We start from the raw sequence: 57,671 nt of genomic DNA on the forward strand, positions 1-57,671 counted from the left end.
GCAGCCTGTTGAGCATTGCCCAGACCATGCAGGGCATGGCCCAGACGGCCGGCGTGGTGGCCGGTGAAGTGGCCGCCGAGGCAGCAGAGGCCGCGGCGGGGGCGGCCGCCGCAGGTGCGGAGGCTGCCGGTGCGGGCGCATTGGGTGCGATGGGTCAGGCCGCGAGCCTCGGCTCCCTGTCGGTGCCGCCGACGTGGACCAGCGTGATTCCGACGGCGCACCTGACCGGCATCAGCTCGGCACTGCCTGGAGCCAACGGCGCCGCTCTGGGGGCGGTGCCGCCGAGTCTGCTGGGCGGCATGCCGCGCGGTGCAGCGGCCGCGGGCCCGGCTCCCGGCCCCCGGTACGGCCTGGTTCCCACCGTGATGGCGCAGCCGCCGTCAGCGGGCTACGGCGCCGTGCTGTGACCCGGAGCTGACGCGAGTCCCTGCACCGGATCAAGGACAATCCAGTCGATAACAAACTCAATGTTGATTTTTACGCTATAAACCATCTTAATAGTATGTATACTGAGTAGTAACTAGTGGCCGAGTTTGTCGGTCCGCCTGGAAGGGGCACGGAATGAAGGTCGTACTTTTTTGCGGCGGTTACGGCATGCGGATGCGCAGCGCCGACGGCGACCTGGTTCCCAAGCCCCTGCAAATGGTGGGCCCCCGCCCGTTGCTGTGGCACGTGATGCGTTACTACGCGCACTACGGGCACACCGAGTTCATCCTGTGCCTGGGCTACGGCCAGGCCATGGTCAAGGATTTCTTCGTCAACTACCGCGAGACCGAGTCCAACGACTTCGTCATGCGCGGCGGCAACGTCGAGCTGCTCGACACCGACATGTCGGACTGGACGATCACCTTCGTCGACACCGGCTTGGAGTCACCGATCGGCGAGCGGCTGCGGCGGGTCCGCAAGTACCTCGGCAACGACGAGTACTTCCTGGCCAACTACGCCGATGTGCTCACCGATGCCCCGCTGGACACCATGATCGACCGATTCCACGACGCGGGCGCCGCAGCGTCGATGCTGGTGGTCCCCCCGCAGTCATCGTTCCACTGCGTCGACGTCAGCACCGACGGCGACATCAAAGAGATCGCCCCCATCGCCAAGTTCCCCATCTGGGTCAACGGCGGTTACTTCGTGCTGCGCCAGGACGTCATCGACCTGATTCCGGAGAACGGCGACCTGGTCGGCGATGCGTGCATGACGCTGGCGGGCACCGGCCGGCTGCTGGGCTACCAGCACGACGGCTTCTGGAAGCCGGCCGACACGTTCAAGGAGCGCGCTGAACTCGACGCCGACTACAACAGGGGCATCCGTCCCTGGGCGGTCTGGGAAGCACCGGTCGCGGCGGGCCAATCGGCATGATGCCACTGTCGTTGGGCACCGGGATCGGTTCCGTTGCCGTAATCGGCGCGCACTGCGACGACATCGCGATCGGCGCGGGTGCCACCCTGATGCACCTCGAGCGCAACAACCCCGGCCTGGTCGTCCACGCTCTGGTGCTCACCGGCGCGGGCACCGATCGCGAGGTCGAGGAAAAGAGCGCTCTGGCAGCACTTCTGCCGCAGGCCGACGTGCGTCTGACCGTGACAGACCTACCCGACGGGCGATTGCCGGAACACTGGGGATCGGTCAAGAGGCACCTCGCCGACTTCCGCCGCAGCTGCGAGCCGGACCTCGTCCTCGGACCACAGCGCGGTGACTACCACCAGGATCATCGTCTGCTCGCCGAGCTGCTTCCCACCGAGTTCCGGGCGCACTTGGTGCTGGGCTACGAAATTTTGAAGTGGGAGTCGGATCTACCCAATCCCACGTTCTACGTGCCGATTCCAGACGAGCTGGCGCAGCAGAAGGCCCGGCTGTTGGCCGAGTCCTACCCGTCACAGCTGGGGCGGGACTGGTTCGACGACGAGACGTTCCTCGGCTTGATGCGGATCCGGGGCGTGCAGTGCCGCGCCCGGTACGCGGAGGCATTCGTAGTGGAAAAAGCCGTGCTGGATCCGACCGTCGGGACGCGGCGCAGCTAGCCAGTACCGCGAACCACCGCACCGAATCAGCAGAGGGGACAAGAGATCCGCATGAAATACACACCCACCAGCGTTGCGGGCGTGACGATCGTCGACATCGAACCACACCGCGACCACCGCGGGTTCTTTTCGCGGGTGTTCTGCGCCGAGGAATTCGCGCAGCACGGCCTTATCGCCGAGGTGTCCCAGACCAGCATCTGCTTCAACCAGACCCGGGGCACCGTGCGCGGTCTGCACCGCCAGCTGCCGCCGCACGCCGAGGCCAAACTGGTGCGCTGCATTCGCGGTGCCATCGCCGACGTCGCCGTGGACGTGCGGCCGACATCGCCGACCTACGGCAAGCATGTGATGGTGGAACTGAGCGCCGACAACCACCGCGCGCTGTTCCTGCCCCCGTACGTCGCCCACGGCTTCCAGACCCTGACCGACGACACCGAGATCATCTACCAGATCAGCGGTCCCTACGTGCCGGGCAGCGAAGAGAACTTCCGCTGGAACGAACCGACCTTCGGCATCCAGTGGCCGCTGCCGGTCACCGTCATCTCCGAAAAGGACGCCAGCTGGCCGCTATTGGAATCGATCGCACTGACCGAGCCACACAGCGAGGCGTCATGACCGACACACACGAAACACGTTCGGGCTAGGTCGAATATGACGCACGACACCCTCCCCCGGGCCGCCGTCCGCATGGTCGTCAGCGGCAGCATCGTCGAACGCTGCAAAACCGACGAAGTGTTGTCGATCATCGGGTCGCGCCTCGACTCGCCGTCCGGCCGCGGGCTGGCGGTAGGCTCGGTCAACCTCGATCACCTGCATCATTTCCGCACGGTGGCCGCCGCTCCCGCTGGACAACTGGAATGGCTGCTGCTCGCCGACGGTATGCCGATCGCGTGGCGGGGTCAGTTGCTGACCGCACAGCCGTGGCCCCGTGTGACCGGAGCAGACCTGCTGCCCGCCGTGCTGGCGCTGGCCGAAGCGGGCGGGCACCGCGTCGGCTTCTTCGGCGGCACCGCCCAGACGCATCAACGGCTGGCCACCCGGCTGCGGGAAAGCTATCCCGCACTGGTGATCTCGGGCATGTGGGCGCCGGGCGCCGACGACATCGAAAAACGTTCAACGTCCTTGTGTGCGGCGATCCGTGCCGCCCGCACCGACATCCTGATCGTGAGCCTGGGCAAGCCGCGCCAGGAACAGTGGGTCGACCAGCACGGACACGCCACGGGCGCAAAGGTTTTCCTGCCGTCGGGCGGTGCCATCGACTTTCTGGCCGGCACCACCAACCGGGCGCCGCAGTGGATGCAACGGTCCGGGCTGGAGTGGCTGCACCGGTTGACCCGCGAACCGCGGCGGCTGGCCCGCCGGTACCTGTTGCAGGGACCGATCGCGCTGCTGCGCGCCGCGCGCGCCCAGCTCATCTGTTACCCCGGCGTCCACTATGTCGCCACCCCAGCCCACGTCGAAACCTCCGGCACCGCAACCGAAGCGGTGCCCGCATGACCGAGGGAGCGGCCAGCATGACTGCCACACTGCCGGCGCACACCAGCCTGCCGTCCGTACTCACGTTGCCCCCGCGGCGTGTGAGTGCCATCCCGCGCTGGCAGCAGCGATACTCGGCGCGGTTGCGCGTCACCGACTCGCTGATCGTGTGCGCGGCAATCATGCTCGCGCAGTTCCTCCGGTTCGGTGACGACCCGCACATGTCGGGTTACCCGGGTCCGGTGATGACGCTGTTCTCCTGCGTCTTCGCGGCACTGTGGCTTACCTCGATCGCCGTGTTCCACACGCGCTCCCCGCGGATCATCGGCGCCGGAATCGACGAGTATCGACGCATCGTCAGCGCGTCGTTCTCGGTGTTCGGCATCATCGCGATCATCACGCTGCTGGCCAAGATCGACCTGGCCCGCGGGTATCTGGCGGTCGCGCTTCCGGTCGGCACGCTGGGCCTGGTGGCCAGCCGCAACCTGTGGCGAAAGTACGTGTGGCGCATGCGGATCAAGGGTCAGTACCAGACCATGGTGCTGGCGATCGGTGACCGGTCCGGTGTGGCGCACCTGGCCCGGGAGCTGATTCGCAACCCGCGAGACGGCTACGTCGTTGTCGGGGTGTGCATCCCGGGTTACGGCCCGCAACGCGGCGAGATGCTCACCGTGGGCGGCCGGGAAATCCCGATCCTGGGTGACGAGTCCGCCGCGGTCACCGCCATCGGACACTGCGGCGCCGACACCGTCGCTGTGACCCGCACCGAACATTTCGGCGTCCACGGCATCCGCGACCTGATGTGGCGGCTGGAGACGATGGACGTCGACCTGGTGGTATCGCCCGGAGTGATGGATGTCGCCGGCGCGCGGCTGACGATGCGGCCCATCGCGGGATTCCCCTTATTGCACGTGGAGAAGCCGCAATACGAAGGGACACAACGCCTGCAGAAGCGCGCGTTCGACTTCTGCTTCGCTCTGGCCGCCCTGCTGGGGACCGCACCGGTGCTGCTGGCAGCCGCGGTGGCAATCAAATTGACCAGCAAGGGACCTGTCTTCTACCGCGCCGAACGGATCGGTCTGGACGGCCGCCCCTTCACGATGTTGAAGTTGCGCACCATGGTCGACGGCGCGGACAGGCAGATCGATCAGCTGCTCCCACTGAACCAGGGTGCCGGCGGCATGCTGTTCAAGATCCATCAGGACCCGCGAGTCACGCCCGTCGGAAAGATATTGCGCCGCTTCAGCATCGACGAGCTCCCGCAGTTCATCAATGTGCTCAAGCAGGACATGAGTGTGGTCGGCCCGCGCCCGCCGCTGCGCCGCGAAGTGGAGAACTACGCCGGGGAGGTCAAGCGGCGACTGCTCGTCAAGCCGGGGGTGACCGGCCTGTGGCAGGTGAGTGGCCGTTCCGATCTGTCCTGGGAGGACTCGGTGCGACTCGACCTGTCCTATGTCGACAACTGGTCGATGGCCGGCGATGTCGTGATCATCGCCCGAACTCTGCGCGCCGTCCTGGCCAGCGACGGAGCCTACTAGATGAAGGGCGACACCGTGATCGAGCCGACGGCTCGTGAAATTCACGACGCGGCACCGGAGTCCGGGCCACCGGCAGCGGCCGATGTGCCACAGTCCCGGATCGCGCACGCGATCTCGATTCAGCTGATCTGCCGGGTGCTCGGGATGCTGGCGTCGGTGGTGTCGGTTTCGATGACCGCCCGCTACCTGGGTCCCGGCGGATACGGCCAGCTGATGGTTGCGGTCGCTTTCATCGGAATGTGGACCAGCATGACCGATCTCGGTATCACCACCGTGATCGTGCGGCGCGTCACCTCCGGCCGAGGTGAGCTGGAACGACTTGTTCGCGTCAATAGTGGCCTGTCCCTGGTCTATTGCGCGCCGTTGGCGATGCTGGCCGCGGTCACCGGATGGCTGCTCTATCGCGACGCCGACGTGCGGGTGATGCTGGTGGTGCTGTCCGGACAGCTGTTGATGTTGACGGTACGGACGCGGTTCGATCCGGTATTCCTTTCCACGGTGCGCTTTTCCGCGGTCGCCGCCTCCGATGTGGTGGGTCGGCTGGCCACGCTGGCCATGGTCAGCTCGTTGGTGGCCACGCACGCCGATGTGGTCTGGTTCGCGGTCGCACAGCTCATTCCGCCAGTTGTCCAGCTGGTGATCCAGGGTACGGCGGCAGCCCGGCACGTCGCGCTGCGCCCGATCTTCTCCGTTCGCGAGTCGGTCGACCTGTTACGGGAAAGCCTGCCGTTGATGGGCGTTGCGGTGATCGGCATCCTGTACTGGCGCGCCGACGGGGTGATCCTGTCGTTGCTGAGCAGCCATGCCGAGGTCGGCGTGTACGGCCTGGCCTACATGATCGCGTTCAATACCGAAGCGTTGTCGATCTTCTTCCAGAAATCGACGCTGTCGACGGCGACCACGCTGTACTCCCGCGATGTCAGCGCCTACGTCGACTTCCTGCGCCGCAGCGTCGAACTGATGAGCTTCGTCGCCCTGCCGGTCGCCGTGGTCGGCAGCCTGCTGGCCGCACCCCTGATCGAATTGTTCGGTGACCGGGAATTCGTCAGCCGCGGGGCGCCGACGCTGGCACTGCTGCTCATCGCCGCCGCATTGCGGTTCGTCACCGGAACCCTGGGCCAGGGCCTGTTCGCGTGCCACGAGCAACGATTCTTCTTCCGGGTGTTCGTGGCAACGCTTTTCGTCAACGTTGCGCTCAACCTCGGTCTCGACAGTCGCTTCGGTGCCGTCGGTGCCGGCATCGGTCTGGTCTGCACCGAGCTGTTCGGGTTGGTGTTGGCCAGCTGGCGGTTGCGTCGCCACTGTGGCTACCACACGCCGTTCAACTTCCTGCTGCGGCTGCTGGTCCCGACCGCGGCCAGTGCCGTTGTGGTGCTGCTGCTTTCGGGCCTGCACGTGGTACTCGTGCTGGGCGCCGCCGCGGCAACCTACCTCGCTGTCAACCTGGCGATCGGCCCCGTCAAATTGTCGATGTTGACCGCACTCTTCCGGAAACAGGTGACCGCATGACAACCCAGCTGGACCGCGCGTATCTCAAACCCCCCACCCAGAGCGACACCGTCCTGCAGGCCGATCGGCCGCTCTCGGCGTTGATCGTCACCTACAAGAGTCATGACCTCGTGGAGCAGTGCCTGGCCGGACTGGCCGAGCATGCCCCGGAGCTGCCGGTGTACGTCTACGAGAACAGCGGCGACGAGTACCCGGGCCGCGAGGAACTGGCCGCCCGCCACCCGGATGTGCACTGGGTGTTGGGCGCGGTGAACCTCGGTTTCGGCGCTGCCTTCAACGCCCTGGTCGAGCACACACCGGCAGACACCGATCTGCTGTTGCTGAACGCCGACACCCGGCTGACCGGGCCGCTGACGCGCACCAGGGAATTGCTCCGCCGGCCCGGGGTGGCAGCGGTCTCACCACTGATCGAGGACCCTGCCGCGGCCGGCCCACAGCGTTGGGACATCGCGACCCGTCGCCGCACCCTGACCCGCGCCCTGGTGGCCGCTGCCGGCTACTCCGACCGGTTGCGGGGCACCCCGCTCTCACACCTGTACACCGAGCAGCCCGCGGAGTCGCACAGCATCGAAGGCTATGTGGCCGGCATCTGCCTGGCGATCAATCGGGCCGCCTGGAATCAGATCGGCGGCTTCGACGAGGAGTTCTTCCTCTACGGCGAGGAGACCGACTGGCAGGAACGGGCCAGTGCCGCGGGCTGGCGCGTTCTGCTCGCCGACGAACTCGACGTCGAACACGGCAACCCGGCGGCCGCCGACGGCGCCCGCGACTCCGCGTCGGCGCACGGTGCACAGGTGTCCACCGTCGAGCGCTTCCGCAACCGGGATTTGTTGCGCGCCAACATCGCCCTGCTGCTGGAACGGCGCGACAGCGTCCACCACGCCGACGTCTACCTGGCCGCCACATCGGTGTTGGACCGGGTACAGCGCTCCAAACGCGAGATACGCAACCGCACCCTGGCCACCACCGCAGCCAGGAACACCGGCAAGCCGTCCATCGTGATCACCACCAACCGTCTGGTGTACGGCGGCGCGGAGCGCCAAAAAGCGTTATTGGCGGCAGAATTGGACCGCCGTGGCTATTCCGTCACGATCGTGTGCATGCAACGGTTCGGCCCGCTGATCAAGGAGATCCCGCACAGCGTGCGGGTAGTGCGTCAGCCATGGTGGGCGCCGATGGTCGACCTGCCCGCTGGTCCGGCGGTCCTGATCAGCGGCGACACCAACACCGAGACCGGGTTTGCCACGCTCTGGCGGGCCGCTTCCCGCGAACGGCGCTGGCTGGTCGCCCCGCACGTACCGCCGGAGACCGACCGGCCCATCTACTCCCGGCCGTTGACCGCCGCGATGAGCCGCGCCGACGGTTTCATCGCGTTGGCACAACGGCATTGGGACATGCTCACTCCCCACCACAAGCTGAGCGCACAGCCGTTCATCGCCCCCAACGGCGTCGACGCACCGGGGCAGCCCACCCGTCGGGTCCGCGCCGCGGGCGAACCGCCCCATCTGGTGATGTTGTCGCGCATCGTGGAACACAAGAATCCGCACGTGCTCATCGAGGCACTGAGTGGGCTGACCGAACTTCCCTGGAAACTCTCGATTTTCGGGGACGGGCCAGACCGGGAGAGGTTGGAGTCCCGCACCCCGGCTGCCCTACGCGATCGGGTGCAGTGGTGCGGCTGGTCACGCGGACCCGGGCCGGCACTGGCTGACGCCGACCTGCTGTGCGTGCCGAGTCGCTCCGAAGCCTTTCCCCTGGTGATACTGGAAGCAATGTCGCGCGGGGTGCCGGTGGCCGCCTCCGGCATCTGCGCGGTTCCCGAGATGCTGGATTTCGGCCGGGCCGGATTCGTCGTCGAGCCGGTCACGGTATCGGCATGGCGCGACCAGCTGGCCCAGATCCTCACCGATCCCGGCACACTGCCGGAGGTCGGGCAGCGCGGCTGGGAGCGCCTGCGCACGCACTACACGGTGCAGGCCATGACCGATGCCTACCTCGACGCGATCGGTGCCGTAACCTCCAACAGCACGAAAACCACAGAAACGAGTGTCAGATGAAGTGCCGCCTGTGCGACTCAGACCGCATGCTCAGCATCCTGGACCTGGGCGCGACTCCGCCGTGCGAAAAGATCCTTGCCGCAGACGAACTCGATCTGCCCGAGGCCACCTATCCGCTGCACCTGCGGCTGTGCGAAGACTGCCTGCTGCTGCAGATCCCGGCGCTGATCACCCCTGAGGAAACTTTCACCGAGTACGCCTACTACTCCTCCTATTCCGACAGCTGGGTCCAGCACGCGGAAACATTCGTGGCGGATGCGGCCACGCGTCTCGGCCTGGGTCCCGACTCGTTCATGGTCGAGGTCGCCAGCAACGACGGCTATCTACTGCAGCACGCGGTGGCCCGCGGCATCCCGTGCCTGGGTATCGAACCGTCGATCAACGTCGGCGCCGCGGCCACCGAGCGTGGCGTGCCCACAGTCTCGGCGTTCCTCGATCAGGAACTGGCGTGCAAGGTGCGTGCCGAACACGGCCCGGCGAACCTGGTGGTCGCCAACAACGTTTATGCCCACATTCCCGATCTGCGTGGCTTCACCCAGTCCCTGCGCGGACTGCTGGCCGACGACGGCTGGCTGAGCATCGAGGTGCACCATGCGCTGAACCTGGTGTGCCTGGGCCAGTTCGACACGATCTACCACGAGCATTTCCAGTACTACACCGTCTTCTCGGCGCAGAACGCGCTTGCCAGTGCGGGTTTGGCGGTCGTCGACGTCGAACTGCTCCCCACGCACGGTGGTTCCATCCGCGTCTGGGCCCGGCCGATCCAGGTGGCCGGCCGCCCGACCGACCGGGTCAACAAGATCCTGCGCATCGAGGAAGCAGCCGGGTTGCACCATCCGGAGGGGTACCTGCAACTGCGCCGGCGCACCGAGCAGATCCGCCAGGACCTGTTGCGTTTCCTGCTTCAGTGCCGCGCGGAGGGCAAGCGGGTGGTCGGCTACGGCGCGCCCGGTAAGGGCAACACGCTGCTCAACTACTGCGGTATCCGCACCGATCTGCTCGAGTACACGGTGGACCGGAACCCTTACAAGCACGGTCATTTCACGCCGGGTACCCGGATACCGATTCACGATCCCGAGCTCATCGCCAAAGACCGCCCGGACGTGGTGCTGGTGCTGCCCTGGAACCTGGAGACCGAGATCACCGAACAGCTCAGTTACGTCAGCGAGTGGGGCGGCCAGATCGTCTACCCACTCCCCACCCTGCACATGGCGACCGATGTGACGCGTAGTGCCGCGCTGCGGTGAGCGGCTGCCGCGGGTGCGGTGAGGATGACCTGACCCGGGTGCTGGACCTGGGGAATGTGCCTGCCGCCGACCACTTTCCACTCGCCGGTGAGCCGGTGAGCCCGCAGGAGACAGCGCATGCGCTGGCGATGGACCTGTGCGGCTGCTGCGGCCTGGCGCAACTCGCCGATGACGACACCGTGACGGAGGAACCCCGCGGCATCGAACCGCAGGCGCTGCGTGACCAGGCTGCCGACGCGGTGCAGCGGGTCGCGGCGGCCGGCTGGCTGCGCGGCAGCACAGTTCGTGAGTTCGGCAGCCCGCACGGCGGCACCTGGTTGCCGTTGCTCGCCGAGCGCGGTTACGCCGAGGCCGAAGTCGCAGATCTGGTGCTCGACTCCTTCGGCGTGATGCACGAAGCCGATCAGCGGGCCGGATTCCAGCTGCGGGCCAAGGTCACCGCACCCGGCGGGGTGTTATTGGTGCAATTCCCGTCACTGATGGCAATGGTCCAACAGGGTCAGTGGAATTCGTTGCGCCACGGGCATTTCGGTTATTACTCGCTCACGGCGGTGACGAACCTGCTGCGCGCCGTCGACATGAGCGTGGCTACCGCGTGGGAATTCGACCTCTACGGGGGAACTTTCCTGGTGGCCGCGGTGCACGGGCACGTCGAGCGCGACGCGCGCGCCAACGACATCCTCGCGCGCGAACAGGCATTCGGAGTGACCAAGCCGGCGGTGCTGCAGGGCCTGCAGCAGGCGGTCGACAGCCACGCCGCCCAGCTGCGCGCATGGCTGGAGGCCCAGGCCGAGCAGCGGCACACCGTGTACGGCTATGCCGCCGGGTCGCGGGTGCCGGCATTGTTCAGCATCGCGCAAGTGAACCGGAACCTGATCGGTGGCATTGCCGATGGATCGCCGGCCAAACAGGGACGCCGGTTGCCGGGCACCGATGTGGAGATCATCTCCCCCGAGCAACTGCTGGCCGCCGACCCCGACCGAATCCTGTTGACCCTTCCCGATCTCTATGACGAGCTGCAGCGAACGTACCCGCAGTTCGACGGGCGCTGGTGGGTGGACAACGGACCGCAGCGGGACCGGTGACAACGTGAAATCCCCCCGGGTGCTGTGGCTTTCACCCTGGATGCGACCCTTGGCGCGGGTCCAGGCCGAGGCGTTGAGCCGCCACGGAGCCGAGGTGCTGCTGGTGACGTCCGACCAGCATCCGGAGTCTGACGCTCCCCGCGACTACGAACTGGTACTCGACCCGCGGTTTCGGACGGCTGCGACCTGGCCGGCCACTTATACCGCCTGGCGCCGTATCCGCGACTACCGTCCCGACATCGTGATCACCGAACTGGTTCGCGATCCGCGCTGGATAGCGTTGGCCGGACGGGTCCCGCGAATCCAACTCGTGCACGACGACCGACCACACGATGCCGCCGAGCAGCGGCCCTCCTACGAACTGGCGGTGTTCGATCGGTGGGGCGCTCACTCCGCGGCCACCATCGCCTACAGCGACTACGTGGCAGCCGGGATAGTTGGCCGGCGCGACGTGGCGGGCACGTCCGTGCGCGTCGTCCCGCTCACCAGTGACCTCGACCCCGGTCTCGTTCCGCCGCGGGCCGGTCCCGACCAGCGCCGTGATTTCGTGATGATCGGCCGGCTCAACCCGTACAAGAACCTCGACGTGGTGTTGGCGGCCTGGCAGCGGCATGTCGACGGAAGCTGTTGGCGCGGAGATGATCTGGTGCTGATCGGAGATGGGTCGGTAGACGCCGCGTACCTGCCGCCGCACACCCGGTGGCGCTCGGGTCGGTACCGCTACGCCGATATGGTGGGCACCCTCGCGGCCGCGAAGGGGTCGGTCGCGCACTACCGGCGTGCCTCGCAGAGCGGGGTGCAGGTGCTCTCCATGCAGTTGGGGGTGATGCCGATCGTATCCACGATGGGCGGCCTGCCCGAATACCAGCCGTCGGACTGCCCCCCGGTCGGGGTCGACGACATCGCCGGTCTGGCAGCCACTTTCGACATGCTCGCCGACCCGGACACCGCAGCGCGGCAGGGTGCGGTGGCGGCGCAGCACTATGCTCGCCGTTTCGCCGTCGACCGGGCCGCCGGCCGACTTCTCGAAGTGATCGACGATGTGCGTCGAGCACCAGGTGACCGGGTGGGCCGGGGCCACGCGCGCAGCTCGGCACGAGGCTGATCACCCGTCAAGCGGGTTCGTCGTCGTGTTCGGGGTTGAGGAGTTTTTCGGGGTGGTGGTAGGTGTTGGTTCTGGGTTGGCCGTGGTCTTGGTGGGGTGGGGGGAGCCATTCGGTGTGGCCGCGGGTGTTGGTGCGGGTGGTCCAGCCGTGTTCGGCCAGGCGGTTGTGGGTGCCGCAGGCCAGGGTGAGGTCGGTGATGTCGGTGCGCTGGGTTTTGGTCCAGCCGGTGATGTGGTGGACTTCGCTGTGGTAGGCGGGGGCGTCGCAGCCGGGTTTGGTGCAGCCGCGGTCTTTGGCGTGCAGCATGATGCGTTGGGCGGGGTTGGCCAGGCGTTGGGTGTGGTACAGCGCTAGGGGTTTGGCTCTGTCGAATAGGGCCAGGTAGTGGTGGGCGTGGCTGGCCATGCGGATGACATCGGTGATCGGGAGCAGGGTGGCGCCGCTGGTGCGCCCTGTGCCGGTACCGGCTTCGAGGTCTTGCAGGGTGGTGGTGACGATGATGGTGACCGGCAGCCCGCGGTGGGTGCCCAGGTCCCCGGAGGCGAACAGCGCGCGCAGGGCGGCCAGCGTGGCGTCGTGCTGACGCTGGGCGGTGCTGCGCCGGTCGGCACCGGCGACCCCGGGGTCGGGTTCACCGTCGATGAGCGGGGCTTGGTCGGCGGGGTTGGCCATGCCGGGGGCGGCCAGTTTGGCCCACAGTGCTTCGATCGCTGCGCGTAGTTCGGGGGTGATCAGCCCGCTGATCGTGGACATGCCGTCACGCTGCTGGGCACCTAGGGTGATCCCGCGCGATCGGGTGCGTTCTTCGTCGGTGAATTCCCCGTCGGGGTTGAGGCAGTTCATGATTTGGCGGGCGTAGCCGGCGAGCTCATCGGGGCGTTGCCAGGTGGCTTTGTCGGCCAGGTCGGCTTCGGCGGCCTCGCGGGTCAACGCATCGACCGCCGCGGGCAGATGTTTGAAGAAGTCGCGGATCACGGTGATCTGCCCGTCGCCGATGTGCCCGGCGCGCTGGCCGGCTGCGGTCGCGGTCAGCACCGGCTCCAGGGGTTGTCCGGTCAACGCGCGGCGTGGGCCCAGATCCGCGGCCTCGGCGATGCGGCGGGCGGCGCAGGGTTTGGTGATGCCCAACCGGGTGGCCAGCGCCTCACACAACGTGCCACCCAACTCGGTTTTGTCGGCCTGGGCGCCGAGCTGATTGATCAACGGGTGCTGCGGGACCCGTAACCGGCGCGCCATCTGTTCCAGTCGCTGCAAGGCCCGCAGCCGCTCCGGGGTGGTCAACACCTCAAACGGCAACCCGCACAACCGATCCAACCCAGCATCGAGCGCGTCGAAGACCGCCACGATCTCATCGCGCGAACTCGTTGCCATGCCAATGATTCTACGAACCACCACCGACAACCAGATGAGCGATAAACGATTGCGCCAGAACATCATTCGCTCAAGATAGACGGAACCGAACGGCACCGGAATGCGTCTAACACATCAGCGGCCACCGCACCCCGGACGCCAGGTGATAGCAGATGCGCCACCACAATTCAGAAGACATCACCGCGCCCCTGGAGTTACAGACGTGACGCGTGGGACAAGCCATCTGGCTCAGTAAGTTCAGCGCACAAACGCCGACACCAACTCCGGCGATGAGACCGCGCAGAAGTCATGCACGTACCCCTTCGGCATGGCGAAGGGATGGAACTCACCCGAATCCACCATCGACACCTGGTCGCGCGCCACGTCGAAATCAGCGATCGGCCGCAGCGCGGTGTCGCGGACGTAGAACAGGTGGTAACCGAGATCCTCGATCAGCCGGAAGACCTCCGCGATGGGCACCGACAGGTGCCGCTGCTCGATCTCGATCAGGATGGTCGGCCGGCAGCGCCGGAACATCGCCGAACCCCCACGCAGAACGGACATCTCGTGTCCTTCGACATCGATCTTGACGAAGTCGACGGCAACGTCGGTCAACACGTCGTCGAGGCGAACCAGGGGCACGTCGATCTTGCGGACGTCCACCCCCTGCCCGTCGAACCCGTGCGCGAGGCTGCCCTGCGCCGTCACCTGCCGGTTGTGCCGCGCGGGCACCAACAGTTGCGCGGTGCCGGGCTCGTCGGAAACCGCGGCCTGGTTGAAGTGGACGTAGGGCAGCGCCCGGTCGAGCTTGCGCAACATCGGCGCGTTGTCCGGGTGCGGCTCGAAACTGTAGACCTGACCGGACTTTCCGACCCGGCGAGCCAGGTGATAGGTGAACAGCCCCCAGCTGGCGCCGACGTCGACCACGGTTGCGCCGCTGGGCGAGAAGTGATCTGCCACGACCATGGCCAGATCCTGGGTCGACCGGCGGCGCCACAACGCCTCGGTCGCCGTCGCCATCGCGGTCCGGCCCAGCACCCGGCCCACGTTGCGCACCGTCACGAACTTCGCCGCCCAATTGGCGGCGCTGCTGTGCAGCAAGCGGTCTTTCGCTGACAATGTCTCACCTTCCCCGGCGGTGGCACGCACATCCGCCCACACCTGATCCAGCCGCCGATACCAGCGGTCCAGGCCGAAGTCCCCGGCCCGGTCGCGGGCCGCTGCGCCGAGCTCGGCACGCAGCGCATCGTCCTTGAGTAGTTCGGTCAGTGCAGCTGCGATCTGGTCGGGACGGCCGGGCTCGACCACCAGACCATTCACCCGGTCGGTAATCGCCTCGCCGATGCTGCCCACCAACGTCGTCACCGGCGCCAGGCCGTAGGCCATCGCCTCCAGCAACGCCATCGGTAAACCCTCGTCGTAACTCGGCAGCACGAAGATGTGTGCGGCGCCGAGCAATTCGTCCCTGGCCGCTGGATCCACCCATCCCGCAACATGAATCGTGTCCGCGACGCCGGCCGTCGCCACCGCCGCGCGTGCCTGGTCCACCTCACCGTCGCCGGCCAGCGTCAACCGTAGCCGGCCGCGAATTTCGGGATCGAGGGCGGCGACGGCGTCGATCAGGTCATAGCTGCCCTTGCGCACACCCAGCCTGCCCAGCGAAACCGCATGTACCGCTTCGACATTCGATTGAGCAACCGGGCGGTGCGGAATCGGCACGGCGTTGTTGAGCACCTGGATCCGGTCGTCGGCTAACCGCAGTCGGTCGGCGTATTCCTGGACGTGCCGGGTGCCCAACACCAACCACTGGTCGGCCACCAGCACCCGCCGAACCACCCACTGCGCCCACGGCGGCAACCCGTCGAACCAGCCGCCGAAGTCGTAGCTGTGCGCGTGCACCACGGTGGGCACCTTGGCCAGCCGCGCCGCCGCCAACGGCAACGCCTTGCGCACCACGCTGCCGCCGTGCGCGAGGTGGATGTGCAGAACGTCGGCCCGATCCCGCAGCAGCAGCCAGGTGGCGCGCAGCATTCCGGACAGACCGACCCAGCGCCGGTACCAGAAGGAACCCTCGATGTAGGTGGGCACCACGGTGATCCGGACGCGGTCATCGGGGTGCGCAGCCATCAGGGTGATCACCGTGGCCATGCCGCCACGGCTGGCCGCCTGCGCCGGCGCCGGACCCACCACCAAAACCCGCAGCGCCGGCCGCTTCGCCGTCACCGGGCCGCCTGTGCCGCCGGTGCGGGGTCAGCCGGCACATCAGCTGCAAATTCCTGCGCTTCAGCGTATTTGGCTGATCGCCGGCCGACCTTGGCGAACGCCAACGCCGCACCCAGCGCCAGACCCAACGTCATCGAGTTGGCCGGGTCCTCTGGCAACGGATCGATGATGGACATCACCAACAGGCCGGTGGCTGTCGCCGCGCTGATCTTCGCCGGCACCGACGCGCTGCGCAGCGCCCGTACCAAAGGGGTCAGCGCGAACACGGCGAACGCCGTCATCCCCACCGCACCGGACTTGGCCAGCCACCACAGGTAGAAATTGTGCGCATACGTGGTGCCCAGCGTCTCGGTGAATTCGTTGGGATCGTCACCGCCCCCGAACGGCAACTGATAGGCATAACCGAGCCCGTGGCCGAACACCGGCGCCGCCGCGATCTCCTCGTTCAGATGTCGGTCCTCGGCGAATCTGGCCAGCGTCGACGGGTCGGCGGTCAGTGCGGCGCCGGTCGATCGACCCAGCACCCGGTGACTGAAGCCGGTGATCTGGTGGGCCAGCCACACCCCCGCCGACGAATCGCCCAGCAGGAACAGCGCACCGGGAATCGTCACCGCCAGAATTCCAGCCCCGGTGAGCGCCAGCCGCGCGGCCCGGCGCACCGCAGACCAGCCCATGCTGGCGAAGAACGCGACGATGGCGGCGACGCCCACCGACAGTATTGTGTTGCGGGAGAACGCAAGAACGGCGATGACCAGTGCCGGAAGACCGAGCGCGAGGTAGGCGATCGGCTTCACCCGCCCGGCGATCTGCGCGGCGACCAGCGCGGTGAGCACGGCGATGGCCGGTATCAGGCTGTTGGTGATCACCCGGTTGGCGGCGTCGCCGGTGTCGGCCTGCAGACTCTCGGTCCGGCCCGCCAGTCGGATACCGCCCGACGAAGCGAGCAACGCCATTCCCGCTGAAAACCACAGCGTGAACGCCATCGCGTGGATCGAGAGCAGGATGTAGTCGCCGTACACGATCACCAGCGCCAGCACAAAACCCGCGATCATCTCGAACAGGAAAGTCGCTTCGCGCACCACGATCGCGGGATTGTGTCCGGTCGAAAACCCAACCGCGGCAAAGTAGATCACTGTCAGCGCAAACATCCCCGGCAACAGGTACTCGGACATGCGCAGCCGCACCACGGGCAGCACGAAGCAGATCGCCAGAATCAGCACCACGTGCGAGGCGTAAATCGACACGGGCCCAACAACTTTGCCGACGTGCAGGCCTTGCGGCAGCGCCGCGAAGTCCAGAAACAGGGCCAACCCGATCATCAATTCCGGTTTGGCCCAATAGACGATCAGGAAGAACGTCAACCCCACCAGCATGATGCCTTGCGTGGTGTTGCGCACCGACAGTGCGCCGTAAACGAAGCAGCCCAGCAGAAACACCGTCAACACCACGGCGGCCACCGCCAGGCGATGACGACTCCGCAGGTAGAGAATCACGCCGGGCCACTGACCTTGGCGCGGTAGGTGCGGGTGGCCGCCCGGGTGTGCCGGGCGATCCGGGCGTCGGTCAGCACCGTGCCCACCACGTTGGCACCGGCCGCCCGCAGTGCGGTCAGCGCGTCGGACAGCTCGTCCTCGGTGGTGCGCCCGGCCCGGGCCACCAGCACCGTGGCATCCACCGCGCCGCCGAGCAGACCGGAGTCGGCTGTCGCCAGCACCGCCGGGCCGTCGACAACCGTCCGCTCGAACGTCTTCGCGACATCCTTGAGCACCGTGTCCAACACCTCGGGCAGATACGCGCTGATGGGCAGGGTTTCGCGGCGCACCGAGCGCGCCGCCAGCACGAACAGCTTGGGAATCGACGTCGGCTTGGTGGCCTCGGTGGCGATCTCGGGGTTGGACAGCGCGTTGGACAGTCCCTCCCCCGATTCGACTTTCAGCAGCGGCGCGATCACCGGTCGCCGGGTGTCGCCTTCGATCAGCAGCACGTCCTCACCGAGTTCGGCGAAGGCCCGGGACAGGTTGATCGCGGTCGTCGTGGTCCCCTCGCCGCCGAAGGGCGCGGTCAGCAGCACCCGGTTGGCGCCGGGTCCCATCGCCCGCAGCAGCCGCGCCCGCAGGCCGCGCACCGCGTCGTCGAACGAGATGTCGGTGCCGAATCGTGGTGCGTTGCCCCGGTGTCCGGGCAACTCGGCCAGCGTCGGCAGACCGGTGAGGTTCTCCAGCTTCGCGCGGTCGCGCACCGTGCGGTCGGCGGCCTCGCGGGTCAGCGCCACCCCGGTGCCCAACAACAGACCAGCCACCAGACCCATCGCCATGTTGCGCACCGGTACCGGCTTGGACGGCTTGTCCGGCACCCCGGGCTGTTCGATGACCGTCGCACGGGCCACCGGCAGCACCGTACCGTTCGGGTTCGTTGGCGTCGTCGCTGTTTCCGACGTCGTCGTCGTCTCGGTGGGTGGTGTCGGGGTGGGTTGCTCGCCGTCGATAGGCGGAGCCGACGGCGTCGGCGACGGGGGCTGCGACGTAGCGGTGCTCGCCGGCGCGCCCGGCGCCTTCGGACTGCCGCCCAGCGTGCCGACCATCAGGGTGAACTCGTCGGCGACGGCCTTGGCCAGCTTCGCGGCCCGATTGGGATCGGTGTCGGTGACGGTGATGGTGAACAGGGTGGACTTCGGCGTGAACGCCACCTTGGTCTGGTTGGCCAGGTCGTCCGGGCTGATCGGGAGGTGGAACTGCGCCACCGCACGTTCGGCCACCGCGTGCCCGCCGGCGATCGCCGCATACGACGACAATCGTTCCTGCGCGGCCTGCGTGCCCTGGTACACCTGCATCAGATCCGTCTCACCCGAGAACGACACCAAGACGGTGGCCGTGGACTCATAACTCTTGGTCTGCAGGACCGTAATGGCCGCTGCCCCAGCCAAACACGCCAGCACCGCGCCCGTGAAGAGCTTCCAATGCAGCAGGAGAGTCCGAACAAAGGTACGGAAATCCATCCCCCACTAAACCTCCTGAGCGGACGCCGCCTGAATAGCGTCAGTTCTGTCTGCATACCGGCCGCAGGGCCGCCGCCGCAAGTAGCGGCACTTTTCGGTCACGACGCGGCCGGGGTTGCCAGCGTCGCACGGGGCACATCGAGGGTGGCTATCGGATAGAAGCCGGAGTCGTCGCGGCCGTCGCGCGCCAGCCGCATGGGCGGATAGGTCACCGCATGCGAGCCGTTGGGCTTGTGCTGTTGCCACTCGACGGCGGCGCGCACCGTGTAGTGGCCCGGCGGCAGACCTTTGAGGTCGACTTTCACCGTCTCGGTCGCCGACGCCGGCGGTGGTTGGTCGACATTGCGGTCGCCGGACGCGTCGGGCACCAGGGTTCTGAGGTCTACGGTGCCGGGCAGGGTCCGTACCGTCTGTCCGGCGAAGTCGACCACCCGGTAGCTCACGGTCCACTTCTCGGTCGCCGCGGCAGCACCGAAGTTGGTCCAGTTGACCGAGATCGAGGCGACCTTGTCCTGCAGCGACTGCGAACCTGGCCGGGCTTCCGCCGAATAGCGGTACCCGGCAACGGCGTTGGCCTGTGCCCACAGGACATACAGATTGGGATCCATCGGCGAGGTCGCGTCCTGGTCCGGGAAGTTGGTGCTCGACGTCATCGACACGTGATAGCGAATCACGTCGCGCAGACCCTTCTCGTAGTACTGCTGCGGGTTGATCCCGTTCGGCAGCTGACACCACTCGGTGATCACCGGCGCCTTCGCGAGGCGTTCGGTGAGCTGTTGGACCAGCGGATCCTGGGTCTGCGCATAGTGCGACGAGGATTCGGCCCAGGTGGGTAGCGGCGCGTAGACGCCGAGGCAGTCCGACCGGACACCGACCGGCGCGACCAGTTTCCTGGTGACATCGTCGGCCAACAGCTGCCGCATGATCTCCGGGTTGTTCGGCGTGGCAACCAGCTGGGTGTGCGGGAAGGCATTGACGTTGGCCGCCACCAGCTCGGTGATGGACGCCTTGGTGATGTTCTGGTCGCCGTACTGGCTGTAATACCCCAGCAGACGTTCACTGTCCTGCGGCGCCGGACCCGGCGCGTTCAGCGCCTCCTTCAAGAACGAGATGTGGTTTTCGCTGAAGTCCCCGTAACCGGAGAACTCGAAGACGCTGAGCCGTTCGTCGTTGTCGTAGCGTCGGCCGAGCGCGGCCAGCAACTGCCCGAAATCGTGGAGGTAGGTGGGGTCGTTGAAGTTCGGCACCACCTGCGTCACCCCGGCCGCCGGCCCGGTGGCCGGTCCGTTGTAGCTGATGCTGGTGGTCGACTTGGCGCGTTCCCAGTCGGGAATCTCGATATTGGTGTTGTTCGGATAGGTGACGTTGCAGCAGGAGTTGTAGGCCTGGACCCGCAGCGTCAGCCGCATGTGGCGTTCGGCCAGCTTGTTCAACGCGTCGTCGATGACGCTGAAGTCGAACCTCAGCTCATCCGGCGCGTCCGGCGGCAGCGTGGCCGGGTCGACCGGTTGCAGCTGGCGCCAGGTCACCCGCAGGCTGGCGTCGAAGGACGCGGGCCACGCCGGATACCGTTGCTGCGCGGTATCCCCCTGCGGAAACAGCGGTTCCAGCAGGTTCTCGTACTGGCCGCGCAACGGGTTGGATATTTCCTGGGCGGCCGCCGGGATGGCCGGACTCACCATCGCCGTCAACGGACCGGGATCGGTGTGGTTGCGACCGCATCCGCCGATCAACAGAGCCGTGCCGGCGACCACGACGGTCACGCACGCGACAGCGATTAACGTGAATTTTCTGATTGTTCGAACCATTCTCTGCTTGGGTCAGATTGCGCCGAGCGTGAGCGCCTCGCGGTCGGCGAGGAACGGCATCGGCATCCAGCGCGCGGACAGCAACGCCTCCATGGCGTCGCCCGGAACGGGGCGCGACAACAGGAATCCCTGCGCCCGGTGGCATCCGTGTTGCATCAAAGTCAGTGCGGCAGCCGGGGTTTCGACTCCCTCGGCGACCAGTTGCAGCCCGAACGCCTCGGCCAGACCGATGATGGCGCGCACGATCGCCAGGTCACCGGCGTTGGTGCCGAGGTCGCGGACGAAGCCGGTATCGATCTTGAGCATGTCCACGGGCAGCGACTTCAAATGCGACAGCACCGCGTAGCCGGTGCCGAAGTCGTCGATCGCGATCTGCACACCGACCTCTTTGAGCTCGTGCAGCGTCTTGCGGGTCGCTTCGATGTCGTGCACCACCGCACGCTCGGTGATCTCGAGGCACACCGAGCCCCCGTCGATGCCGAACTCTTCGATGGTATCGGCGACGGTGCGGACAAAGCCGCGGGTGATCAGTTGCACGGGCGAGACGTTGATGCGCAGGATCGCGCTCTGCCCCACCCCGTTGGACCGCCAGCGGCTGAATTCGGCGCAGGCGCTGCGCATCACCCAGCGGCCGAGTTCACCGGCGAGATTGGTGGATTCGGCGACGCCGATGAACGAATCCGGCAGCAACAGACCCCAGATCGGGTGCCGCCAGCGCACCAGCGCTTCGGCTGCCACGATGGCGCCGGTCCACAGGTCGACCTCGGGTAGGTAGTGCAGCAGCAGGGCTTCACTGTCGATGTCGCCCTGCAGGTGCAGTTCGATGTCGTTGCGGAAAGCGCTCTTGAGCGACATGTCGTCGGTGGACAGGGCGACCTGGTTACCGCCGGCCCGTTTGGCCGTCAGCACCGCCTCGTCGGCCCGGCGCAGCAGGTCGGTGCTGTTGTCGCGGCCCGGCATGCCAACCGCCAGCCCGATGCTGACCGTGCGGGTGATCTGGTGGCCGCCGATCGACAGCCGTTCGCGCAGCATGGTGCCGAGCCGGCGGGCGAAGGATTCGGCCGCGCCACTGGACATGGTCTGGTCGGGGATGACGACGAATTCGTCGCCGCCCAGTCGGGCAATCATGCTCTGACTTCCGGCGCACACCCGCAGCCGCTGGGCGAAGACGCGGATGAACCAGTCGCCGGCGGTGTGGCCGAGGTAGTCGTTGATCGACTTCAACCGGTCCAGGTCCATGTAGAGCACTGCAACGGGACCGGGATTGCCGCTGGCCAGCCGGTCGGACAGGTGCGCCACCAGCGCCCGACGGTTGTACAACCCGGTCAGGTCGTCATGCTCGGCGAGGTAACGCAGCTTCTCCTCGGCGGCGATCCGGGCCTGCAGCTGGGCGAACAGCGCCGCCACCGCCTCGAGGGTGTTGATTTCCTCTTGCTTCCATTTCCGGGCGCCGAATTTGACGAAACCCAGCACCCCGGTGGTCTTGTCCCCCGAGACCAGCGGTGCAGCAGCTACCGACGGCGAAGCCGTGTGCTTGGCGCCGCCGACCCAGCGCGGCAGGGTCCGGTTGCTCTGGTCGGGCCGGATCACCACCGGCTTGCGGCCGTGCTCACACTGCGCGAGTACCGGATCGGCGCTGGTGAAGTGCACCACCGCCTGCGGGTCCGGGTCTGGAACGTCGGTACGTGGCGGCCATTCCGCGACCAGCACCGAGGCACGGATGTCGTGGTCGTGGTGACGCAGGAAACTGGCGTCGACGTCGAACTGCTCGACGAGCTGGGCCAGGACCTTCTCGCTGACCTGCGTAGCGGTCGACGCTGTCGCCTCCATGAGCTGGGTAGCTACGGAGGTGACCACGAGGTCCAAGCTGCGCGGCACCGGGTCCTCCGTCTGGGCACGTGTCGAACGACTGCACCCAGTATGGGCGACTAACCCAGTGAGCGGCAGTCTCCGCGGGCCGCGGCTTCCCGATGCCTGCCGACGAAAATCGAAGCAGCCCTTCGGATGGCTCTCAATCGGCCTGGTTGCCTGGGAAAGTACCCGGACCGGCGCAGGTCACGGATGGTTTGTCAGTCATCTGAGATTAGCACGCGGCCCCGATCCGGCCGCTGAAATATTGGTCACCCTGCCCGCCCGCGGGCCGGACTCCCGGTCGGCGAACGTGAGACAGCTCACAAAGCCGGCCGCCGTTGTCACGCTTTGGCGGGCTGCGGTGTCTCCAGTACATAACCCCGCACCAGAAACGGAGACAACGATGTCTGAAATGTTCGAACCGTCCGGCGCCCGCACGCGCGTCGTCGTGATCGGCGGTGGCTACGCCGGGACGATGGCCGCCAACCACCTTCGGCTGCGCGCCGACGTTGACATCACCCTGGTCAACCCCCGTCCGCAATTCGTGGAGCGGATCCGCCTGCACCAACTGGCCGCCGGGAGCGGCACCGCCACCGTCGACTACGGCACCCTGCTGGGCGGCGGCATCCGTCTGGTCGTCGACAGCGCCGAGCACATCGACGCACCCGCGCGGCGGGTGTCGCTGGCCTCGGGGGGCGCGCTGGAATATGACTACCTGATCTATGCGGTCGGCAGCACCGGCGCCACTCCGGTCGCGGTGCCCGGCGCGGCCGAGTACGCCTACAGCCTCGCTGAACTGGAAGACGCGCAACGACTGCACTACGCGCTGGCCGACCTGCCCGACACCGCCACTGTGACCGTGGTCGGCGGCGGCTTGACCGGTATCGAGGCGGCCGGCGAACTCGCCGAGCGGGGATTTCCGGTGACCCTGGCCTGCGGGGGCATCCTGGGTCCGTCGTTGAGTGGCCCGGGCCGGCGTTCGGTGGCGCGGCACCTGCGCAAGCTGGGTGTCACCGTGCTCGAGTCCGCCACCGTCAGCGAGGTGCGGTGGAATTCGGTGGTGTTCGGTGACGGGACGATCGCGCCCAGCGCGGTGACGGTGTGGACGGCCGGATTCGGCGTGCCGGACCTGGCCACCCGCAGCGGTCTGCGCACCGACACGCTGGGCCGTCTGCTCACCGACGAAACGCTGACCAGCATCACCGACCAGCGCATCGTGGCCGCCGGGGACGCTGCCGCACCGTCCAACCAGCCGCTGCGGATGAGCTGCCAGGCGGCGATCCCGCTGGCCGCCCAAGCCGCCAACACCGTGCTGGCTCGCATCGCCGGGACCGCGCCGGCCGCGCTGAACCAGGCCTTCACCGGGCAGTGCGTCAGCGTCGGGCGCCGCTACGGCACCATTCAGCTGGCCCGCACCGACGACACCCCGATCAGGTTCTACATCGGTGGCCGGCTGGCCGCGTCGATCAAAGAGGTGGTCTGCAAGGGCACGGTGTGGGGCCTGCGCAAGGAGAGCGCCAAGCCCGGCTGGTACCGCTGGCTCAAGGGTGGTCGCCGACCCGCGCAGCTGACCCGTGACGAGCAGGTCGCGGTCCGTTGACGCAGCCGCCGAAGGACAGCGGCGGGCACGCAGAACGATTCACCCTGCTGCACCCGCTGCTGTTCACCATCGCCTACGAGATCTTGGGTGCGGCAACCGAAGCCGACGACGTGCTGCAGGACAGCTACCTGCGCTGGGCGGAGGTGGACCTGGCGACGGTCCGCGACACCAAGTCCTACCTGGCCCAGCTGGTCACCCGCCAGTCACTCAACGCATTGCGGGCCCAGGCCCGGCGTCGGGAGGAGTACGTCGGACCCTGGCTGCCCGAACCGCTGCTGCTCGACGACCAGGATGCGGCGGCCGATGTCGTTCTGGCGGAATCGGTTTCGATGGCCATGTTGGTGCTGTTGGAGACACTGAGCCCGGACGAGCGCGCGGTGTTCGTGCTGCGCGAGGTGTTCGGCTTCGACTACGCCGAGATTGCCGGCGCAGTCGGCAGACCCACGCCGACCGTGCGCCAGATCGCGCACCGGGCGCGGGAACACGTCCAGGCGCGGCGCAAACGGTTCGGCGACGTCGACCCGGAGCGCAACGCGCAGATCACCCGGCAGTTCCTCACCACAGCGGCCGACGGCAACGTGGCGGCGCTGCTGGAAATGCTCGCGCCGGACGCGGTCTGGATGGCCGACGGCGGCGGCAAGGCCACTGCAGCCCGCAAACCCATCGCGGGTGCCGAGAAGGTGGCCAAGGCGATTATCGGTCTGCTGCGCAAGACGCAGGCGCAACTGCAGGTGCAGACCGTCACCTGCAACAGCGCCCCGGCCGTGGTGCTGTACCTGGGCGGTCAACTGCAGGGTGTGATCACCGTGGAGATCGTCGGGGACAAGATCACCAACTTCTATGCGATGCGCAACCCGGAGAAATTGGTGGCCCTGGGCAACCCGCGACAGATCAGTCGGCGCTGATACCACCCTGGCGTGCGGAAATCCGCCGTTCTGTCAAGCTAGGGCGGTGCGAATCGAGCGTCTCGGCGATCTGGGCGGCGCACCGCAGGTGCTGCGCGCGGTCGGCCGTGCCACGGTGCGCCTGGGCCTGCCGCCGCCGGCGGCGCTGACCGGCGAGTGGTTCGGCGCGCTGGCCGTGATCGCCCCCAGCGTCGCAGTGCGGCCAGTCGCCGTGCGCGACGCGTTCGCCGGGACTGCGGGTGCGGTGTCATCGCAGCTCAGTGCCGTGGGGGGCGGCTGGATCGGCTACCTGTCCTACCCCGATCCCGGCGCGGACGGGCGGCCACACCGGATTCCCGAGGCGGCCGGTGGCTGGACCGACTGCGTACTGCGCCGCGACCCCGCCGGGGTGTGGTGGTACGAGAGCCTCTCGGGTGCCGCGATGCCGGATTGGCTGGCCGACTCCTTGGCGGCCCCGGCAGCAAGAACGGCACCAATGTGCCAGATCGAATGGGATGCCGCAGACCGGGCAGCACACTACAAAGGTGTGCTGGCGTGTTTGGATGCGATACGCGCCGGCGAGGTCTACCAGGCGTGCGTCTGCACTCAGTTCACCGGGACGGTGCGCGGTTCGTCGCTGGATTTCTTCGCCGACGGTATCGCCCGCACCGCCCCGTCCCGGGCCGCCTATCTCGCCGGACGGTGGGGTGCGGTGGCCTCGCTGTCTCCCGAGCTGTTCCTGCGCCGTAGGGGTGAGTTCGTGACGTCCAGTCCGATCAAGGGCACCCTGCCGCTGGACGCCTGGCCGTCGGCACTGCGGGCATCCCCCAAGGAAGTGGCCGAGAACATCATGATCGTGGACCTGGTCCGTAATGACCTTGGCCGGGTAGCGATTACCGGCACTGTCACTGTTCCGGAGTTGTTGGTGGTCAGGCGCGCGCCGGGCGTATGGCATCTGGTTTCCACGGTCTCGGCGCGGGTGCAACCCGAGCTGCCGACCGCAGCGCTGCTGGACGCCGCTTTTCCCCCGGCATCGGTTACCGGTACTCCTAAAATCCGTGCCCGCCAACTCATTTCACAGTGGGAACATCATCGGCGCGGAATATACTGCGGCACAATTGGTTTGATATCTCCGGTGGCCGGTTGCGAGTTGAATGTCGCGATCCGCACCGTCGAATTCGATGCTGAGGGTCAGGCCGTCCTCGGTGTCGGCGGCGGGATAACCGCCGATTCTGTACCCGCCGCCGAGTGGGCGGAATGTCTGCACAAGGCCGCTCCGGTGATCGGCCTGCCCAGCACCACCTCCAGTCGCGTGAGTTAGCTGAGCAAATATCGAGCGGCTCGAGCAGCTGCCGCGGATTTCGCCGAACGCCCACATGAGTCGCCGGGTGCGCATAAGCTGCTGCCATCGATGCGTGTTTTCGCGCATCAGGGACGCGAGCGGGTGCGAAAGGTCTGTCATGAGAGTTGCCATCGTCGGCGCTGCGGCGGCTGTCGTCCTGGGTGGCGCACTGGCGGTTGCGCCGCTGACCGTCTCCAACCAGAGCAAGGTCCTGTCCGGCGGCACCTGCACCGCCGGCAAGCAGTGCGACAAACTCGCGTCGGTGCTGATGCCGGAAACCGGCAAGCCGTCTGCGGTGGCACCCAAGGCCGCACCCTCGGTGATCGAACCCCCGCAGACGCCGTCGTCGGCATTAGCCCGGCCCGCCGGCCCGGCACCGGCGGCGTACACCAGTCCCGGCGGCGGCAGCAACGGCTCGGCGATACTTCCCGATGCCTCGAGCGCCACCAGCCCGTCCCTGCCGCCGGCCGCGGCACTGCCGCCCGGCTTCAACGACGGCCTGCCGGGCATCGGCCCGATTCCCGGCGTCGGCATCCCGGGTGTGCCCGACCTGTACGGTTACGCCGGCGGTATGGCCGGGCTGGCCGGGCTGCCCTACGGGGTAAACGCCGCATCGGCCGTCGTCAACGGCGTGCTGGGTGTCGGTAACACGGTGGCCAGCGTGGTCAGTACCAGCGCGCTGGCCGTCACCTACGTGGTGCTGGCCTACAACGCCCTGCAGTCATCGGGCATCCTTCCGGTCGCACAGAACGGCGTGCAAGGGGCGTTGAGCTCGGTCAGCAGCATGCTGTTGCCGACGGCCGGGGCCATCCTGCCGGCGGCGGCGCTGCCGGGGTTGAGCCTGCCGGGACTGCCGAACCTGAACCTGCCCGGGCTGCCCGGGATTTCGCCGGCCGGACTGATCGGTCTGGCCGGGGCGGGCGGTCTACCCGGGGTGAACCTGCCGGGACTGCCCGGCATATCGCCGGCCAGCCTGATGTCGCTGGCCTCCAACGCACTGCCCGGGCTGCCGGGTGTGTCGCCGACTGACGTACTGGCGATGGCAGCGGCCGGCGGCATCCCCGGCCTGCCCACGCTCTCGGCGGTCAACCCGTCCGTGCTCGCGGCCGCCCTGCCGGCGCTGACGGCCGGCATCCCGGGTCTGCCCCCGATCCCCGGCATCGATCCGGCGATGCTGACGGCCGCGCTGCCCGCATTGGCCGCCGCACTACCGGCGCTGAACCCGGCCATGCTGGCCCAGGTACTGCCCGCCCTGGCCGGCGGCGCCCTGCCCGGTGTGGATCCGGCCATGCTGGCCGCCGCCCTGCCGGCGCTGCTCGGCGGCGCACCGGCGCTGCCGGGCGTGGACCCGGCCATGCTGGCTGCGGCGCTTCCGGCGCTGGCGGCCGCTGCCGGCATCCCGACCGGCCTTCCGGCCCTGCCGGGCCTGCCGGGGCTGCCCGCACTTCCAGCATTACCGGCCCTGCCGGCACTGCCCGGCCCGCCGCCGCACCCGCCGCTGTGCATCCCCATGGGGCCCTGCATCTGACGTGAGGGGTTACTCCTCGCCAGACTCGTCGCGGCGGGACTGCAGAACCGCTTCGTAGAGTTGCCGCGGACGCACTTCCGGATAACCGGCGGCGACATGGCTGCAGGCGTCCTTGATCCGGATGCCGCCGTCGATCAGGTTCTCCACCTCCACGACCAGATCGGTCACCAGGGCGGGCACGTCGGTGCGCGGGCTGGCCCCGGCCAGCACGACGGTGATCTCGCCGAGCACCCCACCGGCCGTCCACGCCACCAACTCGTCCAGCGAGCCGCGCACCACTTCCTCGTGCACCTTGGTCAGCTCGCGACAGATCGCCGCTTGACGCTGTCCGCCGAGCTGTTCCACCGCGTCACGCAGGCAGGCGGCCAACCGACGCGGCGACTCGAAGAACACACAGGTACGCCGCTCCTCGGCGAGTGAGGCCAGCCAGCTGCGCCGCGCCGAACCCTTCCGCGGCGCGAAACCCTCGAAGCAGAACTTCTCTGCCGGCAGCCCCGAGACCACCAGCGCCGTCGTCACCGCCGACGGTCCGGGTAAGCACTGCACGGGCAGGCCGGCCTCGACGCACGCCGTGGTCAGCCGGTAGCCGGGATCGCTGATGATCGGCATGCCGGCGTCGCTGACCACCAGCACCGTCGCCCCGGAGCTGATGGCCTCGACCAGGGCGCCAACCCGGGTCGACTCGACCCGGTCGAACAGGCTCAACACCCGGCCCCCGATCCGGATGTCGAGCGCCTTGGCCAGGTTGCGCACCCGCCGGGTGTCCTCGGCGGCCACTACGTCGGCCTCGGCCAGCGCCCTGATCAGGCGAGGCGACGCATCCGATGGCCGGCCCAACGGAGTCGCGCCGAGCAACAGTCGCCCACTGGTCATGACCGACAGCCTACGATCGACGTGATGACAGCCCCGCCCCGAGAAACCTCCGTCTTGCCGGAGGACCCCGTCGAGCGGCCTGCGACGCCCCAGATACCCATGGCCAGCCCCGGGCTGTTACGTCCCGTCGCCGACTTCGGTCCGCTGGATCGCTCGCGCGGCTGGATTACCACCGGGGTGATCGCTGCGTTCGCGGCGCTGACCCGATTCCTCAACCTGGGCTCGCCGACCGACGCCGGCACCCCCATCTTCGACGAGAAGCACTACGCGCCGCAGGCCTGGCAAGTGCTCAACAACCATGGGGTGGAAGACAATCCGGGGTTCGGCCTGGTGGTACACCCGCCCGTCGGCAAGCAACTGATCGCAATCGGCGAGGCACTGTTCGGGTACACCGGCGTCGGCTGGCGGTTCACCAGCGCGTTGCTAGGCGTGATCATGGTCGTGTTGGTGACGCGGATCGTGCGCCGGATCAGCCGCTCGACCCTGGTGGGCGGCATCGCCGGCGTGCTGGTGATCTGCGACGGCGTCAGCTTCGTCACCGCCCGGACCGCGTTGCTGGACGGCTTCTTGACGTTCTTCGTGGTCGCCGCATTCGGCGCGCTGATCGTCGACCGCGACCAGGTGCGGCAACGCATGCACGTCGCGTTCCTCGAGGGACGCTGCGCAGCGACGGTGTGGGGTCCGCGCCTGGGCGTGCGGTGGTGGCGGTTCGGCGCCGGGGTGCTGCTCGGGCTGGCGTTCGGGACGAAGTGGTCCGGGTTGTATTTCATTGCGTTCTTCGGCGTCATGTCGCTGGCCTTCGATGTGGCGGCCCGCCGCCAATATCAGGTACCGCGCCCGTGGCTGGGCACGGTGCGCCGCGACCTGCTCCCCACCGCATACGCGCTGTTGGTGATCCCCTTCGCCGTCTACCTGGCCAGCTATTCGGCGTGGTTCGCGTCCGAGACGGCGATCGATCGTCACCAGGTCGGCCAGACGATCGGTCCGCACAGCGTGGTCCCGCTGCCCGACGCCATCCGCTCGCTGTGGTGGTACACCACGAAGGCCTTCCACTTCCATTCGACCCTGACGAATTCCGCGGGCAACTATCACCCGTGGGAATCCAAACCGTGGAGCTGGCCGATGTCGCTGCGGCCGGTGCTGTACGCGATCGACCAGAACAACGTGCCGGGCTGCGGCGCCCAATCGTGTGTCAAAGCAGTCATGCTGGTCGGCACCCCGGCGATGTGGTGGCTGGCGGTGCCGGTGCTGGTGTATGCGTCCTGGCGGATGTTCATTCGCCGAGACTGGCGATACGCCGCGGTGTGGGTGGGCTACTGCGCCGGGTGGCTGCCGTGGTTCGCCGAGATCGACCGGCAGATGTACTTCTTCTACGCGGCGACGATGGGCCCGTTCCTGGCCATGGCGATCGCGCTGATCCTCGGCGACATCCTGCACCAGCCCGGCCAGAACAAGGAACGGCGCACGCTGGGGATGATCCTGGTGTCCTGTTATGTGGCATTGGTGGTGACCAACTTCGCGTGGCTGTTCCCGGTGCTGACCGGATTGCCCATCTCCCAGCAGACCTGGGACATGGAGATCTGGCTGCCCAGCTGGCGGTAGCGCCCGGGCCAGGCTGACGCAGAACGCCGAGCGTCACACCAGCGTGGCGCTGGACGCCGAACGACCCCCCACATCGCCGAATGTCGCCCCCGCTGTCGCCCAGCGTCACGCCAGCGTGGCGCTGGACGCCGAACGTCCCCACACATCGCCGAACGTCACCACGCTGTCGCCGAGCGTCACGCCAGCGTGGCGCTGGACGCCGAGCGTCACGCCAGCGTGGCGCTGGACGCCGAACGCCCCCACACATCGCCGAATCGCACCCCCGCTGACGCCGAACGTCACACCAGCGTGACGCCCCACCCGACACAAGAGCTCACAGCGGGTCGCGGGCGGCTGGACAGGACATGCACCGGGGCCCGCCGCGCCCCGTCCCCAATTCCGACCCGGCGATGGTGAGCACCTCGATGCCGGCGTCCTGCAGGCAGGCGTTTGTCGCCACATTGCGTTCGTAGGCGACGACAACACCCGGCGCGAGCGCCAGTGTGTTGTTCCCGTCGTCCCACTGTTCGCGTTCGGCGACGTCCGGGTCGCCGGTGTCGATCACTCGCAGCTTGTCGATCCCCATCGCCTCGGCGGCGGCCGCGACGAACGGGACGGCGTCGCTGATGGTCACCCCCTCAGCGGTGCGCGCAACGGTGAAGGCCGAGAGCGTGTCGACGACGTTGGCGTACATCACCGCGGCATCGGTGTCGACCATGGTGCACACCGTGTCCAGATGCATCTGCGCGCGCTGCTGGGCGATCGGCACCGCCAGCACGGTATGCGCCAGGTCGTCGTCGAACAGACTGCGCGCCAACGCTTCTGCACCGGCCGGGGTGGTTCGCTCCCCCACCCCCACCGCGATCACCCCCGGCGCCAGCAGCAGCACATCACCGCCCTCGACCGGAGCGGTGCGCGATTCGTAGGCGCGCCGCACGCCGGTGAACCGCGGGTGGTGGGCATAGATGATGTCGGTCAGCGACGCCTCGCGGACCCGCGCCCGCAGGGCCAGCGACGGAATCACCACCCGTGGCCCGATCCAGATCGACGAGTCACGGGTGAACACCAGGTTGGGCAGCGGGTCGATGACAAAGTCCGCGCCGTGCTGCATGCGCAACACCAGGGAAACCTGGGGACGGGTAGCGGCCGGCAATTCGTCGAAGGTCAGTCCGGCCGTCAGCACGTGGGCCAGCGCCTCAGGTTCGAGTCCGCGCAGGTAGGACGAAAGTGATTGCGCCAGAGGCGTTCCGAGTCGGCGCGTGTCGACGGCCGCGGCAACCCCCTGCATCCGCGCGGCACCGCTGTGCTGCAGCGCCTCGGTCAACAGCTGTGCGAGCAGCAGTACTTCCACGCCGCGCGATCGCAGCACGTCAGCGAACTGATCATGTTCGTCCTGCGCACGCGAAACCCAGGGCAACCCGTCGAACAACAGTTGGTCGTTGTTGCGCGGGTTGAGTCGACGCAGTTCGTCGCCCGGCCGGTGCAGGATGGCGACCCGCAACGTCCCCACCTCGGAATTCGTCCCCCACGCCGCTGACACGCCTCAAACGGTAGCCGCGCCGGGGCCAGCAGGCGCGACATCGAACTGATGTGCGATAAACTCGGCCCGTGGCGATCGCGGTTCAGGGCTCGCTATTCGAGCACAACGAGCGACGATTCCTCGGCGACGGTGCTTTCATCGATGTCCGGGCGAACTGGCTGCGCGGCTGTGATGGTCTGCTGGAAGCACTGCTGACCTGCGTGCCGTGGCGGGCCGAGCGCCGGCAGATGTACGACCGGGTGGTCGACGTGCCCCGACTGGTCAGCTTTCATGACCTGACCGTCGAGGATCCACCGCATCCCGAGTTGTCCCGGCTGCGGCGTCGACTCAACGACATCTACGGCGGAGAACTGGGTGAGCCGTTCACCACCATCGGGCTGTGTTGCTACCGCGACGGATCGGACAGCGTGGCGTGGCACGGCGACACGGTCGGGCGCAGCAGCTCCGAAGACACCATGGTGGCGATCCTCAGCCTCGGCGCGACCCGCACCTTCGCCATGCGTCCGCGGGGCGGCGGGCCGTCGCTGCGCCTGCCGCTGGCGCACGGGGATCTGCTGGTGATGGGCGGCTCGTGCCAACGCACCTGGGAGCATTCGGTGCCCAAGACGTCGGCGTCGGCGGGTCCACGCGTGAGCATCCAGTTCCGCCCCCGCAATGTGCGATAGATCCCAAGCGTCAACCGCGCACTGCGGCAACCGCTTTGACCAGTAGGTCGCGAGCGCGCTGGGTGTCGACTTTGGCCACCGGCTGACCCGGTATCACCAGCGGGTTGGCGATCACGATCACCTGGTAGTCCCCGAATTGCGCGGAATAGTCGTACAGTTCGCCGGTGCGGGCCGCGCCCTGAAGGAGTGCCTGCAGCACGCGGTGCACGCCCTGGGTGTGGACCCCGTCGATGTGGGGTGCGTCGACGACTTCGATCGCGCCGCGCAGCTGAGCACCGGCGAAGCCCACGCGCGCGCAGTCCTTGCCGGGACCGTTGACCGGCAGCGCGGTGGAGGTTTCCATCGCGATCGCCACGAACCGGTTGCCGTTGCCTTCGGCTGAGATGGCGGCCATGTTGCCCTGCAGGCCCGGCGGCATGTCCGGCCCGACCGCTGCCTTGGCGCAACTCGCCGGATCGAAGGTGAGCCCGTCGGGCAGCTTGCGGGCGGCGAAAAACTGGGGATCGATCGCCTGCGGCGTGATGTTGGTGACCTTGAATTCCGGCCCGAAGGTGGACTTCGCCTCCGCGATCTTGGCGATGTCGGCCTTGATCGGCTGCGCGGACTTGGAATCCGGCGAACAGCCGACCAGGACGCACACCGATCCGAGGGCGAGCACCAGCTTGAACATCGTCGCCAATCTACCCAACGCGGATGCTCAGCTGCGTAACGTCGACACGGTTTTGACCAGCAGATCGGCGGCGTACTGCGCCGGCAGCGCCGGCAGCATCGAGCCCGGGTCGTTGGTCAACGTGGTGAATACGTAGAAATCGCCCAGATAGGCGCCGAATGTGTATGCCCGGGAGGCGATTTCGCTGCCCGACTCGACGGCCGACCGGATGTCGGCGACCATGCCGACGGTTTGCGCGCCGTCAATGTGCGGCGCATCGATCAGCGCGATACTCGCGACAGTGCGCCCCGCAGTCAGATCCCAGTGCGCGCAACCGGTTACGACATGGTGGTCCAGTTGCGCGGGCCTCGGCAGCGCCACCACCACCGCATCCACGATGCCGCCCGACCCCGACCCGGAAACGCCCTGGGCGGACTTTTCGCGGCCGCCGGCCGGATCGGACAGCGTGGTGCAGGCCGCAGGATCCGCCGCAGTATCGGCACCGAGTCCCCAGATTGCCCGCGGCGACGGCGCGCGTGGCACCTGCGTCACCTCGTACCCGGGCGGCAGCTCGCGGGCCACCCGCCTGATATTTGCCGGGGTTACCGCGACAGTCGGTGGCTCCGGAAACGACGACGAGGACACGGGCGGCGGTGCGCTCTGCGGGCCGCATGCGGCCAGCAGGACCACCAGCGGGGGGCCAATCCACGACGGCCGCATGATCGTTGATATCACGGGTGCCGGGCGGAGTCCGGTAGCTCGGCGGTCGTGTGCACCCGAGTGCTGTGGAATACCGACGGCCATCCCGTTCTGAGCGGCCGGAGCATGGATTGGCAGGAGACCACCGAACCGCTGATCGTGGCGTTTCCGCGCGGTAGCGGGTTACTGGGCGGGCAGCCCGGTGATCGCCGACAGTGCCAAGCGCTGGACCAGTCGGTACGGCAGCCTGGTCATCATCGTCTACGGCATCGGAACCGTGGACGGCGTCAACGGACACGGCTTGGCCGCGCATGCGCTGTACCTGAAATCCACCGATGTCGGCTCGCGCGACCCGGCCAGACCGGCATTGCACACCGGCCTGCAGGCGCAATGCCTGCTCGACCAGGCCGGCACCGTCGCCGAGGCGCTCAGTTTGATGGATGAGGTGCAGCTGGTGATGGTCGGTGCCCGCGGGCGCCAGGCCACGCTGCGCCTGGCCCTCGAGGACGCCGCCGGCGACTCCGCGAGCATCGGATTCGACCACGGCCAGATGGTGGTGCACCAAGGCCGTCAATACACCCTGATGACCAACGATCCCAGCTACAACAAGCGACGCGAATTGCTTTCGCGACAATACTTTTCCCATCCCAGCCGAGATATGCCGTTGCCCGGAAACGTCAATCCCGTCGACCGCTTCCAGCGGGCGGCGAATTACCTTGCGCTGCTGCCGGAGTCCGATCTCACCGATCGGTTGTACTTCTTCCCATTGATCACCAGCCCGAATGCGATCTGGGTTGAACTCGACGGTCTCTACCTCAGCGAAGGTGGCCAGCCGAGCGCGGTCGACCCCTATGACGAATCGCTGATCGGCAATGTGACGGCACGATTCACCGCGCGCCAGCCAGCCTTCTGACTCAGCTCACCACATCGATGACTTGCCGGGCGACCTGCCTGATCCGTTCGACCATCTTGCGGTCCAAGCTCAGCTTGCGTGGCACGTCGATCACCGTGGCGATGACACCGATGTCCTCGCGCTGCCATACCGCGCCGGTGCGATCCATGATGGTGCGCATCGGCAGATTATCCGAAAGCATTCGCGCAGAGAATCTTTCGACGCCATCGACCTGCGCTGCCACCGACAGCGCTTCGATCAGGAAAGTCCCGATTCCACGTCCCTGATAAGCGTCGGCGACCGTGAACGCGATCTCGGCGACCGTCGGGTCCGTCGCGTCGCGAACAAAACGTGCGTCGGCCACCGGATCGGTGCCGTCGACCATCACCCAGACGAAGTGGTCGACGTAGTCGACCTCGGCCAGATACTGCATCATCGCCAGGTTCGGCACCCGCGCGGACATGAACCGCCGGTAGATCGTCTCACTGGAGAAGTGGACGTGTCCGTGCACCGTGCGTTCGCTGTCTCCGGGCAGCACCGGACGCAGCATCAGCTCAGATCCGTCTCGGAGCCGGACCGGGATCGGCGTGATGAACGCGGCGAGGCGTTGGCGGACTGTGCGCACCAACCGGTCCATGATCCCCGGGACGTGCACCATCTGAGTCAGCGCGTCCCTGCCGCCGATCCAGCCGGTCAACGGCTCCAGAGTGGTGATCGTCGCTGTTCGCGGAATATCGCGCAGCAAAGCGATCTCACCGACGATCATGCCCGGCACCGCTTGCTCCACGATCACCGCGTCGTCGTCCCCGACATGCATCACCTCGGCGCTGCCGGACGCGATCAGCAGGAAGGAGACAGCCTGCTCACCCTGGCGCATCAACACCTGACCGGTGCGGGCATGTAGCGGGGCGAGGCACGAGGCCAGCGGCAGCAGGTCCTCGACAGGGCATCCCTGAAAGATGTCCATTTCCGCGAGTTCCGCGATCCCCACGCCGGTCAATTCCGCCACCCCTCCGGGGTCTGCTGCGGCCCCAGGCTATGGCCCACGTTATGGGTAAGGTTGCCGACCCTGCAAACACGGGCACTAGCCTGGGCGACGGGAGGGATGAACCGACGATGATCGATAACCAGGACCGACTCGAGTTGACTCGCGGTCTGCTCAACAAGCCCGCCGTGTTGCGGCACGGCTACCTCGATGTGCTGGGTGAATCCACGGCGAGTCCCGTCCCGACGGTCGCGCAGCTTGCGATGAACAGTCCGCTGGTCGCGACGGTCTATGAGCGGCTGTGGCGACCGACATCGTTCTACCTGGCCAGCGGGGTCACCACCGGAGCCGAGCAGCGACGCGCGGCGACCGCCCTACAATTGCGCAGAGCGACGCGGCTGCTCGACGTTGCCTGCGGGCCCGGCAATTTCACCGCACCGCTGGCTGCAAAGCTGGCCACCGGCAGCCTCGCGGTCGGGTTCGACATCTCCGAACCGATGTTGACCCGGGCCGTGCAGGACAACAGCGGTCCGCGCACCTGCTACGTGCGCGGCGACGCGCGCGATCTGCCGTTCGACGACGAAACCTTCGACGCGGTCTGCTGTTTCGGCGCCCTGTACCTGATCCCCGAACCGTTTCGGGTCGCCCACGAAATGGTGCGGGTGCTGCGTCCGGGCGGCCACATCGCCATCCTGACCAGCTACGCCGATCAACCCCAGCCGATCAGCTTCGCCCTCAAAACCACCGCGCGGGCGATCGGACTGACTATGTTCGACGGGCACGCCTTCGTCGACCTGTTCTCCTCCGCCGGTTTGATCGACATCGAGCAGCACGCCCAGCGTGCCCTGCAGTTCGTCACCGCAGCCAAGCCGGATTGAGAGCTACGACGCAGCAGCTTCGCACACGCCGAAGAGCCGGACCACCGGTGTGCCGAATTCGTACTCCAGCACCTGGTCGGGATGGCCCTTCGAAATCAGCGAAATCAGCGCGGGTTGTCCACTGCGATAAGACATCTGAGTGCATTCGACCTGGAAAAGCCGATACTTGCCGCCGTTCGGAATGGCCAGTGAGAATCCCGGCTCGACGGATTCGACGGGTACCTTGCGCAAGTAGTACTTGGTGCTCATCGGTCTGACACTAGGGGTGATCGGGCGCCGGAACCGAGCCCAAAACCCCGATCTCAGCGAATGCTCAGCGGAATTTTTGTTAGTCATCAGCCTTCGCCCCGGCTCCCAGATCCATGCCAGTAGCGTTGGCGCCATGGATGACATCAGGGTTGGGCAGTGAGCGTCGCCGGATTCGTCCTCGGTCTGGTCGGGACCGTGCTGGCGGTGATCGCACTGGGCTGCCAGCTCGGCACATTCCTGCGCCACAGACCGCGGCCGAAACTGACGCCCCTGGTCGGTCGATTGACGCCCGACGGACTGGTGACCAACGACGCCGGCAGCGACGTGCGCGAGGCGCTGACCAATGCCGCCGAACGGCCCGAGGACATGATCATCGGCGTGAAGGTCGTCAACGCGGGCCGACTGGCTTTTCACGTTGCTGGGTGGGCCATCCGCTCCGATGCGGACGGCACGTCGCTGGTGCCGTTGGAGAAGCCGATCGCCGGGGCCGAGATTCCGCACGACATCCCGCCGGGGGGTACCGCCGTCTTCCTGACCGAACTGCAGCACGCTCAGCATTTCGCCGAGGGCACCACTTCGGAACCGACTCAATTCGTTCTGACGGTCTCGTCCGGAGCGCGCACGTATGCGACCAAACCCGTTGCAGCGGAACTGTTCTCAGCTGAGCGCGACGGCAGTTCGGATTAGCGGGGTCAGCTGCGCAGGGTGACGTGCGGACTCTGGCCGTAGGTCTGCCGGTAGTAGACCGCGAAACGTCCGACGTGCCCGAACCCCCAGCGCCGGGCGACATCGCCGACGGTGACGGTGGCGGGGTCACCGGCCAGCAGGTCGAGGTGGGCGTAACCCAGGCGCACCCGCCGGACGTATTCCATCGGGGTGCAGTCCTGGTGCTTGCGGAAGGTGTACTGCAAGGTCCGCGGCGTGACGTACACCGCCGCCGCGATATCACTCAGCGAAATGTCGGTGTGGGCATTGTCGTCGATGAATGCCGCGGCACGGCGCATCGTCGCACTGTCGAGTTGGTGCTCGACGGCGGGTTCCGGCACCGCGGTAGTCGGAAACGTGGCTAACAGCAAGCTCACCAGGTAGCGCGCCAATCGGGCACCGAGTAGCGGGTTGGCCTCGGCGTCGCCGCGGGCGGCAAGACGATGCGCATGACTGATGCCCTTGGTGAGGCGTTGGCCGGCCGACCTCGACACGGGAACAGATCCGGTCAGGTGGACCGTGGTATCGGCGCCGCGGTATGCCGCCGCGAACGTACTCAACTCCCTGCGGTTCACGACGAGGTGGTTGTAGTGCCCCGACCGGACGCGGCCGTTGTAGGACGCGCCGTCGACGGCCCCGAACGCGTAGAAGTCCCCGGGTCGATACCGGGCAACCGGCTGCCGTGCGTGGCCCGCTTCGAGCAGACCGGAGACCACCTGGCACACCAGGATCTGTTCGGGAGGGTCCATGGCATAGCTGAAATCACGGCCGTAGTCGGCGGAATCGATGCAGACAGGTCCGACGAAATGCCGCTCCACCCGCATCGAAGTGGATTGCGCCCCAGACTTCGCGTGGATGTGCATCCTGGAGAAGTTTGCGCTCAACGCGCTCTGGGCGTGGTCTAGGTCTGTGGTATCGAGCAGAACGGTGGGCATTGCCTCACTCTCGGCCGGAATCGAGCCGCTCGGCATCGTTTCTGAACCGATTTCTACCAGTATCCACGATTTCGCGGGCGTTGACGAACCCGGCGGGTCAGTGGGAGCGGCGGGGAATTGTCAAGGCGGTTCGCAGTATCCAGGCGAACAGCAAGATCGGGATCCCCCAGGTGGTCAAGAAACCTTCGAGTGACAACGGGCCGTCGTGAACGATGAAAGCGGCGAGCAGGAGCACGTGCCCAACGACGGCAACGATCGCCAGATGAGCGGTTGAGCGCGGCAGCACCCGGTGGCGATAGACCGCAGTGGCGAATGCTCCCATGGCGACGGCTGTGGGCATTCCGGACATCGCCAACAGCCCGAAGGTCAGGTCGTAGAGCAGCGTCGCCTGCTCGGCGCCACGGTCGCGGTAGAGCAGGAGGTTGAACGCGGTGAACCCGGCGAGTATCAGCGTGACCAGTGCGACGAAGCCGGCGGCGAATACAGGCGGCAGCGGGGACCCCGAGGGTAGGCGCTCCCGCAGGAAAGCCCAGACCGCCGCCCCGAACACCAGCCACAGGGCTACACCGACCGTATAGAGAGTCTGCGTCGCCACCAGCCGGTCGTGGTAGGTGGCGGCCCACCGCCCGACGTCGGCGCCCGGCGTGCTGGTGAGCGGGAACGACCAGATCGGATAGACAACGATCCCGAGGGCCGGGAGCAGTACCCCGAGCGTGCCTGCCCAGCGCGCCATGCGTGCCGATCCCGAGGATTCGGCGCTGCCGGCCCTGCCGTCGTCCACATGTCCCCCCACGCTGTGCGACCAAGATCATCGTGATTATGGCCGAACAAGCGACGGGCGTTGAAAGAGCCGAGCGATCGCTGACCTGACGTGCTGGAACTCTGTGGAGCTAGGGAGATTCGAACTCCCGACCTACTCGATGCGAACGAGTCGCGCTACCAACTGCGCCATAGCCCCTGACCGCTAGCAGGCTACCAGCCGCCACCCCGATGGGCCGAACCGCGCGGCTACTGCCCGACGGCGCGCGGCAGGTCCCGCGGCCACCCGTAGTTGCGGGCGGACATCGCATATTCCAGGTGCTGGAAGATCGGGTCCTCGTCGTCGATTTCCAGGACCACTGCACCGGGGCGCCGCAACCGGGACGGCACCACGTCGTAGTCGCGGTCCTCGGTGTTCTCGACGCCCATACGGGCCCGGGCCATCCGCTTCATCCGGCGGCGACGCACCTTTTCTTCGATGCGGGTCTGTCGACGCAGGTAGGCCAGATAGAACAGGGTGATGGTGGTGGCGGTTCCGCAGATCCACCATGCCGTGTCGGTCACTTCGAAGGCGGTGATCGCCGAGCCGACCAGCACCAGCGCCATCGCGACCAGCACCCGCTTGCGGAAGGCGTACTTGCGCGCGCTGACCGCGGCGGCGGTCTTGCTGTCATAGCGGCGCCGACGCGACACACCCGAGGCGTAGACGGGCGGGGCGTCGTCCACCTCGTCCTCCTCGGGCTCCAAACCCGAAGAGTCGTCGACGTATTCGTACTCGTCGTCGGCAAGCCCCTCGTCCTGCTCAGCCGCGTCGTCGGCCGTGGGCTGCGGAGTCGCTTCCGCCTGGGCACTGGCACCCACCGGCAGCGCGGCCGCATCTTCGTCGATCACGTCGACGTCGAGGTAGTCGGGTTCTGCCAGCTCTTCGACCTTGTCCGTCTTGCTCAACGCAGTGACCACCGACCGGCGGCGCATCACCACATCGGTGTCTTCGTCGTCGAGGACGGGCATGTCCTCGTCGTGGTTCTGGTCGGCGTCCGCGTACGGTCCGTCGATCGGCTCGGTTTCCCACTCCTCTTCCGGCTTCCAGTCCGGGTCGCTGCGATGACCGGCCGCGGGTCCGGTCCGCTTGAGCAGGCGGGCACCGGCGACCCCGTTGAGCACGCGGGTGGCTAATGCCACGTCGCTGGTGCGCCGGACAGCGTCGCGTTTGCTGATCAGCATCGGCACCAACACGAACAACCACAGCACCACAAGCGATATCCACAACAACGACTGCGGGATGCTTGGCATCATGACCTGCTCTCTTCGGTTCCGATCCCCGCGAGGCCCCTCGGGTGACCTGCGCGGCCGGGTCTGTAGTGACCAGGGCAATTACACACCTGTAATTTGCCTTTTCCAAGCATCACACGCCACATATGTCACGTTAGCCACAGAATTATTTCGACTTGTGCACCATTGCCGCGTCGGTGTCACGCTGGCGTGACGCTCGGCGGGCGGCGACCCGCAACGCTCGGCAGGCGCCACGCTGGCGTGACGCTCGGCGGGCGGCGACCCGCAACGCTCGGCAGGCGCCACGCTGGCGTGACGCTCGGCAGCGAACGCCACGCTGGCGTGACGCTCGGCGGGGCAAGGACCCGCAACGCTGGGCCGGCGACACGCTGGCGTGACGCTCGGCAGCGAATGCCACGCTGGCGTGACGCTCGACGGGGCAAGAACCCGCAACGCCCGGCCGGCGACACGCTGGCGTGACGCTCGGCAGCGAATGCCACGCTGGCGTGACGCTCGACGGGGCAAGGACCCGCGACGCTCGGCAGGCGGCGACCCGCGACGGGCGGCAAGGACCCGCAACGCTCGGCAGGCGCCACGCTGGCGTGACGCTCGGCAGCGAATGCCACGCTGGCGTGACGCTCGACGGGGCAAGGACCCGCGACGCTCGGCAGGCGGCGACCCGCGACGGGCGGCAAGGACCCGCAACGCCCGGCAGGCGCCACGCTGGCGTGACGCTCGGCAGCGAACGCCACGCTGGCGTGACGCTCGACGGGCGGCGACCCGCGACGCTCGGGCAGGCGAGCACCCGCAACCGTCAGACCCAGCTGGCGTGACCCGCCCTGACCAGCGTCGATGCGACCGAGCCGTATACCTCTTCGACGGTCAACCCGACCAGCAGATGGTCCCGCCAGGCCCGGTCGACCTCGAGATAACGCCGCAACAGGCCTTCCTCCCGGAACCCGGCCTTGGCCAAAACCGCCCGACTCGCCGCGTTCTCCGGACGCACGGTGGCCTCTACGCGGTGCAACATCACCGGGCCGAAGCAGTGGTCGAGTCCCAGCGCCACCGCACCGGTCGCCACGCCCCCGCCGGTGCATTCACTGGACACCCAGTAGCCGATCCACGCCGACCGCAGCGCCCCGTGCACGACGTTGCCGACGGTCAACTGCCCGCAGAACCGTCCGTCGAGTTCGATCGCATAGGGCAGCATCCGACCTTTGCGTGCCTCGGCGCGCAACCCGGAACAGACCGCCGGCCACGCGCCCACCGTGTGCCGGATGCCCCAGTCGCCGTCGGCGCTCGGTTCCCACGGTTCGAGCTGCGCGCGGTCGGCCAGCCGGATCCGGCTCCACTGTGCGCCGTCGCGCATCCGCACCGGCCGCAACCGGATCACCCCGGCGGCGACGCGCAGCGAACCGACACTCATCGGCCAGCCAGGGTGGCGGGAGCTGGATCGCAGCAGGTTCACGGGACCGAAGCGCGCTCAGCCGTGCTGAGCCAGGAAGGCGACATCGACGATCTCCCCGGTGCGAATCTGCTCGGCGCCGCTGGGGACCACAATCAGACAGTTGGCCTCGGCCAGCGTGGCCAGCAGGTGAGACGCACCGGGCGCACCCCCCAGCGCCTGGACCAGGTACTCGCCGCTCTCCTGGTCGCGCATCAGCTGGCCGCGCAGGTAACCCTTGCGTCCGGCCACCGACGTGATCGGTGACAGGGTGCGCGCCTGCACGACCCGGCGCATCGGGTGCCGCTTACCCAGCGAGAGCCGGATCAGCGGGCGCACCATCACCTCGAACACCACCAGCGCGCTGACCGGGTTGGCGGGCAACAGGAAGGTCGGCACACCGTCGCGGCCGAGCTGCCCGAAGCCCTGAACCGAGCCGGGGTGCATGGCGACCCGCACCACCTCCATGTCACCGAGTTCGGACAGCACCGAACGCACCGCCTCGGCCGCCGCACCACCTACTCCCCCAGCGATAACCAGCACTTCAGCCCGGTTGAGCTGGCCTTCGACGATCTCGCCGAGTTCCTTGGGGTTGTTGCTGACGATGCCGACGCGGTTGACCTCGGCGCCGGCGTCGCGGCCGGCCGCCGCCAGCGCGTAGGAGTTGACGTCGTAGACCTGCCCGTTGCCCGGATTGCGCGAGATGTCGACGAGTTCGCCGCCGACGGCCATCACCGACAACCGCGGACGCGGATGCACCAGCACCCGTTCACGGCCCACCGCCGCCAGCAATCCGACCTGAGCAGCGCCGATGATGGTGCCCGACCGCACCGCCACGTCGCCGGGCTGCACGTCGTCGCCGGCGCGCCGCACGTAGGCGCCGGACGGCGCACCGCGCAGGATCCGCACCCGGTTCATGCCGCCGTCGGTCCAGCGCAGCGGCAACACCGCGTCGGCCAGGGTGGGCAACGGCGCCCCGGTCTGTACCCGGGCGGCCTGGCGCGGCTGCAGCCGGCTGGGCGTGCGGGCCCCGGCCTCGATCGTCCCCATCACCGGCAGGGTCACGACGGCACGGGCTTCGACGCTGCCGTCGTCAGCGACGGCCGCTATGGGTTCACTTGCGCCACCGTCACCGACGCCGAGCACGTCGACGCTGCGCACTGCGTACCCGTCGATGGCAGCCTGGTCGAAGCCGGGCAGCGGACGTTCGGTCACCACCTCTTCGGCACACAGCAGTCCCTGCGCCTCGGCGATAGCGACTTTGATCGGCCTCGGGGCCACCGCGGCCGCCGATATCCGGGCCTGTTGCTCCTCCACAGAACGCACAGTGCAGCGCCTTCCTGCCCCCAAAGTGGCGGGCGCGGTCTGGCGAACCGGACCCGAGCGCCTACTGCTGTTCGGTCAGGCCCAATCGCGCCACCAACCACCGCCGCAAGTCCGGGCCGTAGTCATCACGATCCAATGCAAAGTCAACCGCAGCCTTGAGGTAGCCGCCGGGATTTCCCAAGTCGTGTCGGGATCCGCGATGAACGACGACGTGTACCGGATGCCCTTCGGAGATCAGCAACGCGATGGCATCGGTGAGCTGCACCTCGCCGCCGGCACCTCGGTCGATGCGGCGCAGCGCGTCGAAGATCGCCCGGTCCAACACGTAGCGACCGGCGGCGGCGAGCAACGACGGCGCGTCCTCGGTCTTGGGCTTCTCGACCATGCCCTTGACCCGCAGGACGTCGGTGGTGTCGGGCAGCGGGTCGACGTCGAACACGCCGTAGGCGCTGATTTCCTCGGGCGAGACCTCGATGGCACACAGCACCGTGCCGCCGTACTGGCCCCGGACCTGCGACATCGTCTCCAGGATCCCGGTCGGCAGCACCAGGTCATCCGGCAGCAGCACCATGACGGCGTCCTCGTCGGGCATCAGGGTGGGCTCGACGCAGCTGATCGCGTGCCCCAGGCCCAACGGCTCGGCCTGCACCACCGACTCGACCTTGATCAGCGCCGGGGCGCGACGGACCTTGGCCAGCATGGCCTTCTTGCCCCGCGCTTCCAGGGTGCCTTCCAGCACCAGGTCCTCGACGAAGTGCGCGACGACACCGTCCTTGCCCTCGGAGGTGATGATCACCAGGCGTTCGGCGCCGGCGTCGGCCGCCTCGGCGGCCACCAACTCGATGCCGGGGGTGTCCACGACGGGCAACAGCTCTTTGGGCACTGTCTTGGTCGCGGGCAGGAACCTGGTTCCTAGGCCGGCGGCGGGAACGATCGCGGTGAACGGGATCGATGTTTGCGGTCGTGACATCGTTCACAACCATAGCCCGCACCGGCCGCGCGGTCGGCGAGAACACCGCGCCCGCCGGGGTCTGTCATCGTTAGCACCATGACCACGGCGGGCAAGGCCGCGTTGCGCAGCCAGCTGGCTCGGGCTCGCCGGCACGTTGCGGCCGGCGTCCGCGCCGCCGAGGCCGAAATGCTGATCCGGCAGCTGGAACAGGTGGTGACCAGCGGTGTCACCGTCTGTGCGTATGTTCCGGTCGGCACCGAACCCGGATCGATCGACATGCTCGACGTGTTGCTGCGCCGCGCCGGGCGGGTGCTGTTGCCGGTGGCGCGCACCGGTCCGGACGACACCGCGCTGCCGTTGTCATGGGGTGAATATTCCCCTGGCGCGCTGAGGACCGGGCGCTGGGGACTCCTCGAGCCGCCCGGGCCGTGGCTGCCGGCGAGTGCGCTGAGCGAGGCCGGGATGGTGCTGCTGCCCGCCCTGGCGGTCGACCGGCGCGGTGTGCGATTGGGCCGCGGTCGCGGTTTTTACGACCGATCCCTGCCGGCGCGAGATCCGCAGGCGGCGCTGGTGGCGGTGGTCCGCGATGTGGAATTGGTCGACGAGTTGCCGTCGGAGCCGCATGACGTGCCGATGAGCCATGTGCTGACCCCCGCGCGGGGCCTGCTCGCGCTGCCGATCCGGGAATGACCGGCAACACGTGGCGGTTCTAGCACTTGAGACGGTAGAGTGCTAACGCAGCAGACTTACATTCACCCGGAGGTTCTTGTGCCCACGTACAGCTACGCGTGCACCGAATGCGACAACCGCTTCGACAAGGTGCAGGCCTTCACTGACGATGCCCTGACGACCTGTGACCAGTGCTCAGGCCGACTGCGCAAGTTGTTCAACTCGGTCGGGGTCGTGTTCAAGGGCAGCGGGTTCTACCGCACCGACAGTCGCGAGGCCGGCAAGAAAGAGAAGAGTTCGACCAACGGCTCCTCGACGAGCGACTCGGGGTCCGCGGACGCCAAGTCTTCGAGTTCCAGTGACAGCAAATCAGCAGGCTCGGGCGACAAGGCCGGCAGTTCCAAGGCGGCCGCGGCCAGCTCCGCCAGCTAGTTATCCACAACCGGCCTCCGACGCGCAACCAGCCTGGCCCCACCCTGCCTACCCTGGGGAGGTGCGGGAATCGGCCTCACTCAATCCCTCACTGCTGAACCGCATTTCGACCGTGCTGCGGCCGGACTGGATGCGGACTGTGCGGGCCCGCCGGGTGGCCGCCGGCGCCCTCGTCGTCCTCGCCTGCGTTGCCGCGGTGCGTTCGAACCCGGACGGTGACCGGGTCGACGTATTGGTGGCCGCCCGTGACCTGAAGTCCGGCACCGCACTCAGCGCCGATGATGTCCGGCTCGAAAAGCGTTCGGCGGCAACGGTTCCCGATGGATCTCAGGGCAAGCTCGAGGTCGTGCTCGGATCGACGCTGGCCAGTCCCACTCGGCGCGGCGAAGTGCTCACCGACCTGCGGCTGCTGGGCAGCCGGCTGGCCGATTCCGCCGCCGGGCCCAACGCCCGGATCGTGCCGCTGCATCTGGCCGACGCCGCCCTGATCGACCTGGTGCGGGTCGGCGACGTCGTCGACGTGCTGGCCGCGCCGGCATCCGACGCGGCCGCCCCCTCGCGGTTGCTGGCCACCGACGCGATCGTGGTCCTGATCTCCGCCCAGCAGAAGGCCCTGGGGCCGGGCAACGATCGGGTGGTGCTGGTGGCACTGCCGGCCCGGTTGGCAGCGGCGGTGGCGGGAGCGGCGCTGGGCCAGACGGTGACCCTCGTTCTGCACTGACGGCGAATCCGTGCCGTGCCAACGCAAAACGGCGTCGCGGCGGCGCACCCCCTACTGTTGGACCGGTGAGCATTGCACCGGGGAGCGCGCTCGAGTGTCTGCAGCTCGACGACTCCCGATTCGCCGCCGGCGTGCGCGACGGTGTCGCCCGCATCGAGGCGCTGATGAGCAGCGAGCTCACCCTGGGTGACGACATGATTCGCGATGCTATGCAGCATCCGTTTGCCGACGAACGCACTCAGCTCCGGCCGCTCTTCACGGTGCTGGCGGCGCAGCTCGGCCCCGAATCGGACGCCTGGCAGGTCAGCGTCGTCGGAGCCGCGCTCGAGCTGATCCACCTGGCGACGTTGTGTCACGCGGGCGTCGCCGACGATGCCGACGTGGCCGACGACGCCGGCGCCCGCTGGAACAGCAACCTGGCGATCCTCGCGGGCGACTACCGGTACGCGGTGGCGTCCCGGCTGGGTTCGCGGCTGGGTCCGGAGGCTTTCTCGGTGATCGCGGAGACCTTCGGCGAGCTGGTGACCGGACAGCTGCGCGCAACCCGCGGCAGCGCGGCGACCGTCGATCCCGCCGAACATCAGCTGCGGGTGGCGCAAGAGCGCTCCGGCTCGTTGATCGCCGCCTGCGGACAGCTGGGCGCCCTGTGCGCCGGGGCGCCCGACGGCACCGTGCAGCGGCTGTCGCGACTGGGCCGGCTGGTCGGCACCGTATCGCACCTCGCGTCCCACCCCGGCGCGGCGCGGTACGCCGATCTGGCCCACGCGGAACTGGCCGGTCTACCGGACTGCGCGGCCCGTCATGCCTTCTCGACATTGATCGATTGCGTGCACTCCGGGCGGGACGACACGGAGGGGGTCGTGGCAAACGCCACCAACTGAGTTAAATTTTTCCTGGGGTCAAATTCCGGGATCATCGGATGCCCGCTGCAGAAAGGACGTCCCCATGCTCAAAGGGTTCAAAGAGTTTCTCTCGCGCGGCAATATCGTCGACCTGTCCGTTGCAGTGGTCATCGGTACCGCGTTCACCGCGCTGGTCACCGCCTTCACCGACAGCATCATCAAACCGCTGGTCAGCTCGATCGGCATGAACCAGAAGCAGGAACACGGACTTCTGAAAATCCAGATTCCGGGCACCGATCAATTCATCGACCTCAACGTGGTGCTGTCGGCCGCAATCAATTTCCTGCTGGTGGCTGCGGTGGTGTACTTCCTGGTTGTGCTGCCGTACAGCAAGTTGCGCAGGCAGGGTGAAGTCGAGCAGGCCGACGACGCACAGGTCGTCCTCCTCGAAGAGATCCGCGACCTGCTCGCACAGACCAACGGTGCGGCGTCGTCCGGCCGCCACGGCAGCGCACCGGCGGTCGAAGCCACCCCGCTGTCGCCGCCGCCGAACTACGGGCCCCGCGCCGACCGCTGACCCGGTCCGGAGAGCTATATCTCCAGACTCGACAGCTGGCCGATGATGTAGGCCGCCAACGGGTTCAGGGTCGCCATCCCGTCGCGTACCGCATAGCGGGATCCAGCCAGGTTGACCACCAGGGTGCTGCCGGACACGCCGGCCAGCCCGCGGGACAGACCCGCGTCGGTGATCCCGGCGGACAAGCCCGAAGCGCGGATCGCCTCAGCGATGCCGAGGATCTCCCGGTCCAGGATGTCGCGGGTGGCTTCGGGCGTGACGTCACGGGGCGTGACCCCGGTCCCGCCGACGGACACCACCAAGTCGACCCCGCCGATCACAGCGGTGTTCAACGCGTTGCGAATCTCGACCTCGTCCGCCTCGACCGCCACCACGCCGTCCACGACGAACCCTGCCTCGGTCAGCAATTCGGTGACCAGCGGGCCGCTGTGGTCTTCATCCCCGTGCGCGGTGCGGTCGTCGACGACGACGACAAGAGCCCGTCCGACCACCAATTCAGCGCCCTGTTCCATGGGTGCCACCGTATATCCGAGGTCCGACAGCTGCGCCTCGGCCTTCATCACTGGTCCGCCTTTCCGAGGGTGACCTGCACAGTGCGACTGCCGCCCGCTGGATCCTGATAAGTCAGCGACACCTTGTCTCCGGGTGCTTTGGAACGCACCGCGGCCACCAGCGCGTCGGCGCTGTTGATCGTACGGTCATCCACCTTGGTGACGATGACCCCCTTGGGCACCCCCGCATTGGCCGCCGCGCCGTTGGCCACCACTTCCATCACCTTGGCGCCCGGGGCACCCTTGTCGGTGGTGACCTGAACGCCCAGCGAGGCGTGCGACGCCTTGCCGGTGCTGATCAGCTCGTCGGCGATGCGCTTGGCCTGGTCGACCGGGATTGCGAAGCCCAGTCCGATCGAGCCGCTCTGCGCGTCGCCGGAGTCGGCGCCGAGGGTGGCGATCGCCGAGTTGATGCCGACCAGTTGCGCGTTCATGTTGACCAGTGCGCCACCGGAGTTACCCGGGTTGATGGCGGCATCGGTCTGAATAGCATCCAGCACCGTGTTCTGGTTGCCGGCCTCACCCGTCGTCGACACCGGCCGGTTGAGCGCGCTGACGATCCCGGTGGTCACCGTGCCCGCCAAGCCCAGTGGTGAGCCGACGGCCAGCACCGGCTGACCGACCCGCAAGCCCGACGACGATCCCATCGCGATCGGGGACAATCCGGAGACGCCCTGGACGCGTACGACGGCGATGTCGCTGGTCGGGTCGGCGCCGACCACGGTGAAGGTGGAGGTGCGCCCGTCGGAGAACGTCACCGTCGTCTTCGGCGCCGGGCCGTTGGCCGGCGGCTTGGCGGCCGCCGCGACGACGTGATTGTTGGTCAGGATCAGCCCGTCGGCGGACAAGATGACGCCGGATCCCTCTTCGGAGGCCCGGCCCAGATCGGTTTCCAGCATGACGACGCTGGGCACCACCTTGGCAGCCACCTGCTCGACCGATCCTGGCGGCATGTTGGCCGCCGGAACGCTGGGGGCCGCGCCGGACGACGCCGTGGTGCTCTTACCGCCGCCGGCCTGGTGGCCCAGTTCGACGACCGACGCGGCGGCGCCTCCGATACCGGCGGACACCACCGCGATCGCCAGCGCACCGAGGATCAGGCCGCCTGACCGCCGCCGGCGCGGCGGCGCCATCGGGGGCATCATCCCGGGCACTGGACCATGCATGGTCTGACCCGGCAGCGGACCGGGACCCGACACGGTCGGAATCGGACGCGAACCGGTGCCGCCGGGTATCGCACCCGATCCGGTGTTGCCCGGTATCGGCCCGGCCCCGGTGCCGCTGAGCGGGTCGTAGGAGCGGTACTGCTGATGCGACGGCGGTTGATAGCGCCAGTCGAACGGCTGGGTGTAACTCTGCTGCCCCTGGGCATAGGCGGGCGGTACCGGCTGACTAGATGTGGCACCGTATCCCGGCTGCTGCGGCGGTGGCGAATACCTCGGGTGATTCGTCATGTCGCTAAGACGCTCTTCCTCTACTTCTAGGGGCTTACTGAAGGCCTACTGGAGCATGCGTTGCTTGCATGGCTTGGTTTTCAACACTAACTGCACAACCACCTTGCGCGCGCGGACTAAGAATCGACTGAGATGACATTCGCCGAACCCCGTGAACTCTCGGGCTCGTCGGCGGATGACGGATAGTCCGGACCAGGCAGCGGACGACCGGGCAGCAGCACGTAGAACGACGTCCCCGGCGGGTCGCCGCCCGGGTCGGTGTCCTCCACGCGCAACGATCCGCCGTGGTTGAGCACCACCTGCTTGACGATCGCGAGCCCCAGACCCGAACCGGGCATCGCGCGTGCCGACGCGGAGCGGTAGAACCGCTCGAATACCAGGCGCCGCTCCTGCGGCGGGATGCCCGGCCCGTGGTCGGCGACCACCAGTTCGGCGTGGGACGCATCGACCCGGCGCAGCCGCACCGCCACCCGGCCGCCCGGCGGACTCCACTTGGCCGCGTTGTCCATCAGGTTGAGCGCCGCCCGCGACAACCCGGCGGGGTCACCGTAGACCTGCCACGGGACCACCTCCACGTCGAAGTGAATGTCGTTGCGGCGACGTCGAACTCGCTCCAGGCTGCGATCGATGACTTCGCCCATGTCGACCGGTTCGTGTACCGCTTGACCGGCGTCACCGCGGGTGAGATCCACCAGATCGCCGACCAGCGTGGACAATTCCTCGATCTGCCCCAGCACGTCGGCGCGCAGGCCGACCATTTCCTGTTCCGGGAGCCGCGGTGCCCCCGGCGCCATCGACGCCATCAGCAGCTCGACATTGGTGCGCAGCGACGTCAGCGGGGTGCGCAGTTCGTGTCCGGCGTCGGTGACCAGACGCGCCTGGCGCTCCCGCGATTCGGCCAGCGCGCGCAGCATCAGGTTGAACGCCTCGGTGAGCCTGGCGAGCTCGTCGCTGCCGAAGACCGGTATGGGACGCAGGTCGTCGGTGCGGGCCACCCGCTCGGCCGCCTCGGTGAGCCGACCCACCGGCCGCAACCCGGCCCGGGTCACCATCCCGCCGGCCACCGCGGCCACTGCGACACCCACGCCACCGACCAGGAGCAGCACGAACCGCAGCTTGCTCATCACGTGCTGGGTCGGCTCGAGGCTTTTGGAGATCAGCAGTGAGCTGCCGTTGGGCAGGTGGATGGCGAGCACCCGCTGGCCGGCGGCGGTGCGCCGGGACATGAACAGGTCACCGCGGATGACCGCCTTCTCCGGGCTTCCGACCGGCAGTGTCTGCCCCGGCTGGTTGGCCGTGTAGATCGACCGTCCCGGGTTCACCAACATGGCGTTGACGTCCGAATAGGCGGTGCCCTCGATGGCTTTGCCAGGGTCGGCGGCCAGCGAACCACTGGCGATGAGCAACTGCGCACGGCTTTGCAGCTGGTTGTCGAGGTCGCTGTACAACGCCGCCGAAATCACCGCGTAGACGGCCACCGAGATCAGCACCACCACCATCGCCACCATGGACATCGCCAGCAGCATGACCCGCCAGCGCAGTGACAGGGAACTGGTCGCTCGCAGCGGCGCCCGCCGTTTGCGGCGCAGACCGAGCATCAGGGGGGTGTTTCGCGTAGCACGTAACCCACCCCGCGCACGGTGTGGATCAGCCGCGGCTCGCCGTCGGCTTCGGTCTTACGGCGCAGGTATCCGACGTACACTTCCAGGGCATTGCCCGAGGTGGGGAAGTCGAACCCCCACACCTCCTCCAGGATGCGGCTGCGGGTCAACACCCGGCGCGGGTTGGCGATCAGCATCTCCAGCAGGGAGAACTCGGTACGGGTCAGGCTGATGCGACGCTGCCCGCGGATCACCTCCCGGGTCACGGGGTCCAGGCTCAGGTCCGAGAACGTCATCGCCACCGACTCCGCCGCGTCTTCAGGCTTGGTGCGGCGCAGCAACGCCCGCATCCGGGCCAGCAGCTCTTCCAGGGCGAACGGCTTGGGCAGGTAGTCGTCGGCTCCGGCATCCAGGCCGGCTACGCGCTCGGAAACCGAATCACGCGCGGTCAACACCAGGATGGGCAGGTCGTCACCGGTGCTGCGCAGCTGACGGCACACTTCCAGCCCGTCCAGCCGGGGCATCATCACGTCCAGCACGACCGCGTCGGGCCGGTCACTGGAGATCTTTTCCAGCGCCTCGACACCGTCGTGAGCCAACTCCACCGAGTAGCCGTTGAAGGAAAGCGATCTGCGCAGCGACTCGCGCACCGCGCGATCGTCGTCGACGACAAGTATTCGCACGCGGTCCAGTTTCGTATGGACGCCTGAGACTGGGCTGAGAGGCGCGCCGAAACGGGCGTCAGAGACGACGCCGCACCGGCTAGCGCTTGTCGAGGTCGATCAGGCCCAGCCGAGCGGCCTTGAGCAGCCGGCGCGGCACCTTGTGCTTCTGACCAGCGACGTTGACGCCGACCAGACCGGTCTCGGTGGCCTTCCACTGCGAGCGCCGGCTGCGGGTATTCGAGCGCGACATCCTGCGCTTGGGTACGGCCATGGTCGGGCCTAACTCCTCGTTCGGGGTTTCGGTGGGGCGTGTCGCGGTTCCGGGCTGATTGGCCGCACGGCGACAGTTGCTGACCAGAATAGTCGGTCGACCTTCCCGTCACCAAAATTGGGGCAACGCGGGGCTGAGCCGGGTTGACGCGACACCGCCGGTACCCGCTAACCTACCGGTTGGTTGGTTCGATGCACGCTGATCCGTGAGGGGAGGATGCGCATGGCATCTCCGGGCGCTGTCCGGATCGCGAACTGCTCCGGTTTCTACGGTGACCGGCATTCGGCGATGCGCGAGATGCTGATCGGCGGTGAGATCGATTTCCTCACCGGCGACTACCTGGCCGAGCTGACCATGCTGATCCTGGGTCGCGACCGGATGAAGAACCCCGACCGCGGCTATGCGAAGACGTTTCTCACCCAGCTCGAAGAATGCCTGGGCGTGGCTCACGAGCGCGGTGTGCGCGTCGTCGCCAACGCCGGTGGCCTGAACCCGGCCGGACTGGCAGCGGCGGTGCGCGCCCTGGCCGAGCGGCTGGGCGTCCCGGTCCGGGTCGCCCATGTCGAGGGTGACGACCTGCAACCCCGGGCGGCCGAGCTGGGTCTGGGTTCGCCGCTGACGGCCAACGCCTACCTGGGCGGCTGGGGCATCGCGGACTGCCTCAACGCCGGCGCCGACGTGGTGGTCACCGGACGGGTCACCGACGCCTCGGTGATCGTCGGTTCGGCGGCCGCGCACTTCGATTGGCGCCGCACCGACTACGACCAGCTTGCCGGGGCGGTGGTGGCCGGTCACGTCATCGAGTGTGGCACCCAGGCCACCGGCGGGAACTTCTCGTTCTTCACCGAGGTGGCGGACCTGACCTACCCGGGTTTCCCGCTCGCCGAGGTGTATGCCGACGGTTCGTCGGTCATCACCAAGCACGCCGGCACCGGTGGTCTGGTGAGCGTCGACACGATCACCGCGCAGTTGCTCTACGAGGTCACCGGCGCCCGCTACGCGAACCCGGATGTGACGGCCCGGCTGGACTCCATCTCGTTATCCAGCGACGGCCCGGACCGGGTGCGGATCAGCGGCGTTGTCGGCGAACCACCGCCGCCGACGCTGAAGGTGTCGCTGAACAGCATCGGCGGATTCCGCAACGCCATGACCTTCGTGTTGACCGGGCTCGACATCGAGGCCAAGGCGGAGTTGGTGCGCCACCAGCTCGAGGCCACCTTGACCGTCAAGCCGGCCGAGCTGGACTGGACACTGTCGCGCACCGACCGTCCCGACGCCGACACCGAAGAGACCGCCAGCGCGCTGCTCAGCTGCGTGGTCCGCGACCCCGACCCCACCAACGTGGGACGCAAATTCTCCGCTGCGGCAGTCGAATTGGCGCTGGCCAGCTACCCGGGGTTCACCGCCACCACCCCGCCCGGTGACGGCCAGGTGTACGGGGTGTTCACCCCCGGTTACGTCGACGCCGCCCTGGTGCCCCACGTCGCGGTCCACGCCGACGGCACCCGGACCGACATTCCCTGCGCCATCGAGACTTTGACCTTGGAACCGGCCGATGCGCCAGCTCTGCCCGAGCCGTGGCCGGCCGGACCGACCCGGCGCGTCCCGCTGGGCCTGATCGCCGGCGCCCGCAGCGGCGACAAGGGCGGCTCGGCGAACGTGGGTGTGTGGGTGCGCACCGACGACCAATGGCGCTGGCTGGCCCACACGCTGACCGTGGAGTTGCTCAAAGAGCTGCTGCCCGAAGCGGCGCCGCTGCAGGTCACCCGCCACGTGCTGGCGAACCTGCGGGCGGTGAACTTCGTCATCGAGGGAATTCTCGGTCAGGGCGTCGCCTACCAGGCGCGCTTCGACCCGCAGGCCAAGGGGCTGGGTGAATGGTTGCGCAGCCGTCACGTTGACATGCCGGAAAGTTTTCTATGAGCATCTGGACCACACCCGAGCGCGAACAGCTGCGCAAGACCACGAGGTCATTCGTCGAACGGGAGATCCTGCCCAACGTCGCCGAGTGGGAACGCTCCGGTGACCTGCCCCGCGCATTGCACCTGCGCGCCGGGGAAGCCGGGCTGCTGGGTGCCAACTTCCCCGAAGCCGTCGGCGGCGGCGGGGGCGACGGCGCCGACGCGGTGGTCATCTGCGAAGAGTTCCACCAATCCGGCGCTCCCGGTGGGGTTTTCGCTTCGCTGTTCACCTGCGGCATCGCCGTGCCGCACATCATCGCCACCGGTGACCAGAGGTTGATCGACACCTACGTGCGTCCGACGCTGGCCGGTGAGAAGATCGGCGCGCTGGCCATCACCGAACCCGGTGGCGGCTCCGACGTCGGGCACCTGCGCACGTCCGCGGTGCGCGACGGCGACCACTTCGTGATCAACGGCGCCAAGACCTACATCACCTCCGGGGTGCGGGCCGACTTCGTGGTCACCGCGGTGCGCACCGGAGGACCCGGCGCGGCGGGGGTGTCGCTGATCGTCGTCGACAAGGGCACACCCGGTTTCGAGGTCACCCGCAAGCTGGACAAGATGGGCTGGCGGTCCTCCGACACCGCGGAGCTGTCCTACACCGATGTCCGGGTACCGGCGGCAAACCTGGTCGGCGCGGAGAACAGCGGCTTCGGTCAGATCGCGCAGGCCTTCGTCTCCGAGCGCATCGGGCTTGCCGCCCAGGCATATTCGAGTGCGCAGCGGTGTTTGGACATCACCGCCCAGTGGTGCCGGGACCGGGAGACCTTCGGCCGGCCGTTGATCTCCCGGCAGGCGGTGCAGAACACGCTGGCCGAGATGGCCCGCCGGGTCGACGTGGCCCGGGTGTATTCGCGCAACGTGGTGGAGCGTCAGTTGGCGGGTGAGACGAACCTGATCGCGCAGGTGTGTTTCGCCAAGAACACCGCGGTCGAAGCGGGTGAGTGGGTGGCAAACCAGGGCGTCCAATTGTTCGGCGGCATGGGCTATATGGCTGAATCCGAGATCGAACGCCAGTACCGGGACATGCGGATCCTGGGTATCGGCGGCGGAACCACTGAGATCATGACCGCACTGGCCGCCAAACTCCTGGGGTATCAACAATGATCACAGTTACCTATCGCGGCGCTCCGCATCGTCGGAGTTGGCAATGACCACACTGCAGTCCACCCTGGATCCCACCGGTGCGGCCTTTGCCGAAGCGGCGGCCGCGACCACCACCAAGCTCGACGAGATCGCTGCCGAGTTCGCCAACGCGATCGACGGCGGCGGCCCCAAATATGTTGAACGCCACCATGCCCGCGGCAAGCTCACGGCACGCGAACGTATCGAGCTACTCGTCGACGCCGACTCACCATTTCTTGAGTTGAGCCCGCTGGCGGCCTGGGGCAGCGCTTTCCGAGTCGGCGCCAGCACGGTCACCGGAATCGGGGTGGTCGAAGGTGTCGAATGCATGATCGTCGCCAACGACCCCACCGTCAAAGGCGGCACCAGTAATCCGTGGACCCTCAAAAAGATCCTGCGGGCCAACCAGATCGCCTTCGAGAACCGGCTTCCCGTCATATCGCTGGTGGAGTCCGGCGGTGCGGACCTGCCGACGCAGAAAGAGATCTTCATCCCCGGCGGGCGGATGTTCCGCGACTTGACCCGGCTGTCCGCGGCCGGAATACCCACCATCGCACTAGTATTCGGCAACTCCACCGCGGGTGGGGCCTATGTGCCGGGAATGTCCGACCACGTGGTGATGATCAAAGAGCGCTCGAAGGTCTTCCTGGCCGGCCCGCCCCTGGTGAAGATGGCCACCGGTGAGGAATCCGACGACGAGTCCCTCGGCGGTGCCGAAATGCACTCCCGAGTCTCGGGTTTGGGTGACTACTTCGCGCAGGACGAGGTCGACGCGATCCGCATCGGACGCCGCATCGTGGCCCGGCTCAACTGGCGCAAACAGGGACCGACACCCAGGCAGGTAACCGAACCGCTGTTCGACACCGAGGAGCTGATCGGCATCGTGCCCGCGGATCTGCGGATCCCGTTCGACCCGCGCGAGGTGATCGCCCGCATCGTCGACGGCTCCGAATTCGACGAGTTCAAACCGCTCTACGGCTCGTCGCTGGTGACCGGCTGGGCCCAACTGCACGGTTATCCGATCGGCATCCTGGCCAACGCCCGCGGTGTGCTGTTCAGCGAGGAATCGCAGAAGGCCACCCAGTTCATCCAGCTGGCCAACCGCTACGACACGCCACTGTTGTTCCTGCACAACACCACCGGCTACATGGTGGGCAAGGACTACGAGGAAGGCGGAATGATCAAGCACGGCTCGATGATGATCAACGCCGTGTCCAACTCGAAGGTCCCGCACATCTCGCTGCTGATCGGCGCATCGTACGGCGCGGGCCACTACGGCATGTGCGGCCGCGCCTATGACCCGCGGTTCCTGTTCGCCTGGCCCACCGCCAAGTCCGCGGTGATGGGTGGCGCGCAATTGGCCGGGGTGTTGTCGATCGTCGCCCGGGCCGCCTCCGAAGCCCGTGGCCAACAGGTCGACGAGGAGGCCGACGCCGCGATGCGTGCGGCCGTCGAGGGACAGATCGAGGCCGAGTCGCTGCCGCTGGTGCTGTCCGGGATGCTCTACGACGACGGCGTGATCGACCCGCGCGACACCCGCACCGTGTTGGGAATGTGTCTGTCCGCCATTGCAAATGGCCCGATCGAGGGGACGTCGAACTTCGGCGTCTTCCGGATGTGAGCGGCATGGGAATCACGAGAGTGCTGGTGGCCAACCGTGGCGAGATCGCTCGGCGGGTGTTCGCCACGTGCCGACGGCTCGGGTTGGGCACCGTCGCGGTCCACACCGACCCGGATGCCGCCGCACCGCACGTCGCCGAGGCCGACGCCACGGTGCGCCTTCCGCAGACGACCGACTACCTCAACGCTGATGCCGTCATCGCAGCCGCACAGGCCGCCGGGGCCGACGCCGTCCACCCCGGATACGGCTTCCTCTCGGAGAACGCGGAATTCGCCGCGGCGGTGCAGGACGCGGGTCTGACCTGGATCGGACCACCCGTGGACGCCGTGCGCGCGATGGGCTCCAAGATCGAATCCAAGAAATTGATGTCCGGCGCCGGGGTCCCGGTCCTGGAAGAACTGGACCCGGCCACCGTCACCGAGGTGCAACTGCCGGTGCTGGTCAAGGCGTCCGCCGGCGGCGGCGGGCGTGGGATGCGGGTCGTCCGCGAATTATCGGCGTTGCCAGGCGAAGTCGAGGCCGCGCAGCGCGAGGCCCAATCCGCGTTCGGCGATCCGACGGTGTTCTGCGAGCGCTACCTGCCCACCGGACACCACATCGAGGTGCAGGTGATGGCCGACAAGCACGGCACGGTCTGGGCCATCGGGGAGCGGGAGTGTTCCATTCAGCGACGACACCAGAAGGTCATCGAAGAGGCGCCGTCGCCGTTGGTCGAGCGGACCCCGGGCATGCGCGAGAAGCTTTTCGAGGCAGCCCGGTTGGCCGCCGCCGCGATCGGCTACACCGGTGCGGGCACCGTGGAGTTCCTCGCCGACGACAACGGGGAGTTCTTCTTCCTGGAGATGAACACCCGCCTGCAGGTCGAGCACCCGGTCACCGAGGAAACCACCGGGTTGGACCTGGTCGAGCTGCAACTCGAAGTGGCCGACGGTGGCCGGCTCAGCGCCGAACCTCCTGCAGCTCAAGGTCATTCGATCGAGGCCCGGCTCTATGCCGAGGATCCGGCGCAGGGCTGGCAGCCGCAGGCCGGGGTGGTGCACGCGCTGCGACTGCCCTCGGTGCGCGCCGAGTTCGAGACCCTGGGTCACCGGACCGGCATCCGGCTGGACTCCGGCATCGTCGACGGCTCGGCGGTATCGATCTACTACGACCCGATG

The 57,671-nt window shown here is 67.6% G+C and carries 52 protein-coding genes and 1 tRNA gene (2 of these 53 cut by a window edge); 29 read left to right on the top strand and 24 right to left on the bottom strand.

Translation table 11 applies throughout. The annotated features are described in order from the left end of the window. The 11 genes from AC5Y5Z_RS08700 to AC5Y5Z_RS08750 all read left to right on the top strand — a co-directional run. Window positions 1-407 carry the 3' end of a PPE family protein gene (locus tag AC5Y5Z_RS08700; RefSeq protein ID WP_463827451.1) on the top strand. The gene continues 772 nt to the left of window position 1, outside the view, so the window shows 407 of its 1,179 coding nt (coding positions 773-1,179); its start codon lies off the left edge, out of view; it ends in the stop codon at window positions 405-407. 154 nt (window positions 408-561) lie between these two features. Next, window positions 562-1,359 (top strand): glycosyltransferase family protein, encoded by a 798-nt coding sequence (locus AC5Y5Z_RS08705; RefSeq protein ID WP_499924671.1) that lies wholly within the window; start codon window positions 562-564, stop codon window positions 1,357-1,359. Then, a complete protein-coding gene (locus tag AC5Y5Z_RS08710; protein WP_499924672.1) occupies window positions 1,356-2,021 on the top strand; it encodes a PIG-L deacetylase family protein in 666 nt (221 codons plus the stop codon). The genes AC5Y5Z_RS08705 and AC5Y5Z_RS08710 overlap by 4 nt, the downstream gene beginning before the upstream one ends. Window positions 2,022-2,072: 51 nt before the next feature. After that, window positions 2,073-2,636 carry a dTDP-4-dehydrorhamnose 3,5-epimerase gene (rfbC, locus tag AC5Y5Z_RS08715; protein WP_499924674.1) on the top strand — a complete coding sequence of 188 codons (564 nt, stop codon included), beginning with the start codon at window positions 2,073-2,075 and terminating at the stop codon, window positions 2,634-2,636. Between the two features lie 36 nt (window positions 2,637-2,672). Further along, window positions 2,673-3,518 (top strand): WecB/TagA/CpsF family glycosyltransferase, encoded by an 846-nt coding sequence (locus AC5Y5Z_RS08720; RefSeq protein WP_499924675.1) that lies wholly within the window; start codon window positions 2,673-2,675, stop codon window positions 3,516-3,518. 17 nt (window positions 3,519-3,535) lie between these two features. Next, a complete protein-coding gene (locus AC5Y5Z_RS08725) occupies window positions 3,536-5,035 on the top strand; it encodes a sugar transferase (protein ID WP_463827446.1) in 1,500 nt (499 codons plus the stop codon). Next, window positions 5,036-6,544, top strand: coding sequence for a flippase (locus tag AC5Y5Z_RS08730; RefSeq protein ID WP_499924676.1), 1,509 nt, complete (start codon window positions 5,036-5,038; stop codon window positions 6,542-6,544). Continuing rightward, window positions 6,541-8,601 (top strand): glycosyltransferase, encoded by a 2,061-nt coding sequence (locus tag AC5Y5Z_RS08735; RefSeq protein WP_499924677.1) that lies wholly within the window; start codon window positions 6,541-6,543, stop codon window positions 8,599-8,601. Before AC5Y5Z_RS08730 ends, AC5Y5Z_RS08735 begins: the two co-directional genes overlap by 4 nt. Beyond that, the gene (locus AC5Y5Z_RS08740; protein ID WP_463827443.1) at window positions 8,598-9,848 is read left to right on the top strand and encodes a methyltransferase domain-containing protein; all 1,251 of its coding nucleotides are present in this window, start codon (window positions 8,598-8,600) and stop codon (window positions 9,846-9,848) included. The genes AC5Y5Z_RS08735 and AC5Y5Z_RS08740 overlap by 4 nt, the downstream gene beginning before the upstream one ends. Beyond that, the gene (locus AC5Y5Z_RS08745; protein ID WP_499924679.1) at window positions 9,845-10,933 is read left to right on the top strand and encodes a transferase; all 1,089 of its coding nucleotides are present in this window, start codon (window positions 9,845-9,847) and stop codon (window positions 10,931-10,933) included. Before AC5Y5Z_RS08740 ends, AC5Y5Z_RS08745 begins: the two co-directional genes overlap by 4 nt. 19 nt (window positions 10,934-10,952) lie before the next feature. Further along, on the top strand, window positions 10,953-12,038 hold the full coding sequence (locus tag AC5Y5Z_RS08750; protein ID WP_499924950.1) for a glycosyltransferase family 4 protein: 1,086 nt from the start codon (window positions 10,953-10,955) through the stop codon (window positions 12,036-12,038). A 7-nt stretch (window positions 12,039-12,045) separates the two neighbouring features. Here the strand turns inward: AC5Y5Z_RS08750 and AC5Y5Z_RS08755 are convergent, their stop codons facing one another. The 6 genes from AC5Y5Z_RS08755 to AC5Y5Z_RS08780 all read right to left on the bottom strand — a co-directional run bounded on the left by AC5Y5Z_RS08755 (window position 12,046) and on the right by AC5Y5Z_RS08780 (window position 22,293). Beyond that, on the bottom strand, window positions 12,046-13,410 hold the full coding sequence (locus AC5Y5Z_RS08755) for an HNH endonuclease signature motif containing protein (protein ID WP_499924680.1): 1,365 nt from the start codon (window positions 13,408-13,410) through the stop codon (window positions 12,046-12,048). Window positions 13,411-13,647: 237 nt separating this feature from the next. Next, on the bottom strand, window positions 13,648-15,612 hold the full coding sequence (locus tag AC5Y5Z_RS08760; RefSeq protein WP_499924681.1) for an FkbM family methyltransferase: 1,965 nt from the start codon (window positions 15,610-15,612) through the stop codon (window positions 13,648-13,650). Further along, window positions 15,609-17,105 carry an O-antigen ligase family protein gene (locus AC5Y5Z_RS08765; protein ID WP_499924683.1) on the bottom strand — a complete coding sequence of 499 codons (1,497 nt, stop codon included), beginning with the start codon at window positions 17,103-17,105 and terminating at the stop codon, window positions 15,609-15,611. Before AC5Y5Z_RS08765 ends, AC5Y5Z_RS08760 begins: the two co-directional genes overlap by 4 nt. After that, window positions 17,102-18,607 (bottom strand): tyrosine-protein kinase domain-containing protein, encoded by a 1,506-nt coding sequence (locus tag AC5Y5Z_RS08770; protein WP_499924684.1) that lies wholly within the window; start codon window positions 18,605-18,607, stop codon window positions 17,102-17,104. Before AC5Y5Z_RS08770 ends, AC5Y5Z_RS08765 begins: the two co-directional genes overlap by 4 nt. A gap of 98 nt (window positions 18,608-18,705) precedes the next feature. Beyond that, window positions 18,706-20,289, bottom strand: a complete 1,584-nt coding sequence (locus AC5Y5Z_RS08775) for a copper resistance CopC family protein (RefSeq protein WP_499924951.1) — start codon at window positions 20,287-20,289, stop codon at window positions 18,706-18,708. A gap of 138 nt (window positions 20,290-20,427) precedes the next feature. Continuing rightward, on the bottom strand, window positions 20,428-22,293 hold the full coding sequence (locus tag AC5Y5Z_RS08780) for a putative bifunctional diguanylate cyclase/phosphodiesterase (RefSeq protein ID WP_463827437.1): 1,866 nt from the start codon (window positions 22,291-22,293) through the stop codon (window positions 20,428-20,430). Between the two features lie 385 nt (window positions 22,294-22,678). On the opposite strand from AC5Y5Z_RS08780, the gene AC5Y5Z_RS08785 reads away from it, so the two are divergent. The 4 genes from AC5Y5Z_RS08785 to AC5Y5Z_RS08800 all read left to right on the top strand — a co-directional run bounded on the left by AC5Y5Z_RS08785 (window position 22,679) and on the right by AC5Y5Z_RS08800 (window position 27,620). Next, window positions 22,679-23,866 carry an NAD(P)/FAD-dependent oxidoreductase gene (locus AC5Y5Z_RS08785; protein ID WP_499924952.1) on the top strand — a complete coding sequence of 396 codons (1,188 nt, stop codon included), beginning with the start codon at window positions 22,679-22,681 and terminating at the stop codon, window positions 23,864-23,866. Beyond that, window positions 23,863-24,771, top strand: coding sequence for an RNA polymerase sigma-70 factor (locus AC5Y5Z_RS08790; protein WP_499924685.1), 909 nt, complete (start codon window positions 23,863-23,865; stop codon window positions 24,769-24,771). The genes AC5Y5Z_RS08785 and AC5Y5Z_RS08790 overlap by 4 nt, the downstream gene beginning before the upstream one ends. A gap of 46 nt (window positions 24,772-24,817) precedes the next feature. Then, window positions 24,818-26,071 carry an aminodeoxychorismate synthase component I gene (locus tag AC5Y5Z_RS08795; protein ID WP_499924686.1) on the top strand — a complete coding sequence of 418 codons (1,254 nt, stop codon included), beginning with the start codon at window positions 24,818-24,820 and terminating at the stop codon, window positions 26,069-26,071. Window positions 26,072-26,210: 139 nt separating this feature from the next. Then, window positions 26,211-27,620 carry a hypothetical protein gene (locus AC5Y5Z_RS08800; RefSeq protein WP_499924688.1) on the top strand — a complete coding sequence of 470 codons (1,410 nt, stop codon included), beginning with the start codon at window positions 26,211-26,213 and terminating at the stop codon, window positions 27,618-27,620. A 9-nt stretch (window positions 27,621-27,629) separates the two neighbouring features. On the opposite strand, the gene rsmI is transcribed toward AC5Y5Z_RS08800, so the two are convergent. After that, window positions 27,630-28,493 (bottom strand): 16S rRNA (cytidine(1402)-2'-O)-methyltransferase, encoded by an 864-nt coding sequence (rsmI, locus tag AC5Y5Z_RS08805; protein WP_499924690.1) that lies wholly within the window; start codon window positions 28,491-28,493, stop codon window positions 27,630-27,632. A 99-nt stretch (window positions 28,494-28,592) separates the two neighbouring features. Here rsmI and AC5Y5Z_RS08810 point away from each other — a divergent pair, with 99 nt between their 5' ends. Then, window positions 28,593-30,095 carry a dolichyl-phosphate-mannose--protein mannosyltransferase gene (locus AC5Y5Z_RS08810; RefSeq protein WP_463827512.1) on the top strand — a complete coding sequence of 501 codons (1,503 nt, stop codon included), beginning with the start codon at window positions 28,593-28,595 and terminating at the stop codon, window positions 30,093-30,095. 313 nt (window positions 30,096-30,408) lie between these two features. Here the strand turns inward: AC5Y5Z_RS08810 and arcA are convergent, their stop codons facing one another. Then, the gene (gene arcA, locus AC5Y5Z_RS08815; protein WP_499924691.1) at window positions 30,409-31,614 is read right to left on the bottom strand and encodes an arginine deiminase; all 1,206 of its coding nucleotides are present in this window, start codon (window positions 31,612-31,614) and stop codon (window positions 30,409-30,411) included. Between the two features lie 68 nt (window positions 31,615-31,682). Between arcA and AC5Y5Z_RS08820 the strand changes: the two genes are divergently transcribed. Then, a complete protein-coding gene (locus AC5Y5Z_RS08820; protein WP_463827431.1) occupies window positions 31,683-32,279 on the top strand; it encodes an alpha-ketoglutarate-dependent dioxygenase AlkB in 597 nt (198 codons plus the stop codon). Window positions 32,280-32,289: 10 nt separating this feature from the next. On the opposite strand, the gene AC5Y5Z_RS08825 is transcribed toward AC5Y5Z_RS08820, so the two are convergent. Both AC5Y5Z_RS08825 and AC5Y5Z_RS08830 read right to left on the bottom strand, forming a co-directional pair. Further along, window positions 32,290-32,949: a DUF5642 family protein gene (locus tag AC5Y5Z_RS08825; RefSeq protein ID WP_499924692.1), complete on the bottom strand. Its 660-nt coding sequence runs from the start codon at window positions 32,947-32,949 to the stop codon at window positions 32,290-32,292. A gap of 27 nt (window positions 32,950-32,976) precedes the next feature. Then, a complete protein-coding gene (locus AC5Y5Z_RS08830; RefSeq protein ID WP_499924694.1) occupies window positions 32,977-33,648 on the bottom strand; it encodes a DUF5642 family protein in 672 nt (223 codons plus the stop codon). A gap of 181 nt (window positions 33,649-33,829) precedes the next feature. Between AC5Y5Z_RS08830 and AC5Y5Z_RS08835 the strand changes: the two genes are divergently transcribed. Then, entirely contained in the window at window positions 33,830-34,540 is a 711-nt protein-coding gene (locus tag AC5Y5Z_RS08835; protein WP_499924695.1) for a linear amide C-N hydrolase, read from the top strand. A 1-nt stretch (window position 34,541) separates the two neighbouring features. Here the strand turns inward: AC5Y5Z_RS08835 and pat are convergent, their stop codons facing one another. Beyond that, the gene (gene pat, locus AC5Y5Z_RS08840) at window positions 34,542-35,528 is read right to left on the bottom strand and encodes an acetyltransferase Pat (protein ID WP_499924697.1); all 987 of its coding nucleotides are present in this window, start codon (window positions 35,526-35,528) and stop codon (window positions 34,542-34,544) included. A 107-nt stretch (window positions 35,529-35,635) separates the two neighbouring features. Between pat and AC5Y5Z_RS08845 the strand changes: the two genes are divergently transcribed. Next, on the top strand, window positions 35,636-36,382 hold the full coding sequence (locus tag AC5Y5Z_RS08845) for a class I SAM-dependent methyltransferase (RefSeq protein ID WP_499924698.1): 747 nt from the start codon (window positions 35,636-35,638) through the stop codon (window positions 36,380-36,382). 3 nt (window positions 36,383-36,385) lie between these two features. Here AC5Y5Z_RS08845 and AC5Y5Z_RS08850 read toward each other — a convergent pair whose 3' ends face one another. Next, the gene (locus AC5Y5Z_RS08850) at window positions 36,386-36,631 is read right to left on the bottom strand and encodes a hypothetical protein (protein ID WP_499924699.1); all 246 of its coding nucleotides are present in this window, start codon (window positions 36,629-36,631) and stop codon (window positions 36,386-36,388) included. Window positions 36,632-36,787: 156 nt separating this feature from the next. Between AC5Y5Z_RS08850 and AC5Y5Z_RS08855 the strand changes: the two genes are divergently transcribed. After that, on the top strand, window positions 36,788-37,318 hold the full coding sequence (locus AC5Y5Z_RS08855) for a hypothetical protein (protein WP_499924701.1): 531 nt from the start codon (window positions 36,788-36,790) through the stop codon (window positions 37,316-37,318). 5 nt (window positions 37,319-37,323) lie between these two features. Here AC5Y5Z_RS08855 and AC5Y5Z_RS08860 read toward each other — a convergent pair whose 3' ends face one another. From AC5Y5Z_RS08860 to AC5Y5Z_RS08890, 7 genes are all read right to left on the bottom strand, one after another. Further along, on the bottom strand, window positions 37,324-38,271 hold the full coding sequence (locus tag AC5Y5Z_RS08860; RefSeq protein WP_499924702.1) for a helix-turn-helix transcriptional regulator: 948 nt from the start codon (window positions 38,269-38,271) through the stop codon (window positions 37,324-37,326). A 97-nt stretch (window positions 38,272-38,368) separates the two neighbouring features. After that, on the bottom strand, window positions 38,369-39,052 hold the full coding sequence (locus AC5Y5Z_RS08865) for a hypothetical protein (protein WP_499924703.1): 684 nt from the start codon (window positions 39,050-39,052) through the stop codon (window positions 38,369-38,371). 104 nt (window positions 39,053-39,156) lie between these two features. Further along, window positions 39,157-39,229: transfer RNA gene (locus tag AC5Y5Z_RS08870), tRNA-Ala, on the bottom strand. 50 nt (window positions 39,230-39,279) lie between these two features. Beyond that, window positions 39,280-40,323, bottom strand: a complete 1,044-nt coding sequence (sepX, locus tag AC5Y5Z_RS08875) for a divisome protein SepX/GlpR (protein ID WP_499924954.1) — start codon at window positions 40,321-40,323, stop codon at window positions 39,280-39,282. A gap of 793 nt (window positions 40,324-41,116) precedes the next feature. Then, window positions 41,117-41,770 (bottom strand): GNAT family N-acetyltransferase, encoded by a 654-nt coding sequence (locus AC5Y5Z_RS08880; protein ID WP_463827419.1) that lies wholly within the window; start codon window positions 41,768-41,770, stop codon window positions 41,117-41,119. Between the two features lie 15 nt (window positions 41,771-41,785). Next, on the bottom strand, window positions 41,786-43,072 hold the full coding sequence (gene glp / locus AC5Y5Z_RS08885; RefSeq protein WP_463827418.1) for a molybdotransferase-like divisome protein Glp: 1,287 nt from the start codon (window positions 43,070-43,072) through the stop codon (window positions 41,786-41,788). 61 nt (window positions 43,073-43,133) lie between these two features. After that, window positions 43,134-44,042 carry a UTP--glucose-1-phosphate uridylyltransferase gene (locus AC5Y5Z_RS08890; protein ID WP_499924705.1) on the bottom strand — a complete coding sequence of 303 codons (909 nt, stop codon included), beginning with the start codon at window positions 44,040-44,042 and terminating at the stop codon, window positions 43,134-43,136. Between the two features lie 78 nt (window positions 44,043-44,120). Between AC5Y5Z_RS08890 and AC5Y5Z_RS08895 the strand changes: the two genes are divergently transcribed. The 5 genes from AC5Y5Z_RS08895 (at window position 44,121) to mscL (ending at window position 47,265) form a co-directional block, all read left to right on the top strand. Beyond that, window positions 44,121-44,714: a 5-formyltetrahydrofolate cyclo-ligase gene (locus AC5Y5Z_RS08895; RefSeq protein ID WP_499924706.1), complete on the top strand. Its 594-nt coding sequence runs from the start codon at window positions 44,121-44,123 to the stop codon at window positions 44,712-44,714. A 78-nt stretch (window positions 44,715-44,792) separates the two neighbouring features. Continuing rightward, complete coding sequence (locus tag AC5Y5Z_RS08900) at window positions 44,793-45,125, top strand: FmdB family zinc ribbon protein (RefSeq protein ID WP_463827415.1); 333 nt, start codon at window positions 44,793-44,795, stop codon at window positions 45,123-45,125. Window positions 45,126-45,186: 61 nt separating this feature from the next. Beyond that, a complete protein-coding gene (locus AC5Y5Z_RS08905) occupies window positions 45,187-45,846 on the top strand; it encodes an SAF domain-containing protein (protein ID WP_499924707.1) in 660 nt (219 codons plus the stop codon). A 65-nt stretch (window positions 45,847-45,911) separates the two neighbouring features. Then, complete coding sequence (locus tag AC5Y5Z_RS08910) at window positions 45,912-46,727, top strand: polyprenyl synthetase family protein (protein WP_499924709.1); 816 nt, start codon at window positions 45,912-45,914, stop codon at window positions 46,725-46,727. A 64-nt stretch (window positions 46,728-46,791) separates the two neighbouring features. Further along, window positions 46,792-47,265, top strand: a complete 474-nt coding sequence (mscL, locus tag AC5Y5Z_RS08915) for a large-conductance mechanosensitive channel protein MscL (protein ID WP_463827412.1) — start codon at window positions 46,792-46,794, stop codon at window positions 47,263-47,265. Between the two features lie 14 nt (window positions 47,266-47,279). On the opposite strand, the gene AC5Y5Z_RS08920 is transcribed toward mscL, so the two are convergent. The 5 genes from AC5Y5Z_RS08920 to rpmF form a co-directional block, all read right to left on the bottom strand. Continuing rightward, window positions 47,280-47,825, bottom strand: a complete 546-nt coding sequence (locus tag AC5Y5Z_RS08920) for a MogA/MoaB family molybdenum cofactor biosynthesis protein (protein ID WP_463827411.1) — start codon at window positions 47,823-47,825, stop codon at window positions 47,280-47,282. Beyond that, window positions 47,825-49,270 (bottom strand): S1C family serine protease, encoded by a 1,446-nt coding sequence (locus tag AC5Y5Z_RS08925; protein ID WP_463827410.1) that lies wholly within the window; start codon window positions 49,268-49,270, stop codon window positions 47,825-47,827. The genes AC5Y5Z_RS08920 and AC5Y5Z_RS08925 overlap by 1 nt, the downstream gene beginning before the upstream one ends. Window positions 49,271-49,386: 116 nt before the next feature. Continuing rightward, window positions 49,387-50,868 (bottom strand): HAMP domain-containing sensor histidine kinase, encoded by a 1,482-nt coding sequence (locus tag AC5Y5Z_RS08930; RefSeq protein WP_463827409.1) that lies wholly within the window; start codon window positions 50,866-50,868, stop codon window positions 49,387-49,389. After that, complete coding sequence (mprA, locus tag AC5Y5Z_RS08935; protein ID WP_463827408.1) at window positions 50,868-51,554, bottom strand: two-component system response regulator MprA; 687 nt, start codon at window positions 51,552-51,554, stop codon at window positions 50,868-50,870. Before mprA ends, AC5Y5Z_RS08930 begins: the two co-directional genes overlap by 1 nt. 79 nt (window positions 51,555-51,633) lie before the next feature. Further along, complete coding sequence (gene rpmF, locus AC5Y5Z_RS08940; protein WP_463827407.1) at window positions 51,634-51,807, bottom strand: 50S ribosomal protein L32; 174 nt, start codon at window positions 51,805-51,807, stop codon at window positions 51,634-51,636. Window positions 51,808-52,029: 222 nt separating this feature from the next. Here rpmF and AC5Y5Z_RS08945 point away from each other — a divergent pair, with 222 nt between their 5' ends. The 4 genes in view from AC5Y5Z_RS08945 to AC5Y5Z_RS08960 are tightly spaced (at most 43 nt apart) and all read left to right on the top strand, a layout consistent with a single transcriptional unit that may run on beyond the window. After that, window positions 52,030-53,730, top strand: a complete 1,701-nt coding sequence (locus tag AC5Y5Z_RS08945) for an acyclic terpene utilization AtuA family protein (protein ID WP_499924713.1) — start codon at window positions 52,030-52,032, stop codon at window positions 53,728-53,730. Continuing rightward, window positions 53,727-54,875: an acyl-CoA dehydrogenase family protein gene (locus tag AC5Y5Z_RS08950; RefSeq protein ID WP_499924715.1), complete on the top strand. Its 1,149-nt coding sequence runs from the start codon at window positions 53,727-53,729 to the stop codon at window positions 54,873-54,875. Before AC5Y5Z_RS08945 ends, AC5Y5Z_RS08950 begins: the two co-directional genes overlap by 4 nt. A 43-nt stretch (window positions 54,876-54,918) precedes the next feature. After that, window positions 54,919-56,514, top strand: a complete 1,596-nt coding sequence (locus tag AC5Y5Z_RS08955) for an acyl-CoA carboxylase subunit beta (RefSeq protein WP_499924718.1) — start codon at window positions 54,919-54,921, stop codon at window positions 56,512-56,514. A 5-nt stretch (window positions 56,515-56,519) separates the two neighbouring features. Further along, on the top strand, window positions 56,520-57,671 hold the 5' portion of the coding sequence (locus AC5Y5Z_RS08960; protein WP_499924720.1) for an acetyl/propionyl/methylcrotonyl-CoA carboxylase subunit alpha. It continues 831 nt past the right edge of the window; 1,152 of the gene's 1,983 nt are visible here — the first part of the coding sequence; its start codon is at window positions 56,520-56,522; its stop codon lies off the right edge, out of view.

The organism is Mycobacterium sp. NGS29, from assembly GCF_059812965.1.

Coding starts and splice junctions, on each gene's coding strand:
- AC5Y5Z_RS08705 (WP_499924671.1), top strand. CDS start 562: ATGAAGGTCGTACTTTTTTGCGGCGGTTACGGCATGCGGATGCGCAGC.
- AC5Y5Z_RS08710 (WP_499924672.1), top strand. CDS start 1,356: ATGATGCCACTGTCGTTGGGCACCGGGATCGGTTCCGTTGCCGTAATC.
- rfbC (WP_499924674.1), top strand. CDS start 2,073: ATGAAATACACACCCACCAGCGTTGCGGGCGTGACGATCGTCGACATC.
- AC5Y5Z_RS08720 (WP_499924675.1), top strand. CDS start 2,673: ATGACGCACGACACCCTCCCCCGGGCCGCCGTCCGCATGGTCGTCAGC.
- AC5Y5Z_RS08725 (WP_463827446.1), top strand. CDS start 3,536: ATGACTGCCACACTGCCGGCGCACACCAGCCTGCCGTCCGTACTCACG.
- AC5Y5Z_RS08730 (WP_499924676.1), top strand. CDS start 5,036: ATGAAGGGCGACACCGTGATCGAGCCGACGGCTCGTGAAATTCACGAC.
- AC5Y5Z_RS08735 (WP_499924677.1), top strand. CDS start 6,541: ATGACAACCCAGCTGGACCGCGCGTATCTCAAACCCCCCACCCAGAGC.
- AC5Y5Z_RS08740 (WP_463827443.1), top strand. CDS start 8,598: ATGAAGTGCCGCCTGTGCGACTCAGACCGCATGCTCAGCATCCTGGAC.
- AC5Y5Z_RS08755 (WP_499924680.1), bottom strand. CDS start 13,410: ATGGCAACGAGTTCGCGCGATGAGATCGTGGCGGTCTTCGACGCGCTC.
- AC5Y5Z_RS08770 (WP_499924684.1), bottom strand. CDS start 18,607: ATGGATTTCCGTACCTTTGTTCGGACTCTCCTGCTGCATTGGAAGCTC.
- AC5Y5Z_RS08775 (WP_499924951.1), bottom strand. CDS start 20,289: ATGGTGAGTCCGGCCATCCCGGCGGCCGCCCAGGAAATATCCAACCCG.
- AC5Y5Z_RS08785 (WP_499924952.1), top strand. CDS start 22,679: ATGTTCGAACCGTCCGGCGCCCGCACGCGCGTCGTCGTGATCGGCGGT.
- AC5Y5Z_RS08800 (WP_499924688.1), top strand. CDS start 26,211: ATGAGAGTTGCCATCGTCGGCGCTGCGGCGGCTGTCGTCCTGGGTGGC.
- rsmI (WP_499924690.1), bottom strand. CDS start 28,493: ATGACCAGTGGGCGACTGTTGCTCGGCGCGACTCCGTTGGGCCGGCCA.
- AC5Y5Z_RS08810 (WP_463827512.1), top strand. CDS start 28,593: ATGGCCAGCCCCGGGCTGTTACGTCCCGTCGCCGACTTCGGTCCGCTG.
- AC5Y5Z_RS08825 (WP_499924692.1), bottom strand. CDS start 32,949: ATGTTCAAGCTGGTGCTCGCCCTCGGATCGGTGTGCGTCCTGGTCGGC.
- AC5Y5Z_RS08830 (WP_499924694.1), bottom strand. CDS start 33,648: ATGCGGCCGTCGTGGATTGGCCCCCCGCTGGTGGTCCTGCTGGCCGCA.
- AC5Y5Z_RS08845 (WP_499924698.1), top strand. CDS start 35,636: ATGATCGATAACCAGGACCGACTCGAGTTGACTCGCGGTCTGCTCAAC.
- AC5Y5Z_RS08850 (WP_499924699.1), bottom strand. CDS start 36,631: ATGAGCACCAAGTACTACTTGCGCAAGGTACCCGTCGAATCCGTCGAG.
- AC5Y5Z_RS08860 (WP_499924702.1), bottom strand. CDS start 38,271: ATGCCCACCGTTCTGCTCGATACCACAGACCTAGACCACGCCCAGAGC.
- sepX (WP_499924954.1), bottom strand. CDS start 40,323: ATGCCAAGCATCCCGCAGTCGTTGTTGTGGATATCGCTTGTGGTGCTG.
- AC5Y5Z_RS08890 (WP_499924705.1), bottom strand. CDS start 44,042: ATGTCACGACCGCAAACATCGATCCCGTTCACCGCGATCGTTCCCGCC.
- AC5Y5Z_RS08895 (WP_499924706.1), top strand. CDS start 44,121: ATGACCACGGCGGGCAAGGCCGCGTTGCGCAGCCAGCTGGCTCGGGCT.
- mscL (WP_463827412.1), top strand. CDS start 46,792: ATGCTCAAAGGGTTCAAAGAGTTTCTCTCGCGCGGCAATATCGTCGAC.
- AC5Y5Z_RS08920 (WP_463827411.1), bottom strand. CDS start 47,825: ATGAAGGCCGAGGCGCAGCTGTCGGACCTCGGATATACGGTGGCACCC.
- AC5Y5Z_RS08925 (WP_463827410.1), bottom strand. CDS start 49,270: ATGACGAATCACCCGAGGTATTCGCCACCGCCGCAGCAGCCGGGATAC.
- AC5Y5Z_RS08930 (WP_463827409.1), bottom strand. CDS start 50,868: ATGCTCGGTCTGCGCCGCAAACGGCGGGCGCCGCTGCGAGCGACCAGT.
- rpmF (WP_463827407.1), bottom strand. CDS start 51,807: ATGGCCGTACCCAAGCGCAGGATGTCGCGCTCGAATACCCGCAGCCGG.
- AC5Y5Z_RS08945 (WP_499924713.1), top strand. CDS start 52,030: ATGGCATCTCCGGGCGCTGTCCGGATCGCGAACTGCTCCGGTTTCTAC.
- AC5Y5Z_RS08950 (WP_499924715.1), top strand. CDS start 53,727: ATGAGCATCTGGACCACACCCGAGCGCGAACAGCTGCGCAAGACCACG.
- AC5Y5Z_RS08955 (WP_499924718.1), top strand. CDS start 54,919: ATGACCACACTGCAGTCCACCCTGGATCCCACCGGTGCGGCCTTTGCC.